Here is a 56,245-nt window from a genome sequence, read left to right as displayed (position 1 = left end):
GCGAGCTCGCGTGGGTTCCCGTCGACGACGTCGATTCCTACCCGCTGCATCCCGGGTTCGGCGCGTCCTGGCCGCGGCTGCGCGGTCTGCTGTCGCTCCGCCCGACCCTTATCGTCGACGTCGCGAACGTCGTCGGCTCGGTTCCCGACGGCTGGTGGCGCGATCGGGCCGGCGCCGCAGACCGGCTGCTCGCCCAGGTCGCGGCTCTGGCCGAGCGGGGGACGGATGCCGCGGGCCTCGAACTTCCCGAGAACACGTGGTTCCCGCGCGTGGTCGCCGTCGTCGAGGGTCAGGCCCGCGATGTCGCCGCGCCGACCGGGGTCGAGGTCCACCGCGCGCGGGCTGCCGGTGATGACGCGATCGTCGAAGCCGCGACGGTCGCGGTGGCCGTCGGGGAGAGCGTCAGCGTCGTGACGTCGGATCGTGAGCTGCGCGCGCGGGTCGAGGAAGTCGGGGCGCGGTCGGTCTCGACGTCGTGGCTCCGCGAACGCCTGTGACCGGGCCCGCGGCACGGGGGTGGGCCGCGTCCGCGGCGCGACGGTGGTCCGCGGTCGCGGTGCGACGGTGGTCCGCGGTCGCGGCCGCGGTCGCGATCGTCGCGGCGGGGCTCGTCGTCCACGGCATCCTGCCCGACACGGCCGCGACCGACATAGCGGGAGACGCGCTGTATGCCGTGCTGATCTACGTGCTCGTCGTCGCCGCCGCGCCCCGCGCCCGAGCCGTCGTCGTCGCGATGATCGCCGGGGGCTGGTGCATCGCGGTCGAGCTGCTGCAGCTGAGCGATCTGCCCGCGCGTGCGGCCGCCGTCTTCCCGCCGGCGGTCCTGGTGCTCGGGACGGTCTTCGACGCGCGCGATCTGCTCGTCTACGTCGTGTCGGTCGTCACGGCCGCGGCGCTGGATGTCGTGTGGGGGCGCCGCTCGCAGCGTCCGGAGCGTCCGCGCGCCGGAGAAGAGTCGTCGTCGCGCCCGCGATGATGAGGTCGAGCGCCGCGGTGAACCCGTCGTCGCCGCCTGCTGAGACCCGCTCGACCGACGCGGCCACGCCGCCGGCGGCAGCACCCCAGGCGTCAGCGCTGCGGCGCTGCTGCTGGTGGAAGGTGAAGCCGACGACGAAGTGGGTGATCGCGTCGGCGATGGTGTCGGCGAGAGCGGGCGCGTCGCCGCGCTCGGCCGCGACGGCCCGGAGTCGGGCATGCGCAGGCGGATCGACGAGGCCGAGCGCGAGCGAGCTGGAGACGACCTCGGCGCCGTCGCGGTAGGCGAGCAGGCTGTCGTGCAGACGCACGGCGACGTCGCGCGCGGCGACGTCGAGGGTCGCGCCGGCCGCGTGGTCGGCACTCACCGGACCGAGGATGCGTGCGCTCACGGCCGCGAGCAGCTGCTGCTTGTTCTCGACGTGCCAGTACAGCGCGCTCGGCTGCACACCGAGATGATCGGCGAGGCGCCGCATCGACAGGTCGGGCAGCCCGACGCGGTCGAGCAGGTCGAGAGCGGCGTCGACCACGTCGCCCCGCGAGCGTCGTGGCGCTCGGCCCCCGCGGTTTGAGTCGTCGGCGATCATGGCGCTACTCTACCTGAACGCCGTTCACGTGAACGGTGTTCAGGAGGAATCATGACCCGATCGCCCCGCACATCTCGTGCCGCATTCGACGCGACCGACCTCGCGCGCGCCGCCGTCTTCGCCGCCCTCATCGCGGTGCTGGGCCTGCCCGGGTCGTTCACGCTGTTCGGGGGCGTTCCCATCACGGCGCAGACTCTTGGTGTGATGCTGGCCGGCGCCGTGCTCGGGCCCGCCGTCGGCGCAGCATCCGTCGGCACTCTTCTCGCGCTCGTCGCCGTCGGCCTGCCGCTGCTCGCGGGCGGCCGCGGGGGACTGGCGGTCTTCGCGGGCCCGACGGCGGGGTACCTGGTCGGGTGGCTCGTGGGTGCGGTGGTCGTCGGTCTCATCGTGCACCTCGGAGGTCGGCGTCCGGTCTGGTGGCGCACCGCCGCCGGTCTCCTGATCGGCGGCGTGCTCGTGATCTACGCGTTCGGCATCCCGGTGCAGAGCGCCGTGCTGCGACTGCCCATCGAGCAGGCCGCGCTCGCGAACCTCGCCTTCGTCCCGGGCGACCTCGTCAAGGTCGTCGTGGCGACGCTCGTGGTCGGCGCGCTCGTGCGCGGCTACCCGCGGGCCTTCCGGCGCACGTGGGCTCCGCGCACCCGGGTCGGCGACGATGCGCCGACGCCGATCCACACGTCGGCGTGACGGCAAGCAGCATGACGGCGAGCAGCATGACGGCAACCGGTATTCGGCTCGAGGCCGCGGCGGTACGGCTCGGCGACGCGCAGGTGCTCGAGCCGCTCACTCTCGATCTCGACGCCCGCACGATCGCGGTGGTCGGAGACAACGGCTCGGGCAAGTCCACGCTCGCCCGTCTCATCGGCGGGCTCGTGCGACCGACGTCGGGAACCGTCCGCGTCCTCGGCTGCGATCCGGTCCGGAATGCGGCGGAGCTGCGGCGCCGCGTCGCGATCGTCTTCAGCAACCCCGACGCGCAGATCGTCATGCCCACGGTCGCCGAGGACGTCGCGTTTTCCCTCCGCGGCGAGCGTGCTTCCCGCGCCGATCGTGCGGCCCGGGTCGACCGGGCGCTCGAACGATTCGGCCTCACCGGGCTCCGCGACCACCCTGCGCACGAGCTGTCGGGCGGGCAGAAGCAGCTGCTCGCGCTGTGCGGGGCGTTCGTGCGCGAACCCGAACTCGTCGTCGCGGATGAGCCGACCGCGTTCCTCGACGGGCGGAACGCCGCCCGTATCGCCGGGCACCTCTTCGACGACGCCGGCCACCGGCTGCTGCTCGTGACCCACGACCTCGAGCTCGCGCGGCGCTGCGAGATCGCCGTGCACGTCTCGGGCGGACGTGTCGTCGACGTAGGAGAGCCGGCCGAGGTCGTCGACGCGTACACGAGAACGTGGTGATGACGTCCACCGCGGCGGAGACGGCGACGTGCTGACGCTCTACCGCCCCGGGACGCGTGGCTGGCACCGGCTGCCGGTAGGGCCGAAGACCCTGCTGATCCTCGGCCTGGTGATGACGGTGTCACTGCTCCCCGCGGCGCCGACCACCGCTGCCGGAGCGGCCGCCGTCTGCCTCGCCTGCTACGCCGTCCCGGGAACGGGGTGGCGCGAGCTCGGCAGGCAGGCCTGGACGCTGCGCTGGCTCGCGATCATCGCGCTCGCCGGTCAGCTCGTCTTCCTCGGCCCCGAGCCGGCCGTCGTCGGGACCGTGCGCATCCTGGTCGCGATCCTGCTCGCCGCCGTGTTGGCGCTGACGACCCCCGTCGCCGCACTGCTCGACCTGTTCGAGCGGGCCCTGCGTCCCGCCCGGGCGATCGGCGCCGACCCCGAGCGCATCTCCCTCCTCCTCGTCGTCGCGCTCGGGTCCGTGCCGACGCTCGCCCGCATCGCCCGCGAGGTGCGGGACGCGCATCGGGCGCGGGGCGCGCGGGGCGGCATCCGTTCCTCCGCGCTGGCGTTCATCGTCCTCGCCCTCAAGCACGCCGACGAGCTGGGCGACGCCCTCACCGCGCGGGGAGTGCGCTGACCCGCGCCCGTCAGCGCACCTCGACGCGATCGAACCGCTCGCGCGGTACGCGGTCGAGGCGCAGCGGCGGTGAAACCGGCACTCCGCACCGGCTGCCCGTCGCGCGGAAGCGCTGGATCGCCCACCGCCGCACGCCGCGGTCGGCCAGCAGCGCGCCGAGCTCGCCGAGTCGGGCGTCGTCGATGAGGTCGGGATGCACCGTCGTGCGGACCTCGACGTCGAGCGGATGCCGCGAGGCGGCGCGCTCGCGCTGCGCGGCGATCACGAGGTCGAGCGAGCGCAACGCGGCACGCCCGCTCGGACCCCGCCCCGTCACGGCGGCGTAGTCGTCGGCCCCGGCTTTCACATCGAGCCCGATCCACGACAGCGACGGCAGCACGCCCTCGAGCAGGACCGGGTAGGCGCCGCCCGTGTGCAGGCCGACCTCGAAGCCGAGCGCACAGGTCTGCGCGATCGCGTCGCCGAGGGCGCGTTGCATCGTCGGCTCGCCGCCCGAGAAGACCACGCCATCGAGCAGGCCGCGGCGCTCGCCGAGGAACGCGACCACCTCCTCCCACGGCATCCCGCCGCGCCCGCGCGGATCGATCAGATCGGGATTGTGGCAGTAGCCGCAGTCCCACGGGCATCCCTGCAGGAACACGGTCGCGACCAGGCGGCCGGGCCAGTCGACGGCCGAGAACCGCGAGAGTCCCGCGATGCGCATGTCGGATGCGGTGCGACCCTGCGCGACGGGCATGTCACACGGCCGCCGCGGCGCGTTCGTACGAGAACGAGACGCGTTCGGCCGCCTCTCCTCGCTTGCCGATGTTGAACGACGAGACCGGGCGGAAGTAGCCCATCACCCGCGTCCACACCTCGCATTCGGCACGGCACTGCGGGCACGATGCGTGGTCGCCCGAGAGATACCCATGCTGGGGGCAGATCGAGAATGTCGGCGTGACGGTGATGTACGGGATGCGGAATCGTTCGAGCGATCGGCGGACGAGGGCCTTGCACGCCGCGGCGGTCGGCGCGGCCTCGCCCATGTACAGGTGCAGCACCGTGCCACCCGTGTACCTCTGCTGCAGACCCTCCTGAAGCTCCATCGCGAGGAACGGGTCGTCGGTGAACGCGACCGGCAGCTGCGACGAGTTCGTGTAGTACGGGTTCGTCGCCGTTCCGGCGTGGCGGATGCCGTCGAACCGCGCGATATCGGCGCGGGCGAAGCGGTACGTCGCCGACTCGGCCGGGGTCGCCTCGAGGTTGTAGAGATGCCCGGTCTGCTCCTGGAACTCGATCATGCGAGCGCGCACGTGATCGAGCAGGTCGGCGGCGAACCGCATCCCCTCATCGGTCGTGACGTCGTGCGCGTCTTCGAAGAAGTTGCGCACCGCCTCGTTCAGCCCGTTCACGCCGATCGTCGAGAAGTGGTTGTCGAGGGTCCCGAGGTAGCGCCTGCTGTAGGGGAAGAGGCCCGCATCGAGGTGACGTCCGATGACGGACCGTTTCGCCTCGAGGCTGTCGCGAGCGATCTCGAGCAGCCGGTCGAGCTGCGCGTACAGGCCCGCGCGATCGCCGGCGTGGACGAACCCGAGCCGTGCGCAGTTGACGGTGACCACTCCGACCGACCCGGTCTGCTCGGCCGATCCGAACAGACCGTTGCCGCGCTTGAGCAGTTCGGTGAGGTCGAGCTGCAGCCGGCAGCACATCGACCGGATCATTCCGGGGTCGAGGTCGGAGTTCACGAAGTTCTGGAAGTAGGGCAGGCCGTACTTCGCCGTCATCCCGAACAGCGCGTCGACCTCGGGCGCGTCCCAGTCGAAGTCCTTCGTGATGTTGTACGTCGGAATGGGGAAGGTGAACGCGCGGCCGTCGGCGTCGCCCTCGGTCATCACCGACAGGAAGGCGCGATTGATCATCGCCATCTCGGGCGCGAGGTCGCCGTACGTGAAGTCGGCGAGGCGACCTCCCACGAGCGGGCGCTCGTCGGCGAGGTCGTCGGGGCAGGTCCAGTCGAAGGTGAGGTTGGTGAACGGGGTCTGGGTGCCCCACCGGGACGGCACATTGAGGTTGAACACGAGCTCCTGGATGCCCTGGCGCACTGCTCGCTCGTCGAGCGCGTCGAGCCGCACGAACGGGGCCAGGTAGGTGTCGAACGAGCTGAACGCCTGGGCTCCGGCCCACTCGTTCTGCAGGGTTCCGAGGAAGTTGACGATCTGCCCGAGGGCGCTCGAGAAATGCTTCGGCGGGGTCGACGAGATCGCGCCCGGCACCCCGTTGAACCCCTGTTCGAGGAGCTGCCGCAGCGACCAGCCGGCGCAGTACCCGGCGAAAACGTCGAGATCGTGGATGTGGATGTCGCCGTCGCGGTGCGCCGCTCCCGCCTCGGGCGCGTAGACCTCGTCGAGCCAGTAGTTGGCGATCAGTTTGCCGGACGCGTTGAGGATGAGGCCGCCCAGGCTGTAGCCCTGATTGGCGTTCGCGTTGACGCGCCAGTCGCGTCGCTCGAGGTATTCGTCGACGGTCGCCTGGACGGGGATGGAGCGCGTGGTCATGTGAGTCCCTTCACGAGGTGCCCCAGATGTGGGGGTGGGATCTCGATTCAGCCACTACATGATGTGTCGAAGGCGCGTGGCGCGCCGGAACAAATGCGCGTCGCCCCCGCGCCTCAACGGCGGAGGATGTCGCGGACTTCGGACTCGTCGTGCACGTCGGTCCGGAGTTCGCGACGGCCTCCGAAGCTGACGGCTCGCCGCGGGGCGCGAGGTCAGCGGAGGCCGAGCAGGCGAGCGGCCACATCGACCGCGGCGGGTCCGTCGAGCGCCGGCTGGTCGGCCCACTGCCCGCCCGTGACGATGACCTCGACGTCGGGAAGGGTGACCGTCGTGACGATCACCGCGGCGACGGGCACGGTGAGGCCCGAGGTGTAGGCGATGCCGCCCGCGGCTTCGACGGCGGCATCCGGGATCGGAGTGAACCCGACCGTCTCCAGGTCGGCGGCACTCAGCGGGGGAGCCGGGTCGGGGCTGATCGACACCTCGACCGAGCGGATGTCGTCGAGGTCGATCGTCCCCTCGGGGGCTTCCCATCCGCAGAGGGTGCCGTACTCATCGGAACCGTTGTCCTCGCGCGCGACGAGGCCGTCGATGTAGGGCGCGACGACGGCTTCGACGGCGGCGCAGTCCGGGCTCGCGAACGCCCGCGTCCCGCCGTCCTCGGACGCCGCGCTCGGCGCGTTCGCGGCCGGCGTCGAGCCGTCGGTGCCGGCGCTCGTGCCCTCCGCGGCCGGGGCGCAGCCCGCCGTCAGGGCGGCGGCGGTGAACACGAGAACGAGGGGAGCGAGGCGCCGGGTCATCACGCGACGATGCTAGCGACACGCGGGATCAGCGGGAGAAGCGGAGCGTCACGATCTCGAACGGGCGCAGGGAGAGAGCCACCCCGTCATCGACGAGGGCGGATGCCGCGACCTCCCTTTCGAGCAGATCGGTCTGCGTCACCGTGCGAGATGCGAAGCCGGCTCGCACGACCGTGTCGACGCGGCGTCCCAGTGCTTCGTAGAGGCGCACGACGACATCTCCCGAGCCGTCCTCGGCGAGCTTGACCGCTTCGACGACGACTCCGGGATCCGCCGCGCTCACGATCGGATCGATCGCGGATGCGGTTCCCGTCACCACCCGCTCGGGCAGGTTCAGTCGGTAGCCCTCGACGACGGCATCCCCGACGTCCGCACCGACGACCAGGCCCACCCGCAGCGCGTACGTCCCCTGATCCTGCGTGGGATCGGGGAAGAGGGCCGACCGGATGAGCGACAGCCGCACGATCGATACCGTGCCGCCGCCGATCGAGCGTTCCGCGCGGGTGATGTCGTGGCCGTACGTCGAGTCGTTCACGACCGCGACGCCGAAGCCGGCTTCGCCCACGCGCACCCATCGCTGCGCGACGGTCTCGAAGCGCGCGGCATCCCACGACGTGTTCGTGTGGGTCTTCCGCTCGATGTGCCCGAACTGCACCTCCGACGTCGCGCTGTCGGTGTGCACGTCGACCGGGAACGCGAGCTTCAGCAGCTTCTGCGATTCGTGCCAGTCGAGCTCGAACCCGAGCGACACGGTGCGCGAGTCCGCCGCCAGCCCGATGCGCTCGATCACTCGCGACGAGCCGAACGACCGGGTGACGACGATCTCGTCGCCGTCGACCGCGAGGTCGTCGCAGCCGGTGAGGTCGGTCACCGTGTTGCGGTAGTGCACATCGACGTCCCAGGCATCCCATTGGGTCGGGGTGTCGCGGTGCAGTTGCAGCAGAGCGGATGCCGTACCCGGCGGCACGCTCTCGCGGCCGCTCGCCACGTCGACCGCCGAGACGATCAGGCCGCGGTCGTCGACGACCACGCGCACGATGCCGTTGTCGAGCACCCAGCCGTCGTCGTCGCGCACGGGTCTCACCCGGGAGACCTCGGCGGCGGGGGCCGCGCCGAGCGCAGCGACTCCGCCGCGAGCATGCGGCGCGGCGTTGACCCGGAGCTCGTGCGTGGCGTCTCCCGGTTCGGGCGATCCGGCGAGCGTCGTCAACGCCTCGCCGATGATCTCCTCGAGATCGCGGGCGACGGCGGCGTAGTTGCGCTCGGCGTCCTGGTAGACCCACGCGATGGACGACCCCGGCAGGATGTCGTGGAACTGCTGCAGCAGCACCGTCTCCCAGATGCGGGCGAGCCGCTCGGCGGGGTAGGGGGCGCCCGTACGGACGGTCGCCGTCGCCGCCCACAGTTCGGCCTCGCGCAGCAGGTGCTCGCTGCGCCGGTTGCCCTGCTTGGTGGCGAGCTGGCTCGTGTAGGTGCCGCGGTGGAACTCGAGGTACAGCTCGCCGACCCAGACCTCCGGCTCGGGGTACTCCGCTTCCGCGGTCTCGAAGAACCGCTGGGGCGTCGAGTGCACCACGCGCGGTGACCCCTCGAGCGAGGCGGTACGGGCGATCGCATCGGTCATCTCGCGGGTGGGGCCGCCGCCGCCGTCGCCGAAGCCGTAGGGGAGCAGCGAGACGGTGCCGCGTCCCTTGTCGGCGTAGTTCCGTTCGGCGTGTGCCAGCTCCGCCGCCGACACGACGGAGTTGTACGAGTCGACCGGCGGGAAGTGGGTGAACAGGCGTGTTCCGTCGATGCCCTCCCACCGGAACGTGTGGTGCGGCATCCGGTTCGTCTCGTTCCACGAGATCTTCTGGGTGAGGAACCAGCGCGCCCCCGCCGCCTTGGCGATCTGGGGGAGGGCGCCGCTGTACCCGAACGAATCGGGGAGCCACACCTCGGGGGTGTCGATGCCGAACTCGCGCCGGAAGAACCCCTTGCCCGCGATGAACTGCCGGGCCAGGGCCTCGGCGCCGGGGAGGTTCGTGTCGGATTCGACCCACATGCTGCCGACGGGCACGAACCGGCCCTCCGCCACACGCGCACGGATGCGCTCGAACAGATCGGGGTAGTACTCCTTGACCCAGGCGTACTGCTGCGCCGACGACGCAGCGAACACGAAGTCGGGGTCGTCGTCCATCAGCGAGAGGACGTTCGAGAAGGTGCGGGCCACCTTCCGCACCGTCTCGCGCACCGGCCAGAGCCAGGCCGAATCGATGTGGGCGTGACCGACGGCGTGCAGCGTGTGCGCGCTCGCCGAGGCCGGGGCCGCCAGCACCGGTGCGAGCACCGCGCGACCGGCGGCGGCGGTTCCCGCGACATCGTCCGGGTCGACGACGTCGATCATCCGCTCCAACGCATACAGGATGTCGGCGCGACGCGGCGAGGACGGATCGAGCTGCGCCGCGAGTCCGCGCAGTGCGGTCGTGTCGGCCAGCAGATCGGATACCTCGAGGTAGCGCAGGCGCACGTCGACCGCGCGCAGCACGTACACCGGATCGGTGCCCGCCGTCGCCCGGTCGCCGACGGGCGTCGGCGCGAACGTGAAGATGCTGCCGACGTCGGGGTTCGACGCGCCCTCGACGAAGACGTCGACGGCTCCACCCGGAGCCACGGCCTCGGCCGCAGCGTTGTTGAACGGGGCGATCCCGCGCAGCGGGCGGCCGTCGACCGACCACACCATCGCCTCGCACTGGAAGCCCGCCTGCCCGGCCGTGAACCCGAGGTCGACGACGAGCTCGGGTCGCGTTCCCGGGATCGGTCGGTCACCGTCGAACCAGTCGGCCGGAGCATCACCCGTGACGCGGAACCAGGTCGTGCCCCACGGGCGTCCCCAGGGCTGGCCGATCTCGATCGGGCGGTACTCGCCGGCGCGCGCCTCGCCGAAGGCGACGGGCTCTCCGGGGGCGTCCCAGAAGGCGATCGCGAGCGGATGAGACGAGCGGTGCACCGCCGGGGCCAGACGTTCGCGGATGAACCGGTCGATGCGCAGCAGAGCGAGGGTGGAGCGGTCGTGCATGGAGAAGCCTTTCGAAGAGGACGTGCGTCAGCCCTTGACGGAGCCGGCGAGCGCGAATGCACCGCCGGAGAAGCGCTGCACGAGGACGTACAGCACCACCATCGGGGCGGCGTAGAGCACCGAGTAGGCGGCGAGCTGGCCGTAGGCGATCGAGCCGTACTGGCCGAAGAAGTTGAAGATCGACACGGCTGCCGGGAACTTCGACGAGGTGAACAGCAGCACGAAGGGGACGAAGAAGTTCCCCCACGCGGTGGTGAACACGAAGATGAACACGACGCCGATCCCCGATCGCATCAACGGGATGACGATGCGCGCGAGGGCCTGCATCGACCCGGCGCCGTCGACCCACGCGGCTTCCTCGAGCGAGATCGGCACGGAGTCCATGAAGTTCTTCAGCATCCAGATCGCCATCGGCAGGGATGTCGCCGCCATGAAGACGATGACGCCCCATACCGAGTCGAGCAGTCCGAACGAGACGAACAGCGCGTAGACCGGCACCATCATGGCGGTGATCGGCAACCCGGTGCCGAAGAGGATCGCGTACATGAACGTCTTCTGGAACCGCATCGCGTAGCGGGACAGCGGGTAAGCGGCGAGCACGCCGACGACGACCGTGATGACGGCGGTGCCGAGCGAGACGAGGATAGAGTTCAGGAGCGGTTGGAAGGTCAGCTCCCACGTCATCACCTGCGTGTAGTTCTCGAGCGTCCAGGTGTCGGGCACCTTCATGGTCACCTTCGCGTCGCCGTCGAACGATGCGAACACGATCCACAGCAGCGGGACGAGGAAGAGCACCCCGATCGCGGCGAGGATGACCGAGGACAGCACGGTCTGGGCGCGCTTGCGCGGCGCCGAGACCGAGGTCGCGATGGCGGCCATGTCAGTCGACCTCCGGCTTCAGGATGCGGATGTACACGGCGGAGAACACGGCGCCGATCAGGAGGGTGACGACGGCGATAGCCGTGCCGTAGCCGACCTGGGCGAACTTGAACGCCTCTTGGAATGCCAGCACGGGCAGCGTGGACGACTGCGTCCCGGGCCCGCCTCCCGTCATGACCCAGATGAGGGTGAAGACACCGAGCGTCTGCAGCGTCGTCAGCAGCAGGTTGGTGGAGATCGAGCGACGGATGACGGGCAGGGTGACGCGGATGAACCGCTGCCAGGCTCCGGCGCCGTCGATCGTCGCGGCCTCGATCAGCTCGGGCGGCACCTCCGAGAGCGCGGCGTTGTAGACCATCATCGAGAAGGCGGTGCCGCGCCAGATGTTCGCGAGGATGACCGCGAGCATCGGGAAGTAGTACAGCCAGCTCGTGCCCTCGAGGCCGAACCAGCCGAGAAAGGTGTTGAGCGTGCCGTCGGTCTGGAAGAAGGCGTAGAGGGCGAAGGCGGCGACGATCTCGGGAAGGACCCAGGCGAGTACCACGAGGCCGCCGACGAGCGACCGCAGCGGCTTCACCGAGCTGCGGATGAGGACGGCCAGCAGCATCCCGAGGACGTTCTGGCCGATCACGGCGGATGCGAGCACGAACACGACGGTGAGCCCGAGAGAGAGCCAGAACTCTCCCGAGGCGAAGAGGGCCGTGTAGTTGTCGAGCCCGATGAACTGCGGGTTCGCGGCGCGCGGGCCGGTCATCGCGCGGTCGGTGAGCGAGCCGTAGAGGGCGTAGACGATCGGCCCGAGCATGAACGCCAGCAGCAGGAGGACCGCGGGCAGCAGCGGGAGCAGACGTGCGGCGGCACGGCCGGCCGACCGCCCGGACCGGGAGGTGATCTCCCGGCCCGGGCGGTGCCGACCGCCGGTGGTGACGGTGGCGGTGGCGGTCATGACCGGATCAGCCCGCCTGCGTGTTCTCCTCGCCGACAATGCCGACGAGAGCGGAGTCGTACGCTGCCTGGGCGTCCTGCGGGGTGGACTGACCGGTGAAGATCGACTCCGTCGCGCGCGGGATGTTGGCCGAGATCTGCGAGTAGTCGGGCGTCGCCGGCCGGAAGTGGGTGTACGGCACGAGTGATGAGAAGAACTCGAACGACGGGTTGTAGTCGAGGTACTCCTGGCTGGCCGCGACGTCCTTGCGCACGGCGATCTGACCGGCCTCCTGGTGGTACATCAGCGCGTTCTCGAACGTCAGAGCCTGGGCGATGAAGTCGAAGGCCGCCTCAGGGTTCTTCGCGTTGGACCCCATCGCGAGCGTCCAACCGCCCGACATCGAGGTGAAGCCGTCGCCCCCGCCGTCCTGGGTCGGCATGGCGGCGAAGCCCATCGTCTGCTCCCACTCCGGCCAGGCGTTCTCGCCGTCGATCCAGTTGCTCGGCAGCCACGAGCCGTCGAGCGCGATCGCGATGCCGCCCTGGGGGAGGAGCTCCGTGCTCACCTTCGTTCCCCAGCCGGCGTCGAGCGCCTGCGCGGGGTCGGGGCCGAGCTTCTCGTCGGCGATCGTCTGGTAGAACTCGAGCGCGTCGAGGAACCCGGCCGATCCGGTGACCCACTTGTTCGAGTCGGTATCGAGCAGCTGGTCCTCCGTGCCGTAGAGCAGCATCTCGAAGCCCTGCATCGAGGTCGCCTCACCCAGCGCCTGCGACGCGTAGATGTTGAACGGGATGACGTCGGGGTTGCTCGCCTTGATGGTGCGCGCGGCCTCGAGCACGTCGTCCCAGCTTTCCGGCGCCCAGTCCTCGGGCAGCCCCGCGGCGGCGAAGAGCTGCTTGTTGAAGTAGAGACCGCGGGTGTCGGTGCCGAGCGAGACGCCGTACGTCTTGCCGTCGTCGCCGAGTCCCGCCTGCTTGGCGCCGTCGTCGTACTGCTCCCACTGGTCCCAATCGGCCAGGTAGTCGTCGATCGGCTGCAGGTAGCCCGCGGCGGCATCCGAGCGGATCTGGAAGGTGTCCTCGTAGATGACGTCGGGTGCCGTCCCCGCCGACCCGTTCATGAGGGCGAGTTTGGTGAAGTACTGGTCCTGCTCGGCCTCGATCGGCACGAGCTCGACGGTCATCCCCTCGTTGGCGGCCTCGTACTCCTCCTTGGTCTTCTTCATGAGCTCGTCCATCGCCGTGAACGAGGTGGTCTTCTGGTAGGCGACGCGGATGGTGTCGGACGATGCCTCGTCGCCCCCGCCGCCGCTTCCGCAACTCGTGAGAGCGAGGGAGAACACGGCGATTCCGACGGCCGCCGCGGTCGTAGTGGATCTCTTCATGGTCGAAGCTCCTTTGCTTGGACGAGAGCGCTGGTGCGCGCGCACGTCTTTTCTAAACCAAATGGAATAAAAGGACAAGGCTCGACCTGGCCTTTCCTCCGACGTCAGTGCGTCGCGCCCGCGATCATCAGGTCGGTCGGCCGCGGCGTCATGGCGGCGTCGAGCACGAGGCACGCGGCGCCGACGGCGGCAGCGTCGGGGACGAGACCGCTTTCGAGCACCCGGATGCCGCGGACTGTGGCCGTCTCGGTGCTCGCCGCGACGGCATCCGCGAGCACCGGGCCCGCTGTCGCCGACAGCAGCGTCCACAACGGGCCGCCGACGACGACGACATCCGCGTCGAGGAGGTTGTTGATCTGGACGACGGCGCGCGCGAGGCTCGAGCCCGCTCGCCTCACGGCGGCTGAGGCGCGATCGTCGCCGTCGCGGGCCCGGGAGGCGAGTTCGCGCAGGCGTTCACGCAGGGCAGGCGCTGCCACGGGCTCGCTGTCGCCGATCACGCCCCCGTCGACGAGCAGTCGTTCGGGGGCGATCGCGGCACCGAGGCATCCGCGCTGACCGCACCCGCACAGCGGGCCGCCGGGTTCGACGACGAGGTGCGCGACGTCGCCGGCGTTCCCCGTCCGCCCTCGGATCGGCGTTCCGTCGACGGCGAGGCCCGCCCCGACTCCGGCGCCGTAGTAGACGAAGATCGAGTCCTGCAGCTCTTGCGCGGCATCGCGCCACAGTTCGCCGACCATCGCCGCGACGACGTCCTTCTCGACCGTCGTGGGCAGACCCGTCGCCTCGCGCAGCAGCGGGCCGAGTGCGAGATCGTGCCAGACCGGTGGCAGGAGCGGGGGCTCGAACAGCACTCCCGCCTCCGCGTCGAGCGGGCCGGGCGCCGCGACGCCGATGCCGAGGACGGACGCCCGCGATCTGCCGCCCTCGACGAGGAGCGACTCGACGGTGCCGACGAGGTCGGCGACGATCTCCTCGCGGGTCGCGTCGGGGCGTGGCGTGCGCTCGGTCTGCGCGACGACGTGACCCAGCAGGTCGACGACGACGACGGTCTCCACCGCCGGATCGAGGTGGATCCCGACGGCGCAGCGCGCCGCGGGGTCGAGCTGAAGGGGTGTGCGAGGTTTTCCGGGGCCCGAGACGACGGGAGTGCCTTCACGCACCCAGCCCTCGGCGACGAGACGGCGGGCGACGTTGCTGAGCGTCTGCGCGGAGAGCCCGGTGCGGGCGGCGAGCTCGATGCGGCTGATGCCGTCGGGGGAGCGCCGGATCAGGTCGAGCACGAGCGTCTGGTTGTACGTGCCGACGGCCGGCAGGTTCGAGCCGCGTCTCATGGTTCCTCCGGTCGAACCCTACTGTGCGGGCGCACGGCGAAGGCCCGCCCGGCGAACCGGACGGGCCTTCGTGGATCGCGGGGTCGCGTTAGTTGTTGCCGCGCAGGATCGCGATGATCCGCAGGATCTCGACGTACAGCCAGACGACCGTGACCATGATGCCGAACGCGCCGACCCAGCCGAACTTGCGCGGTGCGCCGTTGCGGACGCCCCGCTGGATGTTGTCGAAGTCGAGCACGAGCGAGTACGCCGCCATGATGACCACGAGCACGCCGATGATGAGGCCGAGCGGGATGCCGGCGACCTTCATGCTGTGCAGGCCGAACATCATGCCGCCGGGGATGACGCCGAAGAGCATCAGGCCGACGTTCAGCAGCGAGAACACGAGGTAGCCGAGCATCGCGATCATGAAGATCTTGGTGGCCTTGGCCGAGGCGCGGACCTTGCCGCTCGCGAACAGCGCGAGGGTGACGCCGACCACGGCCAGCGTCGCGAGGGTCGCCTGCATCACGATGCCCGGGAAGATGAACTCGAGGTAGGCGGAGATGCCGCCCACGAACAGACCCTCGAAGGCCGCATACGCGAAGATCAGGCCGGGGCGGACCTTCTTGCGCGAAGTGAAGGTGACGACCATCGCCAGGACGAAGCCGCCGAGCGCGCCGATGATCCAGGGGAGGAGCGTCGGGCTGGGGTTCGGGCTCGAGGGCACGACGGTGGACAGGGTCCACACCCAGCCGACGGCTGCCGTCACGAGCAGGATCGCGAAGAGCCCGAGCGTCTTGACGACGGTGTCTTCCACCGTCATGCGGTCGGTCTCGCGGGCACCGGCGGCCGGCGAGGCGTACATGCCTTCGAGCTGCGCCTGTGCGGCGACGTCCACACCGGCGTGCTGCGCCGAGGCGGTCTGCATGCCGGGGGCGGCGGGCGGCGTCAGACCCGGCCGCTGCTCCTTGAACGCGGGATTGTCGAATGCGGGGTTATTGAGGGCCACTGCTCTCACACTCCAAGTCGAGGGTCGACACAGCTGGATGCCGTGTTCACCCAGCCTACGGGAACCGGTTCCCGAGGTGTGCGTTCCCTGCTGTGAGCAGGCCATGAAGCCGATCGCCCTCAGCGAAACCACGCGCGGCCGGGCCTACCCTGGGACCGTGCCCCGCCCGCTCGTGATCGGCCACCGCGGTGCGCCCGGGTACCTGCCCGAGCACACCCGCTCCTCGTATCTGCTGGCCCTGGAGAACGGCGTCGACGCCGTCGAGCCCGACGTGGTCTTCAGCCGCGACGGTGTCGCGGTGATCCGCCACGAGAACGAGATCGGGTCGACCACCGATGTCGCCGATCACGCGGAGTTCGCGTCGCGGCGCACGACGAAGACGGTCGACGGCGCCGCGGTGGCGGGATGGTTCGCCGAGGACTTCACGTGGGACGAGCTGTCGCGGCTGCGATGTCGCGAGCGACTTCCGCAGCTGCGACCCGACAGCGCCCGGCGCGACGGGGCGGAGCCGATGCTGCGGCTGCAGGACCTCTTCGACCTGGTCGCGGATTTCGCCGAGAGGTCCGGGCGCCGACCGGGCGTCGTGGTCGAGATCAAGCACGCCACCTTTTTCGCGGACGCGGGCTTCGACGTCGCCGCGCTCATCGGCGCCGAGCTCGCGACGAGGCGTCCCGACGCGGCCCGGCTCCCGCTGTGGATCGAGTCCTTCGAGCTGACAGTGCTCGACCGGCTCGCCGACGCCGGGGTGCCCGGCACGCGTGTCTTCCTCCTCGAGGCAGACGGCGCCCCGTACGACCTCGTCGCCGCCGGAGGCGAGCACGTCCGCGGCTACCGCGCCTGGGCGTCGCCCGCGGGACTCGACGCTCTGCGCGGACGGGTGGCCGGTGTGAGCCTCGACAAGCGGATGATCCTCGACCCGCCGCGAGGGGCCGGCGGCGGGCGTGATCTGGTCGGCGCCGCGCACGAGCGCGATCTCCTCGTGTTCACGTGGACCGCGCGGCCCGAGAACGCCTTCCTCGTCCGCCGTCACCGGCGTGGCGGCGGACGTTCCGCGTGGGGGGACTACCGCGGCGAGTGGGCAGAGCTCGCGGCATCCGGTGTCGACGGCGTCTTCGTCGACCACCCGGACATCGGAGTGGACGCCTTCACGCACGTGCACCGACCGCTGTCACGGACTTGACAGCGGAGCCCGTGGGTCGCGAAGGTGATCGTCGTCGGGCGAGCGGATGCCCGCGGATGAGGCGCCATGCTCAGCAGACCCCGGATCCAGCCCTACGCGCAGTACCTGATGGGCGCGTCGACCGCGATGATCACCACGACCGTCGCGGTGGTCGACCCCGCGCGCATCACGGTGGCCTACGTCGTGGGTGCGGGTGTCATCCTCGCGGCCTGCATCGCGATGTGGTTCGTGTGGCGCGACAAGCCGACCCGCGGAACCGTCTGGGTCTGCATTGTGCCGCTCGTGTCGATCATCGCCTGCGCGCCGTTGCGCAGCAGTGCGATCGACCTGCTGCCGGTGACCGGGATGCTGGTCATTTTCCCGATCGCGTGGCTCGCGTTCGCGTTTCCGCCGATCGTCACGGCTGCGGGCGTGGTGGTCGCCGGGCTGCTCCCTCTCGCCGCATCGCCGGCCGTCCCCGCGGGACTGAGCGAGTGGGTGTCCCTCGCGACCGTGCCGGCGCTCCTCGGCATGTTCGCGATCGGCAGCCGGTTCGTCGCGACCGACCTCGGCCGTCAGCGCAAGAGCGCCCGGAAGGCCAAGCATCGATTGGCCGAGGCGCTCGAGTCGTCGAATCGGACGGATGCGGCGCTGCGTCAGCTGCTCGACACGAGCCCGGACGCCATCGTCCTCTTCGGCGAAGACGGTGCGGTGCTGGTCGCGAACGCCCCCGCCCGAGACCTGTCACGCCGCGCCGGCATCGCGATCTCGCTCGATCAGAACGGGCGGACGTCGGTCTACGAGGAGGACCGGGTCACGCCGATCGTGCTGGGCCCGTACCTTCGAGACGTCATCCTTTCGGGTGAACTCGCGGAGGCGCGTCGCGTCTGGGTCGGCGACCCCGGCGACCAGGTCGCGCTGCGCTTCATCGCCCGCCCGATCTCCCTCGACAGCGAGCCCATCGGAGTGCTCGTCGTCGCGCAGGACGTGACCGAACTGGTCGAGGCGGTCGATGTGCGCGATCGGTTCCTCGACACGGTCGGTCACGAGCTGCGCACTCCGCTCACCGTCATCCTCGGCAATGCCGAGCTCGCCGTCGCCGGCGCGATGCCCGAGCATCGCGACCGCTGGGAGACCATCCATCGCGCCGCCGAGCGGTTGCAGCACACGGTCGAACTGATGCTGGCGACCGGTCGCGCGGAGGTGGCACCCGGATCGCCGTCGTGCAACGTCCGGGCCGTCGTCGATCGGGCTGTGGCCGAAGCGACGGACGAGGACCACGGAGTCGCAGTCACGGTGGCCGGGGCACCCGCGGACGCGCGTATCGCGGCTCGCGATCTGCAGTCGATCGTCGCGGAGCTGCTCCGCAACGCGCGGCAGGCGTCGCCTCCCGGCGGCCCGGTGTCGGTGACGATCACCGGCGAGCCCGGAGCCGTCATGATCGCGGTCGCCGACGCGGGCGCGGGGATGAGCGCCGCCGAGCGCAGGCAGGCCTTCGAGCGGTTCTATCGCACCGCCCGGTCGCGCCGCAGTGCCGATCAGGGACTCGGACTCGGTCTCTCACTGGCGCGGGGGCTGGCCCGCGCGCACGGCGGGGACGTCCGGCTGCTCGCCGGGGCGGAACAGGGGACGACGGCGGTCGTGCGGCTGCCGTCGGCAGATTCGCCCGTCTCGGACGCGCCGCTCGATCCCGCAACCACGGTCCCCTAGGGTGTCGGACATGCTCACCGCCGGGATCTCCGTCCGCGATGTCCGTCGATCCTTCGGGCGGGTCGAAGCCGTGCGCGGGGTGGATCTCGATGCGCGAGCCGGTGCCGTCACCGGGCTCGTGGGGCCGAACGGCGCCGGGAAGACGACACTGCTGCTGATGCTCGCCTCGCTGCTCCAGCCCGACGCCGGCAGCATCCGCATCGCCGGCATCGATCCCGTCGCCGCCCCGGCGCAGGCCCGTGCGCGGCTGGGCTGGATGCCCGACGCCCTCGGCGCCTGGGGCGCGCTCACGGTGCGCGAGACCTTGGAGACGACCGCCCGGCTCTACGACCTCGACAAGACCGCCGCGTCTCGCCGAGCGGGCGAGCTTCTCGACCAGGTCGGGCTCGTCGAGCTCGCCGCTTCTCCGGCTCGCGTGCTCTCGCGCGGACAGAAGCAGCGACTGGGACTCGCTCGCGCCCTCGTGCACGATCCCTCCGTCCTCCTGCTCGACGAGCCGGCCTCCGGGCTCGACCCCCAGGCCCGGGTCGATCTGCGCGGACTCCTGCGAGGTTTCGCCGCTGCCGGGAAGACGGTCTTGATCTCGAGCCACATCCTCTCGGAGCTCGAGGAGGTCGTCGACGACGCGGTGTTCCTCCTCGACGGTGCGACCGTCAGCCCCGATCGGGTCGCTGCGGCCGCGCGTCGCACGCGCACCTGGCGGGTGCGCGTCGCCGACCTCGATGCGCAGGGCGCGGTTCTCCCGATCGCGTCAGCCCTGGGACTCGACGTGGCGCGGGTGCCGACCGACCGTCGCGACGTCCTGATTCCGTTCGCCTCGGAGAGCGAGGCGGCTGCCGGTCTGCGGTCGCTGCTGGACGCCGGCGTCGCCGTCTCCGAGTTCTCGGCGGCGACCGGACTGCTCGAGCACACCTTCCTCGATCTCGGCGCCGAGGGGAAGGAGGCGTCATGAGCATCGCCCGGCTGTGGACCGTCGCCCGGCTCGAGCTGCTCCAGCGCGTGCGCACCGTGTCGTGGTATGTGCTGCTGGGCATCTTCGCGGTGCTGCTCGTCGGCGTGACGGCACTCGCGTTCCTGGCCTTCGGCGGCGTGTCCGAGGCGGACCAGCGCGGCGCCGGCATCTATTCCACGATCGTGATCATTACGCTGCTCCTGGTCGTGCTCGTCTCGCCGACGCTGAGCGGGAACTCCGTCAACGGCGACCGGGAGGCCGCGACTCTCGCACCCGTCCAGGTGACCCTCGCCCGTACCTCGGAGATCCTGCTCGGGAAGGTCCTCGCCGCCTGGATCACCGGCCTCGCATTCGCCGTCGTGGCGGCACCGTTCCTCGTGATCGCGACTCTCGCCGGGGGAGTCGATCCCGTCGTCGTCGTGGTCTCGCTGGTCGTCCTCGTGATCGAGATCGGCGTCATCGCCGCGATCGGGGTCGGGCTGAGCGGCCTCATCGCCCGCCCGCTCTTCTCCGTCGCGGCGACCTACCTCGTGGTCTCCGGTCTCGTCTTCGGAACGCTCATCGCTTTCGGGCTCGGCGCGACCGCCTTCTCGAGCGAGGCGACAGCGACCTATCGCCCTGCGATGTACAACGCGGACGGGTCGCCGCAGTGCATCGACGGCAGAGACGAGTGCTGGAACGATCCGGCCCGCATGGTCTGCGGCCAGCCGGAGGAGTCGAGGTACACCGTGCCGAGGTTCGACCGCGTGTGGTGGGTGCTTGCGGCCAATCCGTTCGTCATCCTGGCCGACGCGACTCCCGCCGAGTACGACCGATTCGGCTACCCGGTCGATCTGTTCGGGCAGATCGCGTCCGGGGTCCGTCAGGCGCAGATCGCCCCGGATCTCGAGACGGGATACGACGAATGCCGGCCGGCTCAGGACGACACCGTCACGACTCCCGCCGAGATCAGAGACCGGACGGTGCCGAGCTGGTTCGTCGGGCTCGGCGGACAGATCGTCGTCGCGGGTCTGCTGGTCGCGGGCGCATGGTCGCGGACGAGGACGCCGGCCCGAGCCCTGCCCCCCGGAACGCGGATAGCGTAAGAGTGCCATGGTCACCGAACTCGACATCACCCGCCGTGAGGCGATCGACGCCTATCACGTGATCGGCGAGGCGCCGGCACCCGACCTGCAGGGGATCGTCCGCCTCGCGGCCACCGTCTGCGGCGTCGACACGGCCGTCATCAACATCATCGACGACCGATCGCAGCATCAGATCGCTGCGGTCGGCTTCGAGCCGGCCGTCTGCTCCCGCGAGGACTCCATGTGCGCAGCGGTGATCGCGCGCCCGGGGCGGGTCGTCGTGCCCGACGCCCGGCTCGACGAGCGGTTCGCCGCCAACCCGTTCGTCACCGGTGAGATCGCCCATGTGCGGTTCTACGCGTCGAGCCCGCTCATCACCCCGGCCGGTGTCGCCATCGGCACGCTCTGCGTCTTCAACGATTCGGTCGGCGACCTCGAGGAACAGTCCCGTGAGGCGCTCGATCTGCTCGCGCATCAGGTCGTCGATCTGCTCGAGCTCCGCCGCATCAGCCGTGAGCTCGGCGAATCGAACGATCAGCTCTCGCGGTTCGCCGGGCAGATCAGCCACGACCTGCGCAATCCGCTGACAGCGCTCACCGGCTTCCTCGAGCTTGCGATCGACAGTCCCGACATGGACAACGCCCCCGAGGCTGCCCGGGTGCTGGCTCGCGCGGAGTCGGCGGCCGACCGCATGAACGCCATGATCTCCGACATCCTCTCGTACGCCCGCGTCGGCGGCGCGAGTCCGCAGCGCAAGCGCGTCGACCTGGATGCCGTGATGCATGCCGTCGTCGAGGATCTCGATGCGACGATCTCGGCCTCGGCCGCCGACATCGCGCAGGACATCGACGTGGCGCCCGTCGGCGACCCCACCCTCTTGCGTGCGGTGCTGCAGAACGTCGTCGCGAACGCGCTGAAGTTCACCACCGCGGTCGGGCGGGTTCCGCAGGTGCGCGTCGAAGCCCACGCGGTCCACAACGGATGGCGCATCACCGTCGACGACAACGGCCCCGGCGTGCCTCCCGCAGACCGGGACCGCGTGTTCGCCCTCATGGAGCGCGGGCACTCCGACGCCGAGGGTCTCGGGATCGGCCTGTCGACGTGCCGCCGCGTGGTCGAGGCGCACGGCGGGCGTATCGGTCTCGACGACTCCCCGCTCGGCGGGGCGCGCGTGTGGATCCTGCTCCCGGATCCGACCGTCGCGACGGCTTCCTGACGAAGCGGGCCTCAGCGTCGGAGGGTGTGCGACGGGTGCTCGCCGTACATCGCGGCGTACAGCTGAGCGAACCGCCCCGTGTGGGCGAAGCCCCAGCGCATGGCGACGTCCCGGACCGTCGTCGATCCGGGCGGCGCGGCGCGCAGCTCGCGATGAGCACCCTCGATCCGCAGACGGCGGAGGTATGTGCTCGGGGGGATCTCGAAGGCCTTGTGGAACGCGCTCTGAAGCGCCCGCACCGATGTGCCGGAGGCCACCGCGATGTCGCTGATGCTGATGGCGTTGCTGACGTTCTCCTCCATGAAGGCGACCGCCCGGCGGACGGCGCGTGCGGTCGGCCGGCGACGCTCGCTTTCCTCCGGGTCGATGACGGGGAACGCCGTGATGAGCGATGCGACCGCCTGGTGAACCAGCTGGGTCCGCATCAGCGGCGAGGCGGCGACCTTCTCATCGGCCAGGATCGTCGCCTCGAGGAACCTTAGGGTCTCGGCGACGAGCCGCGGATTCTCGGCCCGACGGTTCAGCCCCGAGAACTGCAGGTGACGGGGGTCATCTCCGATCATCGCGCGCACCACGTGGTCGAGCGTCTCGGTCGTGATGCTGAAGGTGCGCAGATGCAGCTGACCGAATTCAGCGGTGAACTCCGTCTCGGGCGGGATGACGAAGGGAGTCCGCCCATCGCCCGATTCGCCGCCGACCTGCCAGCGATGGCTGCCGTGAGCCGCGTGCGCCACGATCAGACGGGGGAATGCTCGCGTCGTGGATCGCATCGTTCCGGTGAACCGCACCGCCGCCGCCGCCGCGGCCGGGTGGGCGAGAGCCGCCATCTCGTAGCGAAAGGGCGTCGTACCGTCCACCGCGAGGGCGACCGGGGTCTCGTACAGCGAACTGACCGATTCCTGTGCCCGACCGGGGTCGTCGGTCTGCAACCCCCGTCGAACGGGCTGACTATTCAACAACGAGCTTGTCGGTCGCGGACTCCGCGGGCTCGGGTACGAGATACAGCCCCGCGGGGGAGTTGGCCGTGTACATGAGCGCCTCGAGCCAGGCGCGGTTGATGGCAGGCGTGCGGCTGCCGTGGAACGTGAAGACGAGGGAGGCTCCGGCGTGCATCCACACGGTCGTCCGGCCCTTGCCGACGCTGACGTCGTCCTTCCAGGTGAAGAAGAACGCCTCACCGCGACGGAGCTTCGCCCCGATGGTCATCTGAAGGTGTGCGAGCGTACGGTCCTCGATCTCGACGCGATTGTTGCCGTCGTAAACAAACCTGCCCAATATTCCTCCTTGCGCACCCGTCGGCGCGATCAACAGCTTCCGCGATCGTGTCGGGGGGTCGCGCGGAAGAATCCGATCCGCGCGCACTCGATCCGCGACGCGCACAGCAGTGCTGTGCCACCGCAGATTTCAGGCAGTCGTGGGAGATCGGGAGGGGGTTGACTTTTACAGACGATTACGTAACACGTTAATCACCGGGTATATCGGCGAGCGTGACGTCCACCCCGGGAGTGATGAGCAGATCGGTCGTCTGCGCCACGCCTTCGCCGTCGTTGACGGTGAGCCAACCGTGTCCGAGCGCGAGAGCCGCAGCGATCTCGGCGCGGATGTCGTCGATGTCTCGTCCGCCGATGCTGTACGGACGGCCACCGTAGAACACGTCGACTCTCTTGGCCACGGGATCCGCCCTTCGCATCGCACCGGCGTCGAGTACGCCGTGTCAGGCGAGACTACCGATCACGTCGTCGAGCACAAGGGGATGCCGACCGCGCACGGTGGGCATTAGGGTCGGCCCGGAACGGAAGGGAGACGCGGTGGGCCGTTTCATCTATGAGAACCAGATCCGAGCGGATTTCGAGGACCGCACGCTCGCGCACCTTCAGACCGTGATCACGACGAAGCTGCGTCGCGGAGAAGCGTTCACGCTCACCTGGAAGGACGACGTCAGCATCGGCGACGGCCGCACCACCGTGTGGCTGCATCCGGGCTGCGGACTCGTCTTCAAGTACTACGGCAGTCGCACGCCGTCGCTGAACCGTGCGTGGCTCGAGGCGCTCACGTACACCGCCAACTCTCCGACGGGCCTGTACGTCGTGCCGGAGCCGGCTGACACGCCTCGCGTCGGAGCGCTCCTCGACGGCTCGGAGTGACCGGCACGGGCCGCCGCACCTGAGCAGTCGCCGTGCATCCGCGATGAGACCCGGGCATATACCGCTGCGGCGATCCATCGCTCCGTAGTGTGGGCCGCAGCCGTCGGCATCCGCCTTCTGCTCCCCGACCTCCACGGTCACGAACGAGTCAGCAGGTGCTCTCATCGCTTCATCCGTCGTCGAGTCGCGTCTCGGCCCTGTCCGCACCACCTATGCCGGAACAGCCGAGTTCCCCCCGATGGCCCAGGCCTTCACCGATGTCTCGCGCGTCGTGCGCGAATCGGGCCTCCTCCGCCGCACCCCGTGGTTCTACGGACTGGTGGGCCTCGCCCTGATCCTGGCCATCGGCGGCTGCGTGACCGGTTTCGTCCTCCTCGGCGACAGCTGGTTCCAGCTGCTGATCGCCGGGGCCCTCGGCATCGTCTTCACCCAGGTCGCCTTCCTCGCTCACGAGGCCGACCACCGTCAGGTGCTCGCCTCCGGCCCCGCGAACGACCGCCTCGCCCGGTTCCTCGCCGTCGGCGTCGTCGGAATGAGCCTGTCGTGGTGGACGTCGAAGCACGCCCGGCACCACTCGAACCCGAACAAGGTGGGCAAGGACCCCGATATCGAGATCGACACGATCTCGTTCATCGAAGAGGATGCCGCAACGGCTCGCGGCATCCGACGGTTCATCACCCAGCGGCAGGGATGGTTCTTCTTCCCGCTGCTGCTGCTCGAAGGCCTCAACCTCCACGCACTGTCGATGCGTCATCTCTTCAGCCGCGGGCCGGTGAAGAAGCGTGCGCTCGAGATCGTTCTCATCCTCGCGCGATTCTCGCTCTTCGTCGCACCGGTCTTCATCTTCCTGCCGATCGGCATGGCCTTCGCCTTCTTCGGTGTGCAGGTCGCCGTGTTCGGGCTGTACATGGGAGCCTCGTTCGCGCCCAACCACAAGGGCATGGCGATCATCGCGCCCGACGCGAAGCTCGACTTCTTCAGCAAGCAGGTGCGCACGTCACGCAACATCGGCGGCGGCTGGTGGGCGACGTGGCTGATGGGCGGGCTCAACTACCAGATCGAGCACCACCTCTTCCCGAACATGCCCCGTCCGGCGCTCGCTCGTGCCCGCGAGATCGTCAAGGTCCAGTGCGACGCACTGAACGTGCCGTACACGGAGACGACCCTGTGGCGCTCGTACGCCATCGTCATCGACTACCTCAACCGTGTCGGGCTCGCCGCACGCGATCCGTTCGACTGCCCGATGCGCGCAGAGTTCCGTCGCGCCTGACGCGCAGCCGCAGCATCCTCGACATTGGCCACGGCTCATACTGAGTCCGTGGCCGATGTCGATTCCGAACGCTGGCTCGTCATCGACGGGCGACGCTGGCGGCGCACCGATCCGTCGCTCCCCGACGATGTCGTCGCGGCGCTGACGTCCCACCTCGGCCGCGGACGATCGGCGGTCGGGGCCGCGAAGCGCCACGGGGACGACGAGGCCGTGGCGGCAGCGCGCGAGCGCGTGGGACTGGCTAAGCACGGTCTGGGCGAACGCGGCCCGTACTGGTGGGACGAGCCCGAGGGCGAACGCCTCGCACGGGCGCGAGATGCACTGCGGCGGCTGGACGAGCTCGATGAGCTCGAGGAAGGGTGACACCGGTCACGGCGTGACGATCACGCTTCGCAGTGCCAGACTCGGCTCGTGGCTGCGACGGAACTCCTCGATGCTCTCGAAGACCTGGAGGATCTGCTCCGCTCCGTCGGCGCTGACTCCTGGGCGAGCTGGGCTGCGAGAGCCGCCGGGGGCATCGCCGCGGGCGGCGACCCGCACGTGATCAGAGCGGCGTTCGGGGGAATGGGCAGCCTCAACGATCTGGTGATCCATCCCGTCAACGGCCACCGCGTCGCCCCCTCGCAGATCGCCGAGGTCAACGAGCGCCTGTCGCTGTTGCGGGAGCGGATCTACGCAGCCGCGACACCGGGGGAGTAGACGCGACGGCGGGAGTCGAACCCGCAACGCTATCGGTTATGAGCCGATGCCCGGGACCACCCGGATCGCCGCGATGCCCTCACGCTATGTCGGTCCGGAGACGACCGCCAGCGCTGTGAAGGCGGGAGTCGCCGTGCTACGCGGTGTGACGCTCGGCGGTGACAGCGATGTCGGCGGTATCGCGGTCAGCGGCGGACGCCGAGCGTGCGGCTGCCCGGCGCCGCTGACCACGGCGGAGCATCCCGGCGATCCCCGCGACGAGTATCAGCGATCCCACGATCAGCAGCGCCGTGGCGACGAGCGCCGGCACAGACGGCGACGCCACCCATTCCACGAGGGCGCGGTAGGCGTTCGGCGACCCCACGAGGACCAGCCCGGCTGCTGCCACCGCCGCGAACGCGACGCCCCACACGATCCCGGCCCAGCGAACCCGGGGCCGGTCGAGAGGCGCGGCCGCCGAGCCCGGTTCGGCCTCGGCGGCGCGAACGCCGCTGTCATCGGTCGTCAGGTGCTCCATCCGGGTGGTGTCCATCTCGGTGGTGTCCATCTCGGTCGTGTCCATCTCGGTGTCCTCTGCATCGTCGGTGCGGTCGGCTCCGACCGCGGCCGGATCAGTCATCGGTCTGCTCGGGCCCGAGGAGACGGATCTCGATGTAGCCGCTGTCCTGATCGACCGTGAGAACCTGCCGGGTGGTCGTCGTGCCCCGTGAGGCGATCGTCGTCTCGATCGTCGTCCGATCGGGTCCGTCGGGCCTCGCCTCGGGACCGTCGGCGAGCAGGGTCCACTCGTCGTCCTGCGAGAGGACGAACGACGCCTCGTCGCCGACGGAGGCGCGCAGCACGACCTCCACCCCCGGCTCGACCGTGATCAACGTCGTCCCCGCCCCCTTGTCGATCGATACGGGCCGGGCGTCCGGGGAGTCGACGAGGGTGACGAAGACGTCACCGAACGTCTGACGGAACGCAGCGGTCGCGGGGTCGGACGAGACGTTCGAGATCGTGTACGAACCGACGTGCAGCTCGGTGAGGACGGGCACCGCGATCGCGCCGCCGCCGCTCACCAGCAGGCACACCGACGTGAAGGCGAGGAACCCGCTCCGGCGGCGGGCGGCGCCGGCGACCACCATCGCGAGAGCCGTCACCAGGGCACCGACGAAGAGGCCGAGCGCGACCGACAGACTGCCGGGGGCCGCCAGCCCGGCGATCGTGCCGGCGATGACGGCGACCCCGAAACTCACGGCGACGAAGGCGATGCTCGTGCGCGGGCGCTCAGCGCGCCGTGCGCGGCGCCGTTCCGCCGACTCTCGCGCGAACGCGGCCGCCGCGGTTCGACGCTCTTCCCGTGCGGCGGCGCGAGCCGCGCGATCGGCGTCACCCTGTTCTCGCCGCCACGCCCGATCGCGCTCCTTCCAGGCCGCGTGCTGAGCGCGCCAGGCAGCGAGATCCGTCGGGTCGGCGGCGTCGCTCGGGGGCGCGGGCGGCACGGGGGCGACAGCGTCACCGTTCGTTCCGCCCGCGCCGGCATCCGTGACAGAGTCGTCGTCGGATGCGGCCGGGGCCGTCTCTGAGACTGCGGAAGCCCGACGCAGCTCGTCCTCGACGGTTCCCGGGGTTCGATGCGCTGCGCGGATCAGCAGCGCGACGACGGCGGCCGCCAGCACCGCCCCGCCCATGAGGGCGACGGCCAGGAGGACCGCCCGGACCGCACCGGCGCTCGAGCTCGTCGCGAGGCTGGCGAGCGTGAGCAGCAGCCCGAGGATCTGCACGACTCCGACGATCGCGACGGCGAGGATCGCGCCCTGAGCGTAAGCGAACCGGCCTCCCTCGAGGTCGGCGGCATGCGACCGTCCCGACAGATCGGGCAGGATCGCCCACGCGGCGGCATAGGCGACGATCGCCGGGAGGCCGATGAGCGCGGCGACGACGGCGAGCCCGCGCACGATGACGGGGTCGACCCCCCACCGTGCGGCCACTCCCGCGCACACGCCGCCGATCCACCCATCCCGGCGCGCCAGGCCGAGGCCGTCGACCCAACGGAAGAAGCCGCTCTCCGTCGCGGATGTCGCCGTCGTGGGTGTCTCCGTCGCGGATGTGGGACCGGATCGCGGCGCGGCGGCGAGAGGCGGTGCGGAAGTCATGATCCGATCCTCGGGGGTCGACGGCGGCGATCGATATGGGGGATCGCCCTGACGCTTCCCTGATCCTGCGCCGGAGCCGATGTGCGGGCAGGGCCGGAGTGATTGGATGTGGCCATGGCCTCCGCTCTCGCGACCCCCGCCGTCCACCCGGGACCGCCGCCGCCGCGACCGATCGCCGCCCCGAGCGCGAGGCCGCCGCTGCAGCGCGATCGCGACAGCGTGGTCTCGGGGGTCAGCGCGGGGCTCGCGCGGCACGTCGGAGTCGGCGTGGGCAGCATCCGTGCGCTGTTCGTCGTCCTGACGCTCGTCGCGGGAGCCGGTCCGCTCCTCTACCTCTGGCTCTGGGCTCTCGTTCCCCGCCGAACCGGACCGGCGGCGCCGACCCGGCAGGCACCGGTCGCCTGGATCCTGGCCGCGACCGCCATCGCCGCGCTGCCGATCCTGTTCGCGGTCCTCGTCCTCGAGGCCCGCGACGCGTGGATGTCTCGTTCGTTCTCGCCGGGGCTTCTGGCCGTCGTCGCGTTCGTGACGGTTCTCGCGACCACCGCAGGGTGCTGGGCCGAGCTCGTCGATCGCCGTGACATCGACCGCGGGAGCCGGCATGCCGTCGCCGTGAGGGCTGTCGTGGTCGGCATCCTGATCGCGGTGACCCTCGGGATGCTGCCGCGTGTCGACTCCGACGGGCTCGTTGCGCTTCCCGCACTGACGCTCCCCGTCGGGGGCATGCTCGCCCTCGCCGGGGCCTTCCTCGTCAGTCGATGGCGGGACCTCTCCGGGGAGCGCGTCCGACGCATCCGCGAGGAGCAGCGCAGCGCGATGGCGGCGCACCTGCACGACTCGGTGCTCCAGACCCTGGCGCTGATCCAGAACACGGCGGGTGCGTCGAGCGAGTCCGCCCGAATCGCGCGTGCACAGGAGCGCGAGCTCCGCGCCTGGCTCTTCGACGGCGAACCGCACGCCGACAGCGACCTCGCGACCGACCTGCGCGATTACGCTGCCGCCCTCGAACTCGACTACGCGGTGCGGATCGACGTGGTCTCCGCGGGCCTGTCGGCCGAGCGGGCCACCGGTGAGCTGGCCGCAGCGGCCCGCGAGGCGATGCTCAACGCGGCTCGGCACGCCGCTGGCGACGTCTCGGTCTACATCGAAGGCGGAGCCCGCGGGGTCGACGTCTTCGTGCGCGACCGCGGCGCCGGATTCGACGTCGCGGCGATCCCGGATGACCGGCTCGGCGTCCGAGAATCGGTCATCGGCCGGATGCGGCGCGCCGGCGGGTCCGCTTCGGTCCGGGCGGCGGCGTCGGGCGGCACCGAGGTGCACCTCCACGTCGGCGGTCCGGGGGACGCACGTGGCTGATGCGCTGCGCGTCGTCATCGTCGACGACCACTCCATCTTCCGATCGGGGCTCCGGGCCGACCTGGGCGCGGGGATCGCCGTCGTCGGCGAGGCCGCAGACGTGGAGACCGCCGTCGAGGTCATCGCACGAACCGAACCCGACGTGGTGCTGCTCGACGTGCACCTGCCCGGCGGGTCGGGTGAGGAGCGCGGCGGGGGAGCAGAAGTGATCGCCCGGGCCGCCCCGACGTCGGCGCGCTTCTTGGCTCTGAGCGTGTCGGATGCCGCCGACGACGTCGTCCGCGTCATCCGCGCCGGTGCCCGCGGCTACATCACGAAGGGATCCTCGGGCGACGAGGTGAGCAGCGCCGTCGCGGCGGTGGCGGACGGCGACGCCGTCTTCTCGCCCAGACTCGCCGGATTCGTCCTCGACGCGTTCGGCGCGGTGGCCGGCGAGACGGCGACCGCGGGCGATGAACTCGACCGGCTGTCGTCTCGCGAGCAGGAGGTGATGCGTCTGATCGCGCGCGGATACGCCTACAAGGAGGTCGCCGCCGAGCTCTTCATCTCGGTCAAGACCGTCGAGACGCACGTGTCGGCGGTGCTGCGCAAACTGCAGCTGTCGTCGCGTCACGAGCTGACGGCCTGGGCGACGGCTCGCCGCCTGCTCTGAGCTCCGTCGCCCGGCGCTCGCGCGGACCGGGCGGGTGTCGGTGGCCGAACGTAGAATCGAAGAGTCATGCCAGAGCCCATCAAGCCCGTCATCGTCGGCTCCGCCGCATCCGTGCGCCCCGGCGCTCCCTCCGGCGAGCGTCCCGACGCCGACCTCCTCGAGGGGCTCAACCCGCCCCAGCGCGAAGCGGTGACCTACCGCGGGCCCGCGCTGCTGATCGTCGCGGGCGCCGGTTCGGGCAAGACCCGCGTGCTCACCCACCGCATCGCCTCGCTGCTGCGCGGTCGCGAGGCATGGCCGAGCCAGATCCTCGCGATCACCTTCACCAACAAGGCCGCCGGCGAGATGCGCGAGCGTGTGCAGCAGCTGATCGGCGACAGCGCGCAGGGCATGTGGATCTCGACCTTCCACTCGGCGTGCGTGCGCATCCTCCGCCGCGAGGCGCAGCAGTTCGGCTTCACCAAGAACTTCACCATCTACGACTCGGGCGACTCTCGTGCGCTCATCAAGCGCCTCGTCAAGGAGCACGAGGCCGACGCCTTCGGGCTGACACCCGCCGGCGTGCAGAGCCGCATCTCGAAGCTCAAGAACGAGCTCGCCGACGCCGACTCGTACGCGCGGCAGGCCAATATGTCCGACCCTGCCGAGCGCGTCTTCGTCGAGCTCTTCGGGGCGTACCAGTCCGCGCTCCAGCGGGCCAACGCCTTCGACTTCGACGACCTCATCGCCCAGACGGTGTACCTGTTCCGGGCGTTCCCGCACGTCGCCGACCTCTACCGCAAGCGGTTCCGCCACATCCTCGTCGACGAGTACCAAGACACGAACCACGCCCAGTACGCGCTGATCCACGAGCTCACCCGGCCGGTCCAGGGCCAGGGCGGCGACGCCTTCTCGTCGGGCGGCATGATGATCTTCGAGCCCGAGTCGGCGCCCGAGGTCGAGGCGGCCTCGCTGACCGTCGTCGGTGACTCCGACCAGTCGATCTACGCCTTCCGCGGCGCCGACATCCGCAACATCACCGAGTTCGAGCGTGACTATCCCGGTGCACGAGTCGTGCTCCTCGAGCAGAACTACCGGTCGACGCAGAACATCCTCTCGGCCGCGAACGCCGTGATCTCCAACAACTTCGACCGCAAGGACAAGAAGCTGTGGACGGATGTCGGCGCCGGCGACGCGATCGTCGGCTTCACCGGCTACTCGCAGCACGACGAGGCCCAATTCGTCGCCGACGAGATCGAGGCGCTCCACCGCTCGTCGGTCCCGTACTCGCAGATGGCCGTGTTCTACCGGACGAACTCGCAGTCGCGCGCGCTGGAGGAGATCTTCATCCGCGCGGCCATCCCGTACAAGATCATGGGCGGCACGAAGTTCTACGACCGTGCCGAGATCAAGGATGCGCTGGCCTACGTCGTCGCAGTGGCGAATCCCGCCGACGAGCTCGCGGTGCGCCGCATCCTCAACCGGCCGCGTCGCGGCATCGGCGACGTGACCGAGACGTCCATCGCCCGGTACGCCGCCGACCAGCAGATCACCTTCCGCGACGCGCTCGCCAACGCGTCGGCGCTCGGCGTCGGCCCGAAGATCCAGGCCGCGATCGCACAGCTCGACGCGGTGCTGGCCGAGGCGTCCGAGATCATGCTGCCGAGCTCGGGCGAGATCGCCCCGCCGACGGCGGTGACCGAGGGCCTGACCGTGCTGCTGAACAAGTCCGGCTACATGGACGCCCTGCGCGCGAGCCGCGACCCGCAAGACGAGGCGCGTCTTGAGAACCTCGACGAGCTGATCGCGGTGACCCGCGAGTTCGCCCGCAACAACCCCGACGGCACGATCCTCGACTTCCTCACCGAGGTCGCCCTCGTGGCCGACGCCGACGATCTCGACGACGCGTCCGGAACCGTCTCGCTGATGACGATGCACACCGCGAAGGGCCTCGAGTACGACGCCGTGTTCGTGACGGGCGTCGAAGAGGACCTCATCCCGCACCGCATCTCGGCGAACGAGCCCGGCGGCCCCCAGGAAGAGCGCCGGCTCTTCTACGTCGCCCTCACGCGCGCTCGTAAGCGCCTGCACCTCTCGCTCGCGATGACCCGCGCCCAGTTCGGCGAGGTCTCGGCCGCGATGCCGAGCCGGTTCCTGCAGGAGATCCCGCACGACCTCATCGACTGGCGGCAGTCGCCCGGCGACGTCAATTCGCGCGGGGGCATGCAGTCCCGCGCGCTCAACGGCCGGCGGTCGGGCGGTTCGGGTGGCGGGTTCGGAGGATCGGGCAAGCGTTACGGCGACGATCTCGTGCCCCTGCCGCGCCGCGAGAAGAGCGGTGACATCGCGAAGTTCGCCAACCGCATCCCGGCGAAGGTCCGCGACAACGGCGACCTCGAGCTCGGACCCGGCGATCGCATCAAGCACGACGACTTCGGCGAGGGGCGCGTCGACGCCGTCACGGGCGAAGGTGCGAAACGCGTGGCGCACGTCCGCTTCGATTCGGCGGGGCCGAAGAAGCTGCTCATCAAGATCGCGCCGATCGTCAAGCTGTAACGCAAGCCCCGCGCCGCGGGAGGGCGCGGGTTAGGCTCGAAGGCATGGCGATCTTCAAGCGCTCCGCGCGAGACACCACGAGCCAGCCCACGAACGACGCGGTCGGTGCCGAGGTTGACGGCGATGTCGCCGCTGACCAGGCCGCCGAGCAGCCAGCCGAGCAGGCAGCTGCCGAGCAGGCTCCGGTCGAGACTGTGCCGCACGTGGGCATCTCGATGTCGACGTTCGGCGCGCCCGCTCAGCCCGTCGCCCCGACTCAGCCGGAGCGGACGGTGACCCGCCCGCCGGCGGAGGCACCGGATCGCACCGAGACGGTGCCGGGGATGCCCGACAACACCCTGGTCCAGGCGGCCCTTGCGTCGCTGCCCGAGAAGCCCGGCAACGTCGACGTCATGAACGTCATGCGTCAGAGCATGCAGGGAACGATGTACGTGCGTGTGCGCGGCGACGCGCGGGCCCTCACGGCAGAGGGCAAGCCGATCACGCTCGCCGTCTCGCAGATCGACGGAGCCCGCTTCCTCCTCGCCTTCACCGGCGGCGCATCGCTTCGCGCCAGCGTCGAAGCGGATGGCGACCGCGACACCTCGGCGCTGGGCATCCCCGTCGCGAACGTGTTCCGCAACGCCATCGAGGGCCCGTACGAAGGGCTCATCATCGATCACGCTGTCGCCGGGTCGCGCATCGTGCTGCCCGTGCAGCTCATCACCAAGGCCTTCGAGGAGGGCGACCCCGCCTTCACGATCAAGAATCTGCTCGCCGGACCGCGCGGCCCGGAAACCGCGGCCGCTGTCGGCGAGGCGCTCGCGCAGGCGCCGCTGTGGGTTGCCGCCGGTCCCGCTGGCGACAGCGGTCAGCTCGGCCTCGCCGAGTCGCGCACCGCGTCGGGCGAGCGGCGCCTCGAGGTGTACTCGCACCCGCTCGAGGTGCTCGTGCTGCAACGCGGTGACCGCCCGGTGCCCGTCACCGCGGGTCAGCTCGGGCGTGCGCTGCAATCGAACCCCGCGCTCAGCGGAGTCATCGTCGACCCGGGCGGCCCCTGGATCCACGTCGATCGCGCGGACCTCGGCCCCGTCCTCGCCCGTGCCGACGATCCCGACCCCGCTCCCGCCCCGGCTGCGCCGGCAGCCGCGGACGCGGCCGCGACGCCGGAGGAGCCCGGCGCAGCTGACGCGTGACGCCCCGACGGTGATACAACCGTCGGACCGGCGGTACGCGTGAGGCGTACAGGCCGGTTCGAGGCGTCACCCGCACCTTCCGCCCGACGGATGTATCAGCACAACGGTCGGACTCGAGGCAGAGCCGCCGGATTGTCCAGGGGGTAGGTCATCGAGCGCCGACGCCCTAGGGTCGGGCCATGGCGAGCGAGCGCATCACCCTGACCGTGCCAGGCCCCGAGGGCGACCGCGAGGTCGGTCTGTCGAGTCCCAACCGCGTGCTGTGGCCGGAGCTGGGCATCACCAAGCGCGAGTACGCCGAGTACGCGATCGCCGTCGCCGAGCCGTTCCTGCGCGCGAACGGTCATCGCCCCGTCTCGCTCGAGCGTTTCCCCGACACCATCGACGGGGAGCGGTTCTTCTCGAAGAACCCGCCCAAGGGGGCGCCCGACTACGTCGATCAGGTCATCTGCACCTACAACAGCGGGCGGCGGCATCCGCAGGTCGTGCTCAACGAAGCGGCGGCCGTCGTATGGGCGGTGCAGATGAACACCGTCGTCTTCCACCCCTGGGCGTCGCTGGCAGCCGACACCGACAACCCCGTCGAGCTGCGGATCGACCTCGACCCGCAGCCGGGCACGGACTTCGCGGATGCCGCATCCGTCGCCCCCGCGCTGCGCGACGTGCTCGCCGAGGCCGGTCTGACGGCCTTCCTCAAGACCAGCGGCAACCGCGGACTCCATGTGTTCTGCCCGATCGAGCCGGAGCACGAGTTCCTCGACGTGCGGCATGCGGTCATCGCCGCCGGCCGTGAGCTGGAACGCCGGATGCCCGACCGCGTCACGACGAACTGGTGGAAGGAGGAACGCGGCGAGCGGGTCTTCATCGACTTCAACCAGGCGAACCGCGACCGCACGATGGCCGGCGCCTACAGCGCGCGGGCGCTGCCGGCGGCGACGGTCGCGACCCCGATCACCTGGGACGAGCTCGAGGCCGGGGTCGACCCGTCCTCGTTCACGGTCCGCACGGTGCCGCAGCGGCTGGCGGACATCGGCGATCCGTGGGCCGGCCTGCAGGCCGATCCCGGTCCCATCGACACCCTGCTGGAATGGTGGCAGCGCGACCTCGACGCCGGCCTCGGTGAGCTGCCGTTCCCGCCGGAGTTCCCGAAGATGCCCGGAGAGCCGCCGCGCGTGCAGCCGAGTCGCGCGCGACAGCCCGAGGCCGAGTAGATCGCACCGCGACCATCACCGGTGCTGATCACCGCGCCGAGGGTCGCTGCCATTCGCGTTCGGTGACGACACGGGCGACGGTGAGGCCGACGGCCAGCGCGACGACCACGAACACCGCCGTGATCCCGTACTGCACGGCGCTGATCGTGTCGGACTCGATCGTGCCGACGATGGCGCGATAGGCGGATGCCCCGGGCACCATGATCAGCACGGCGGGAACGGTCAGCGTGATGCGCGGTGCGCGCACGAAGCGCGAGACCGCGAAGGCGCCGAACCCGACGGCGACGCCGGCGGCGGCTGCCGCGACGGGCTGCATCGTGCCGTGATCGATCATGAGCAGACGGCCCACGTTGGCGATCGTGCCGATCGTTGCCGCCGCCAGCGCGATCCGCCAGGGCGTCGAGAACAGCAGGGCGAAGCCCATCACACCGATGAAGCCTGCCACGAAGCGCCCGAGCGACAGCAGCGGCTCGGACAGCTCCGGGGCCGCGACGGCGACGGCGCTCGTCTCGAACACCGCGGCCACCGCCCACACGGCGCACCCCGTCGACAGAAGCACGAGACACGCGTACACGACCCGGTTCACTCCCGCGTTGAGGTCGAGCCGGGCGAGGTCGAGTGCGCCCGTGACGAGGGGGAAGCCCGGCACGAGGTAGAGCACGGCGCTCGTCAGCGCGGCCCCGTACTGGGGCGACGGCGCGCCGAGCAGCTCGATGAGGTGCGAGACGCCGAGGAAGGTGAGGAGCGCGGCCGAGGCCGACAGGAAGACCAGGAGGAACTCGTTGACCTGCAGCCGTGCGCCGCGGATGCGCACGTACTGACCGAGCGCGACGGCCAGCGCGACGCTGAGACATTCGGCCCAGCCGCCGTTGTTCAAGAAGGCGAAGGCCGTGCAGGCTGCCGCGGCGGCGAGCACCCGCACGGAAGTCGGGTAGCGCGGCGGCATCCGTTCGATCCTGTCGAGCTCGCGCTGCAGGTCGTCGGCGGTGACGCCGTCGGCGACGCGGTGGGAGAGGTGCATGACCTCGGCGATCCGCTCGGAGTTGACGACCGGATGCCGCACCTCGGCCACGCGCGTGCGAAACAGCTGCCCCCGCTGAGCGGTGATGACGATGTCGGTCATCCCGACGCGCGACTCCAGGCGCTCGAGTCCGAGGGCGTGCGCGGTGCGGTCCATCGTGTCGCGCACGCGTGCCGACGAGGCTCCCGCCCCCAGCATCAGGGTGCCGAGACGGAGCACCGCGTCGGTCCGCGCGATGAATCGCAGGGGCTCGAGGTGCAGTTCGGCGGTGCCGTCGGGGACGTCGTCGCGCTGGTCATCCCGCATGGTTCGATCCTCCCACCCGCGACGTGCGCCGGGGTGGGAGGATCTGCCGGAGCTATCCGGCAACGTGGTCAGCGTCGCGTGGGGCGCCGGTGGCGCGAGAGCAGCACGGTTCCGCCGGCCGCAGCCAGGAGCACGCCGCCGATCATCAGGCCGATCGGCTCTCCGTCGCCTCCGGTCCGCGCGATCCGGTCCGCTGAGGGGCGTGCCGAGCCGCCGGTGCCGGCGCCGGTGTCGGTGCTGCTGTCACCGGCACCAGGCTGACTGGGCCCCGGGAGTCCGGGGGCCTCGCCCGGCGTCTCGCCGGGCGTCTCGCCGGGAGCAGCGGCATCGACGAGGTAGACGCCGTCGGCTCGGTAGTCCAGCGTTCCGTCGAAGCCTGCACCGGCATCCGTGACCTCAACCGCGTCGAATCTCGTGTCTGCGGCACGAGCACCGTACGAGATCAGTCGCAGCGGCGCGCCGGGAGCACCTCCGGCCAGGTCGACGCGCAGCGTTCCGCCGAGGGTGGCCGTGCCGGCGATCTCGAGAGCGGGCTCGGCGTCGTCGACCGACAGCTCGAGTGTCGCGGCATCCGTCTGCGTGAAGTCGCCGCCCACGCTCAGGCCGGACGTCTCGTCAGCGAGCGAGCCGCCGGCGATCGTCAGGTCTCCCGTGCCGAGGGCGCTCGGCGCCTCGGCCCGAAGGACTCCGGCGTCGACGACAGTGCCGCCGGTGTAGGTGTTCTCGCCCGAGAGGGCGAGCGTGCCCGAGCCGTTCTTCGTCAGCGACCCGGCACCGTCGATGTCGTTGCGCCACGTGTCGCTCGCCGCGAAGCCGCCGGCCTCGGCATCCATGGTCACCGTGACTTCGGTGTCGAGAGCGCCGTACCCGTTCGACGCCTCGAAGAGGTTGAGCCGTCCCCAGCCCTCCGGGTCGTCGAGCACCGGGTGCCCCGAGTCGATCGCGGTGGAGTGGAGCACCCAGCGGCGCTGCTCGGCGTCGAGGTACGGCAGCCGGTGCTCGAGCAGCACCTCTGCGCCCGCCGGCACACGCGCCGCCTGGCCGGCGGTGCCCGTGGCCGGCAGCCCGTAGGTCATGCGATCGCGGTACTGCTGCGCGAGGGCGTCGTAGGCGTCGTCGTCGAGCGTCTGCGTGGATCCTTCTGCCGGCAGCGTGTCGATCAGTGCCTGAGCCTCGGCCGACGCCGCGGCGCGCAGCTCGGCGTTGGCGGGATCGTTCAGGCTCGCGGCCGCGAGGGCGGTCGCCAGGATGCGGCCGCCGATCACGTCGAGCGGGGAGTGCATGCCGGCGACGATGCGGCTGTCGCCGATCTCGGCGGCGTTCGCGATGAGGAGGTCCTGGTACTGCGGCGCCGCATCGGCGAGGGCGAGCGAGGCCAGATAGGCCGCGTTGGTGTGGCCGCTCGGGAAGCCGCCGTCGCTGGCCGCCTCGCTGTCCGGCTTCCGCACCGGCAGGAGCGCGGGCACGATGACCGAGTCGTCGACCCAGCGGAACGGCCGCTTGTAGCCGAAGAAGTTCTTCGACGGGTTCGACGAGGCGGCCGGGCCGCGCACGGTGTCGACGAGCTCGACGACCGAGCCGAGCTCGGAGTCCGGGTCGGCCCATCGGCCCGAGGCGTTGCCCGCATCGTCGTAGCGCACGGTCGTCGCGTCGGCGGGAATCGTGTCGGGGATCGTGGTCCCGGCGTTCATCGCCGCACGGAAGGCGGGCGTGGCGGAGCCGAGCCCGTCGACCGCGCTGTAGCTCTGATGGCGGCGGTCGAAGACCCACGCGGTGGTCTCGTCCGATGCGGTGCGAGTGCGCGCCACCTCGATGTTGTGCGCGATGTTGGCGTCGAGCACGGGCGCGCCGACATCCGTGGCCTGTCCGGTGTCCCACGTGGCGCCGGGCTGCCATAGCTCGAGCATGCCGGAGAGCACCCCGATCGCCGGGTTCGTCTCGGGGGTCGCGTTCGCCGAGCTGTTGGCGGTGTAGGTGTCGACGAAGGTGCCGTAGGGAGCGCGGTGCGGTGCGATCGCGCTGTCGTCGAGCAGATCGCCGGCGGCGGCGTCAGCGGGCGTCGCGACCCCGAGAGTGAGCGTCGTCGCGGCGAGAGCGGCCACGGCGGCGGCGGGGATGGCGGCCCTTCGGCGGGGCGAGCCGGGGCGGGAGAGGTCGGCGTACATGCGGCGTCCTTCGGGTGCGGGGGCGTTCGACGCTCGCACGCTAGGAAGCGTCGCGCAACGACGGGTGGCCGCGGAGTGAACGGCCGATGTCGCCCCCGACCTCCCGGTCAGTCCAGGACGTCAGCGAGGTCGTATGCGGCGACGGTCTCGAGCTGGTCGAATGTGCACGAGCGCGCATCCCGGTCATTCCGCCAGCGCTCGAACTGCACGGTGTGGCGGAAGCGCTGTCCCTCGAGCTGGTCGTAGCGCACCTCGAGCACCAGCTCGGGACGCAGCCGCACGAACGAGACGTCCTTCGACGCCGCGAACCGCGAACGGTCGGACTCGCCCGTGATCGCCGCGCCGGTGGCGTCGCGTTCGACGAGCGGTGCGAGCTCGTCGATCAACTCTCTCCGCCGCTTGTCGGTCCACGCCGAGACCCCGCCGACGCCGTGCAGCTCGCCGTCGTCGTCGTAGAGGCCGACCAGCAGAGACCCGACCCCCGTGCCGGACTTGTGGATGCGGTATCCGATCGCGACGACATCCGCCGTGCGGGCGTGCTTGATCTTGAGCATCGTCCGCTTCCCGGGCGCATAGGGCTGATCGGTGGGCTTGGCGACGACGCCGTCGAGCCCGGCGCCCTCGAACTCCGACAGCCACCGGCGGGCGGTCTCGACGTCGTCGGTCGCGCGCGTCACGTGGATCGGGTCGGGCACGGCACGCAGCAGCTCGACGAGTTCGCTGCGTCGCCGGGAGAACGGCTCGGCCTGCAGGTCGCGGTCGCCGCGGGCGAGAAGGTCGAACGCGATGAACATGGCCGGCGTCTGCTCGCTGAGCAGCGCGACGCGCGACGCCGCCGGATGGATGCGCTGCGACAGGGCCTCCCACTGCAGCCGCCGCCCGGCGCTCGTCTCGGTCGCCACGACGATCTCGCCGTCGATCAGGCACGGCTCGGGGAGCAGCCGGGAGAACGCGTCGACGAGCTCCGGGAAGTAGCGGGTGAGGGGCTTCGAGCCACGACTGCCGATCTCGACGTTCTCACCGTCCCACGACACGATCGCGCGGAACCCGTCCCACTTCGGCTCGAACGACAGTCCCGCGGCGTAGCGGCCCGGATCCGGGATCGCGGGCACCGCTTTCGCGAGCATCGGCGCGGGGATGTCGTACGTCATCGTGTCGCCTCAGGCCTGCAGCTGCTCGCGGGGCTTCGGCCGTGCCCAGCGTGCGGGAAGGTCCGGTCCGTCCCACACCTGCACGATGCCCCACACGACGGCGGTGATGGGGACGGCGAGCAGCGTTCCCAGGATGCCGCCGATCGCGGTGCCGGCTGTCAGGGCGACGAGCACGACGAACGAGTGGAGCTTCATCGTGCGACCCATCAGCACGGGCTGCAGGAAGTTGCCCTCGAGCTGGTTGACGAGCACGACGGCGCCGACGACGAGGACCGCGTTGAGCGGGCCGTTGGCGACGAGCGCGACGAGCGCGGCCAGGATGCCGGCCAGGGTCGCACCCACGATCGGGATGAACGCCAGAAGGAACACGAGCACGGCCAACGGGATGGCGAGCGGAACCTGCAGCACGAGCAGGGCGATGAAGATGCCGACCGCGTCCACGAAAGCGACCGCCGCGGTGCCTCGGATGTACGAGCCCAGCACGACGACCGTCTTGTCGCCGATGCGGCGAGCGCGCATCTCGTTCGAGCCGCGGAAGGGGCGCAGCAGGAACTCCCACATGCGGGGACCGTCCTTCAGGAAGAAGAACAGGATCACGACCAGCAGCACGGCGCCGGTGATGAAGGTGGCCACGGCGCTGACCCCGGCGATGGCGCCCGAGCCGAACTGCGCGCTCGTGACGAAGTCGCCGAGGGCACCGAGCCACTCGTCGATCTGGCTCTGGTCGATCGAGATGGGAAGTGTCTGCGCCCAGGCGACGAGCTGGTCGAAGCCCTCCTGCGCCTGAGAGTAGAGGTCGTCCCACTGGTCGCGCACGGCCCAGACGATGAGCCAGGACAGTCCGGTCAGCAGCACCACGATCGTGAGCAACGTGATGATCGTGGCGAGCAGCGAGGGCACGCCGTGGCGGCGCATCCAGCTCATCGCGGGAGCGAACGCGCACGCGAAGATGAGCGCGAGGATCAGCGGGATCGCGACGACGGACACCTGTCGCAGCACGTACACGATACCGATGGCGAGGATCACCAGGACGATGATCTGCACTCCGCGTATCGCGAGGCGGCCGAAGCCGTCGGCCCACAGTCCCGCCGGGGGGCGTTCGGCGTCGCGGTCGATGGCATCCGCCAGGACGATCTCGGGCCGCGGTCTCCGTCGGAACAGACTCATGACGACGACGGTAGCGGACCGCGCCGCCCCGGACGCGGGGTTGCGCTCGAGCCGCGCGCGGGGCAGGGCGCGATCCGTCACGGTCACCTCCGCGGTTGCTCCCGTTCACCGTCGCGTCGCCGGGAGGTCGCCGCGCGGCCACCCTCGCCGGGGACGGTGGAGGTGCCGCCCGCACGCGGCGGCTTTCGCACCTCCCCCCAGATACGAAAGAGGATCTCCATGCACCGGAGAGCGCATACGCGCGCCTGCACCCTGACCGCGACGAGCGTCGCCGCTGGTCTCGTCCTCGCGTCGGTCCCGGCCCTCGCCGCGAGCGCGACCGATGCCGACGCGGCATCCGTTCCGAAGAACGTCATCCTGATGATCTCGGACGGCGCGGGCTACAACCAGTTCGACGCCGCGAGCCTGTACGAGCACGGGACGAGCGCGCACCAGGTCACCGTCGATCCCGCGACCGGCGCGATCGCGCATGAAGCGGCCACGCCCGGTCAGGTCTACGAGACCTGGCCCGTCCAGGTCGCCCAGTCTCACTACTCGGCATCGGGCCGGGCGGAGTACTTCACCGAGAAGGCGTGGGGAGACTTCGGCTGGGTCGCCTCCGGCGCCACCGACTCCGCCGCGGCGGGCACGGCGCTCGGAACCGGGGTGAAGACCAACAACGGGACGCTCGGCTTCGAGCCGGGCGGTGACCGCCTGCTGACCGTGGGCGAGCAGGCGCAGGAGGTCGGGAAGAAGGTCGGGCTCGTCACCTCCGTGCCCTTCAACCATGCCACCCCCGCGGGCTTCATCGCCCACAACGCCGACCGCAACGACTACCAGGGCCTGGCTGCCGAGATGATCGACAGCGGCGTGGACGTCCTGATGGGCGGCGGGCACCCGATGTACACCGACGCACACGAGCCCCGCCCCGCCGACTGGACGTGGATCGCGCAGCGCGACTACGAGCGCGTCTCGACCGGAGCGACGCCGTTCACCTTCATCGACGACAAGGCCGACTTCGATGCTCTCGCCGCCGGCACCGCCGTCCCCGACAAGGTGTTCGGTCTCGCGCAGGTCGCCGAGACCCTGCAGTACAACCGCCCCGGGCTGGCGAACGACGCCGCGCTGCCGTACACCGATCCGGCGAACGACGTCGCGGACCTCGACACCCTCGCCCGGGGAGCGCTGAATGTGCTCGACACGGGCGACGAGGGCTTCTTCCTCATGGTCGAGGGCGGCGCGGTCGACTGGGCCGGCCACGCGAATCAGACCACGCGCCTCGTCGAGGAGCAGATCGCCTTCAACGACGCCGTCGAGGCCGTCGAGTCGTGGGTCGAGGAGAACAGCAGCTGGGACGAGACGCTCGTCATCGTCACCGCCGACCACGAGACCGGCTACCTCGCCGGCGCGGGTGCCGGTGCCGAGACCGGATGGACGCCGATGACGGGGACGGCGGGGCAGCTCCCCGACCTGACGTGGCACTCGGGCGGCCACACGAACGCGCTCGTCCCGCTCTTCGCCAAGGGCGCCGGGGCCGAGGTGCTCGAAGCCCGGGCCGACCAGTGGGATGTCGTCCGCGGCCCCTACCTCGACAACACCGCGATCGGCGAGACGATCTTCAATGTCCTCGGCCACGGCGAGCGCAGCTCGGCGGACGCGGTGGCGCTCGAGGCCACGATCGCCGGCGAGGCGGCGGACGGCGCGCTCAGCCTGAGCGTGGCCGGACACGGGGAGCGCGTCTCGTTCGGCGGTTCCGGGGCGGATCTGGATGCCACGCTGCCGCTCGTGACCGTCGCCGACACGCGCAACGAGGTCCGCGCCCAGGGGCGTGGCTGGACGCTCGCGGGAACGGCGACGGACTTCGTGGCCGGCAACCGCACGCTGGCCGCGGAGAACCTCGCGTGGGCCCCGCGCATCGTCCGATCCGAGGCGGGTGCCGCCGCGGGCGGCCGGGCGACGCTCGACGCGCCCGCGACGCTCGCCACAGCCGATCGGACGTCGCGTCTGGGCTCGACGGTGATCGGGGCCGATCTGGATCTGACGGTCCCGGCCGACGCTGCGGGCGGGCGGTACGGCAGCGAGATCACGCTCACCCTGTTCGCGCAGGACTGACCGGTTCGCGCGACAGCGACGCCTCGGCGGGGGCGGGCTCCGGCCCGTCCCCGCCCCCAGCTCACCGGAGACCTCATGCCCCGCATCCTTAACATCCGTGCCGTGCTGCTGGCGGTGAGCCTGCTCACCGTGCTCACGGCATCCGCGTCGCTCACCGTCGTTCCGGCATCCGCCGCGGCACCGGAGCCGCCCGCGATCGAGTGGGGAGTCGTCCCCGCCGACGCCGCCGGCCCCGACGGCCGGGTGTCGCTGCGCCACACGATCGACCCGGGCGCGGCGATCACCGATGCCGTCGCGGTCACCAACCATTCCGTCGAGCCCGCGGTGTTCACCGTCGCCGCCGGTGACGGCGTGGTGGGCGCGGACGGTGCGTTCGACGTCCGTGCCGACGATCCGGAAGCGGGCGGAGCGTGGATCGACGTCGGCGGGCTCGACGGCGACGGGCTCGCGCTCGCTGCGGGCGAGACCCGCGTGCTCCCGGTCACGATCACGGTGCCGGCGGACGCGACGCCGGGAGATCACCCGGCGGGGATCGTCGTGGGGCTCAGCGCCGAGGGATCGGGGGTGACGGTGACGCACCGCGTCGGGGTGCGTGTGCACCTGCAGGTCGCCGGGGAGATCGCTCCGGCGCTCCGCATCGACGCCGCCACCGCGAGCTTCACGCCCTCGTGGATCCCCTTCGTTAGCGGCACCCTCACGGTGGAGTACCAGGTGACCAACACCGGCAACGTCCGCTTCGGGGCCAGCGGTGCCGCCGAGGCTGCGGGTCCGCTGGGCCTTCTTCCCGGCGGTGGCGCCGCCGAGGCGTTCGAGGTGCTGCCCGGCGGCACGGCGACGCAGCGCATCGAGCTACGGCTCGCACCGCTGTTCCTCGCCGCCGGCGAGGTCACCGTGACCCCGATCCCGCTCGGCGACGATCGCGTGCCGCTCCCCGAGGCGGCATCCTCGGGGTTCTCAACACCGGCCGTGCCGTGGTCGGCGATCGCCGTCGTCGCGGTGGGTGCGGGGATCATCGCGCTCGCGGCGGTCATCGTGGTGCGCCGGCGCGCGCGCTGAGCCGCAGTTCGCCGGCCGGCGGGTCAGGCGAACGCGCCGACGCCCGTGATGTCGCGCCCGAGCAGGAGGGCTTGGACGCTCTCCGTGCCCTCGTAGGTGTGGATGGCCTCGATGTCGGTCATGTGCTGCATGACCCCGTTCTCGAGCAGGATGCCGTTGCCCCCGAGCAGATCGCGCGCGATCTGCGCGATCCGTCGCGCGGCCCGGGTGTTGTGGTACTTCGCCAGCGAAGCCTGGGTGGGACGCAGGCCGCCCGAGGTCTCGAGGTCGGCGAGGCGGCGGCAGTAGAGCTGCATCGCGGTGAGCTCGTCGAGCATCTGCGCGAGCCGCTCCTGCACCATCTGCGATCGGGCGAGCGGACGCCCGAACTGGATGCGCTCGCCGGCGTAGGTGACGGCAGCCTCGTAACACGCGGTCGCGTGGCCGAGCGCCGACCAGGCGACTCCGGAACGCGTGGCGTAGAGCACGGTCGAGGCATCCCGGAACGACCGTGTCCCCTCGAGGACGGCATCGGTCGGCAGCCTCACATCGCGTAGCGCGACGTGAGCCTGGTGGATGCCGCGGAGCGACGCCTTGCCCGCGATGACTGTGCCGGTGTAGCCCGGACGGTCCTGCTCCACGAGGAAGCAGCGCACCGCGCCGTGCAGCTCGCCGCCCTCGTCGTCGACCCGAGCCCACACGAACGTGATGCCGCCCGACGCTCCGTTTCCGATCCACTTCTTGGCCCCGCGCAGCACCCACTCGTCGCCCTCGCGGCGGGCGACCGTCTCGAGCGAGACCGAGTCGGAGCCGTGGTCGGGCTCGGTGAGCGCGAAGGCGCCCAGCACCTCGCCCGCGGCGAGCGGCCGCAGCCAGCGCTCCTGCTGAGCGGGGGAGCCGAACAGGGCGAGGGTGCGCAGCGCGAGCCCGCCCTGCACCGCGTGCGCCGTGCCGAGCGAACCGTCGCCACGGGAGATCTCCATCGTCACCAGGCCCGCGCCGAGCGGCGTGATGCGCGTGAGTTCGGGGTGGTCGATACCGTCGACGAAAAGATCGAGCTCGCCCATGCGGCGGACGAGGTCGAGCGGGTAGGTCGCGGTGTCCCAGGCGTGCTGCATCCGGTCGCCCACCTCGTCGACGAAGGCCCGGGCGCGATCCCAGGCGGCCCGGTCTTCGTCGCCGATGTCGGCGAAGACGCCGTAGTAATCGGTGTCGCGGCGGCCCGTCAGGGCGTACGAGGTGACGCGCTCGCCGGGGAGTGCATCGAGATCACGGTCGGCTTCATCGCTCATGAAATCCAGTATCACCCGGAATGACACCGAGTGTCACCGGGTGTTCAGGAGATCTCGGACCGCAGGCGGCGGGTCACCTCGGCGAGAGGCATCCGGCGCGGGAACACGGCGACCACGACATCGTCGTCGGCGGGGGCCTCGCCCTCGGGATGCACGCCGAATCGATGCAGCAGATCGTCGAGCGCCGCCTCGACCGTGAGCCGCGTCACGGCGTCGTCGCCGCGGAGAAGACGGCGCAGGACGTGGTTGTGCACGGCGGTCACGGCGGCGCTGAACGCGACGGCCTCGGCGGCGTCGAGATCGGGCAGCCGTGTGCGCAGGTGATCGCCGAAGAGCCGCTCGTAGCGGAACACCATGACGATCTCGCGTTCGCGCAACGCCGGGACTCCGCGGACCACGCGATAGCGGCGCCGGGCCAGCTCGACGTCCGCGCCGAAATGGTCGAAGGCCGCGAGGGCGGCATCGCACACCGCCCGCCACGGACTCGCCTGCGTCGTCGCGAGCAGGTCGCGCAGCGCGGCGATAGCGACATCGTGGTCGGCGAAGATCACGTCATCCTTGCCGCCGTACTGACGGAAGAACGTCGATCGCGACAACCCGCCGGCCCGCGCGATGTCATCCACCGAGGTGCGCTCGTACCCCTGTTCGTCGAACAGGGCGACCGCCGCTGCCACGAGGGGATCGCCGGCGGGACGGGAGGCCTCGGTCATGGGCACCGAGCCTAGTGTCAAGTCGCTTGTCGCCGTCCGGCGCGCGGCGTTGACTGCGGTCATGACGTCGCTGTGGAAGACCGATGCGTCCGCGCCCGCCGGAACGCCGTTCGAACCCGGACGGTGCCACGACGTGATCATCGTCGGGGCGGGGCTCACGGGCCTCGCCACCGCCCTCGAGCTGGTCCGCAGCGGCATGGATGTCGCGATCGTCGAGCGCGGCGGGATCGGTGAGCTCGCCTCGGGCTCGAACACGGGCAAGATCTCGTTGTTGCAGGGCACGACGCTGTCGTCGCTGCGCCGGCACCACCCGGCATCCCTCGTCCGTGCCTATGTCGACGCGAACCGCGACGGTTTCGAGTGGATCACCGGTGCTGCTGACGAGCTCGGGGTGTCGACATCCGTCCGCACGGCGTACACGCATGCTCGGGGCGCCGAGGGGGTGGCAGCGGTGACGGAGGAGTACCGCGCGGCCCGCGAGGCGGGCCTCGCCGTGCGGCTGGCCGGCGCCGACGAGCTCGCTGCCGGTCCCGTCCGCATGACCACCGCCGTCGCCCTGGACGATCAGCGCGCGATCGACCCGATGAGCCTGTTGACGGCACTGGCGACCGCGTTCGTCGCCGCCGGCGGCCGGCTCCACCTCGACACGGCGGTGCGGCGGGTGCGGGTCGTGCCCCGGCCCCGGGTCGACACCGAGACGGGACCCCTGTTCGCCGCGAAGATCGTGCTGGCCACGGGCACGCCCATCACCGACCGCGGGCTGTACTTCGCGAAGGTCAGCGGGATGCGGTCGGCGTGCGTCTCGTTCGACCTCGACGGCGAGGTGCCCGACGGCATGTACCTCTCGGCCGACAGCCCCACCCGGTCGGTGCGCACCGTGACCGTCGCCGACGGCGCAGGCCGTGGGCCGGATGCGCGGCCGCAGCTGATCGTCGGAGGGGCCGGACACCCCGTCGGCCGGACCGACAGCGAGCTCGACAGGCTCGAAGAGCTCGTCGCGTGGGCACGCGACACGTTCCCCGTCGGCGCCGAGACCCATCGCTGGTCGGCGCAGGACTACACCTCGCACAACCGCGTGCCGTTCATCGGTGCGATGCCGCGATCGCTCGGCCGAGTGCGGTTCGCGACCGGTTATGCCAAATGGGGGCTCACCAACGCGCCCGCAGCGGCCCTGCGCATCGCGAGCGAACTGCGCGGCGAGAAGATGCGGGAGCGTCCGTCGTGGATGTCGGTGATCGGAACCCGGCTGACCGTTCCCGCCGACCTCGCCCGGGGTGCGTCGGAGAACGCGAAGACCGGGGTCGCCGCCGCGCGCGGCTGGGCCGCCGCGACGACACGGTCGACGCCGGTCGCGCAGCCCGCGGAGGGCCAGGGCGCCGTGGCACAGCACCACGCTCGGCCCGTGGGCGTCTCGACCGTCGGCGGCGAGACCCGGGCGGTCAGCGCGATCTGCCCGCACCTGGGCGGCGTGCTCGAATGGAACGACCTCGAGTGCACGTGGGACTGCCCGCTCCACGCCTCGAGATTCGCCCCCGACGGCGAGCGCATCGAGGGCCCTGCCTCGACCGGTCTTCGGCGTCTGCGCTGACCGGGGGTCACTCGCGCGCGAGCAGCTCCTCGCGCACCTGGCGCCGCAGCACCTTGCCGATCAGCGACCGGGGCAGGTCGTCGACGGCGACGATGCGTCGAGGTACCTTGTACGCGGCCAGCCGGGTGCGGCAGAAGTCGCGCAGACCCTCGACATCGAGTTCCGCGCCTTCGCGCAGCACGACCGCGGCGACGACTTCCTCTCCGCCCGACGAACGCGGCGCCGCGACGACGGCCGCGGCCTCGACGTCGGGGTGCGCGTGCAGGGTGTCTTCGACCTCGCTGGGCGCGACGTTGAAGCCGCCCGTGATGATGAGCTCCTTGAGGCGGTCGACGATCGTGACGAAGCCGTCGGGCGAGACGACGGCGATGTCGCCCGTGCGCAGCCACCCGCCGGGCAGCAGGGCATCGGCGGTCTCGGCCGGGCGGCGCCAGTATCCGGAGAACACCTGCGGTCCGCGCAGCAGCAGCTCGCCCTCCTCGCCCGGCTCGCGGTCGGCGGACGGGTCGTCGGGGTCGACGATGCGGATGTCGGTGCTCGGGAACGGCACGCCCACCGTGCCGGGGCGGCGGGAGGGGCCCATCGGGTTGCCGAGCGCGACAGGGGAGGACTCGGTCATGCCGTATCCCTCGACGAGCAGACCGCCCGTCGTGTCCTCCCATCGGCGGACGGTGGCCACCGGCAGGCTCATCGCGCCGGAGATCGCGAACCGCACGCGCGACAGGTCGATCGCACCACGGGATGCCGCGCGAGCCAGCTGGTCGTAGATCGGCGGCACGGCGGGGAGGAACGTCGGCGGGCTCTTCTTCGCGGCATCCGCCATGAGGCCCACGTCGAACTTCGGGAACAGCACGAGCTTCGCCCCGATGCTCATCGCGAACGTCAGGCAGAGCGTCATCCCGTACGCGTGGAAGAGGGGGAGCACGCCGTAGAACGTCTCCTCGCCCTCGATCAGGCCCGGCACCCACGCGCGCCCCTGCATGGCGTTCGCGCGGAGGTTGCGGTGCGTCAGCACGGCGCCCTTGGGGATGCCGGTGGTGCCGCTCGTGTACTGCAGCAGCGCCGTGTCGTCGAGGCTCGGACCCGCCACGCGTCGTGACACCGGGCGGCGGTGGAGCAGCGACGACCAGGGGAGGGCGTCTTTCGCGCGGGGCTTCGCCGTGAGCTGTGCCCGCGACTCGCGTGCCTTCGCGATCGGCAGACGGAGCAGCAGGCGTTTGCCGCGCGGCAGCGCCTCGGTGACATCGACGCTGATGATGCGCTCGACCCGCAGGTCGGTCGGGAAGTCGGCGATGGTGTCGACCGTCTTGTCCCACACGATCGCGAACCGTGCGCCGTGATCCTCGAACTGATGCCGCAGCTCACGCGCGGTGTAGAGCGGGTTGTGCTCGACGACGATCGCACCGAGGCGCAGGGCCGCGTAGAACGCGATCACATGCTGCGGGCAGTTCGGCAGCACGATCGCCACGCGGTCGCCGGCGGTCACACCGAGACGCCGCAGGCCTTCCGCGGCGCGGTCGACGCTGGTCCCGAGCTCGCGGTACGTCATCGTGGCGCCGAAGAACTCCAGGGCCGTCCGGTCGCCGTGCCGTGCGACGGTCGCCGCGAGCATCTCGGGCAGGGTCTGCGTCACGTCGTCGATCTCGGCGGGGACGCCGTCGGCGTAGGCCGACAGCCACGGGCGGGACTCGAAAGCGGTCATGCCCCCCATCCTGCATTCCGAGGCATGCCGGCCGCTGAATACGGCGCCGGTTTTGCCTCCATCAGCGGATCTGTGAGAGAGGCGGGTCCGGGGTGCCGCGTCGGCGCGGGTCAGACCGCGACGGCGACGCCGTAGCGCTCGCCCACCCGCACGAACCCGGAGAGGAGGCGGGGCCAGCGCTCCTCGTGCCCGAAGCCCGCGTGCGCCTGCGCCAGCTGGGCCTCGCGTGCCGCGTCGTCACCGGTGGCGCACCACCAAGCGAACAGATCGAGGTCGAGACCCGCGCCCGACTCCTGCTTCGCCGCGGCGAGGCCCTCGGCGGAGTCGATGCGCTCGAGGTGGTCCGCAAGCGTGCCGATCGCTTCGTGCAGACGCGGCACGAGCTCGTCGTCGGACCATGTCTCGAGGTCGATCCATTGCGCCGGCCATCCGACGATGTCCTCGAATCGCCGGCGGTACTGCGGCGTGGCGCGCGACAGGGGTGAGGGCGCCGTCCTGCCGATCGCCTCGTCGAAGCCCGCGACGTACACGGCGCCCTCGACGTACACGCGGAGGTGGCCGGCGGCGTTCCCCTGGCTGCGCTGCAACGTCACCTCGTGGAGCACCCCCGGCGTCTCCCGCGTCCACACGAGGCGCTTCTTGTGGTACCCGCGAGGCTTGAGCACCGGAACGACGGCATCCGCCACGAGGGCGTCGAGGCGTTCTTCGAGCGCGGTCATCGTCGTCTCCTCGGTGTCGGTGTCGGTGTCGCCGAGCGGAGCCTATCGGGCGTGCCCCGCCGCGTCAGGTGGCGACGTAGAGCACGCCGGTGATGAAGAGCGTGATGATCGTGGTCCACATCACGATCGCGGCGCCCTGCCACAGCAGGACGGTGCGCGGCGGCACGCCGGTCGCGGTCAGGGCGGCCGCGGTGAACTGCGTGGGCAGCAGGAGCGGCCCGAGCAGGCTCACGCCGGGGGTCCCGTAGCGGTGGTACGCCTTCTGGAACTTCTCGCTGCGGGCCGACTTCGGCTTCTCCGGGGCTCCGCCACGCGTCGTCACGGCCGTCCGGACACGAGCAGCGACGAGTACGACGACGGCGACGCAGACGAAGTTGCCGATGGCGCCGGACAGTGCGGCGACGACGGGGTGGATGCCGCCGATGATGCCGATACCGGCCGCCCCTTCGCCCTCGATGAAGGGCACCGCGCCCGCGAGCGCGACGATGACGGGCTGCAGGATGTCGGGCATCCGCGCCACGAGGTCCTGGAAGCCGACGATGAGATCTGCGAGGGGATTGGTCATGGATCCATCACAGCCGGGTCGGGACGCGCGCAGGAGTGCCGAGACGTCACTGTCGACCGGGAGGATCCGAGGCGTCGACCGTGACAAACGTCATGGTCGTACTCTGGCCTCGTGAACGACCGCGACCCCCGCCCGGCAGCCGCGCCGCGCAGCACGACGCTCGCCCGCGAGGTCGTGGCCACGTCGTGGTACATCGCGGCATCCATCGTCTTCTTCATGATCTCCGCGCTGGGCATCTGGGGTCTGTGGGCGTTGCTGGTCCGCACGCGGCTGGAGGATCCGGCGGTGACCATCGGGTACACGGCCGGCTCGGTCGCCGTCCTGGTCTCGACCGTCGTGCTGCTGTCGCGATACCGCACCGACGGTGATGTGGGTGAGGCCGACCGTCCGCCGCGACTGCGGCGGTTCCTGTCGTGGCCGGTCCTCCTCGGTGTCGGCGGATCGCTGCTCCTCGGCGCGACGACCATGACGGTGCTGTTCGGCGCATCCGTCCTGGCGACGATCCTGTGCCTGGTGCGCTGGGGGCCCGGCATCCGGTGGCGCGGCGTGATCCTCGTGGAGGCCGCCCTCGTCGCACTGTGGTTCGCCGAGCGTGTCCGCATCGAGTCGCCGCTCGAGACCGCGGGCTCGCTGACGTTCGCGCTGCTCGTCTTCGCCGTCGCGCTGCCGGCATCCATCGCGCTGTCGCTGTGGTCGTGGGATGTCGTGCTCGAGCTCGACCGTGCGCGGGCGACCGAGTCGCGCCTGGCCGCCACGCAGGAGCGTCTGCGCCTCGCGGCCGAGCTGCACGACCTCCAGGGGCACCACCTGCAGGTGATCGCGCTGCAGCTCGAGCTCGCCGAGCGGATGCTGGCTCGGGATCCGGATGCCGCGGGCGAGCAGATCCGTCTCGCTCGCGCGTCCGTCGACGCGGCACGCACCGGTACGCGCGAGCTCGCCGGGCGCTTCCGCGGCGTGCCGCTCCCCGATGAACTGGCGAATGCTGCCGATCTGCTGCGGGCGGCCGGCCTCGCGGTCCGTTTGGACGTGTCCGCCGATGCGACGCTCGCGCCCGCCGACATCCTCGGCCCCGTGATCCGCGAGTGCACGACGAACGTGCTCAAGCACGGCGGCGGCCGCTGGGCGGAGGTGCGGCTCGACCGCGACGGCGGGTACTGGCGTGTCGCCTTCGCGAACGACCCGGGTCCGGAGTCTGCGCTCGGCGCGGGCTCGGGTCTCGCGGGCATCTCGCACCGGGTGGGGGTGGCGGGCGGCGACCTCCGCACCCGCCGGGACGACGACCGGTTCGCTGTCGTCGTCTCGGTGCCCGCGGTGGGCGCGGGTGCCGGAGCGGCGACGCGCGAGCCGTCGGGCGAGGGGATGCCGAGATGATCCGCGTGCTCATCGCCGACGACGAGGACATGATCCGCTCGGCCCTCGCGGCGCTGCTGCGCCTCGAAGACGACCTCGAGGTGATCGCGGAGTGCCGTGACGGCGAGAGCGCGGTCGCGCGTGCGCTCGAGCTCCGACCCGACGTCTGCCTGCTCGACCTCGAGATGCCCGGGATCGACGGCGTCGAGGCGGCGGCCCGGATCCGGCAGCACGTCCCGGCCCGATGTGTCGTGGTGACCCGGCACGCGCGGCCCGGCGTCCTCCGTCGCGCGCTGAGCGCGGGAGTCGACGGGTTCGTGCCGAAGTCGCGTCGCGCCGACGACGTCGCCGCCGTCATCCGGGAGGTCGCCGCAGGGCGTCGATACGTCGACCCGGAGGTCGCCGCGGACGCGCTCAGCGACGAGCGGAGCCCGCTGACCGATCGAGAACTGGACGTGCTCCGCGCGGGCGCGCGGGGCGAGACCATCGCCGAGATCGCGGCGACGCTGCACCTGTCGGCGGGCACGGTCCGCAACCACGTCTCGTCCGTGCTCGGCAAGCTCCATCTCGCGACCCGCCAGCAGGCGGCCATCCTGGCGCGCGAGCGCGGCTGGATCTGACCCGGCCCCTTCGTTCGGCGGTGATCGGGCACGGGGCCGTCAGGCGCGGGTAGTAGGCTTTCCGATCGGGCGATATCTCGACATCGAGATTCTTCACGCCCCATCACCCACCGTCGCCCAGCGAAGGATTGCAGTGGACCTTTACGAGTACCAGGCCCGAGACCTGTTCGAGAAGTACGAGGTGCCGGTGCTCGCCGGCATCATCGCCGACACCCCTGAGGAGGCGAAGGCGGCGGCCGAGAAGATCGGCGGTGTCGTGGTCGTCAAGGCTCAGGTCAAGACCGGAGGTCGCGGCAAGGCCGGCGGCGTCAAGGTCGCCAAGACCCCCGACGAGGCATACGCCGCGGCCGAGGCCATCCTGGGCCTCGACATCAAGGGCCACGTGGTCCAGCGCGTCATGGTGGCGCAGGGCGCCGACATCGCCGAGGAGTTCTACTTCTCGGTGCTGCTCGACCGTGCGAACCGCTCGTACCTGAGCCTGTGCTCGGTCGAGGGCGGCATGGAGATCGAGGAGCTCGCCGTCGAGCGTCCCGAGGCGCTCGCGCGCATCGAGGTCGACCCGCTGCAGGGCATCGACAAGGCCAAGGCCGTCGAGATCGCCCGCGCCGCGAACTTCCCCGACGACCTCGTCGAGAAGGTCTCGGACGTGTTCGTCAAGCTCTACGACGTCTACAAGGGCGAGGGCGCGACCCTCGTCGAGGTGAACCCGCTGGTCCGTACGGGCGCCGGCGACATCGTCGCCCTCGACGGTAAGGTCTCGCTCGACGAGAACGCCAGCGAGGTGCGTCACCCCGAGCACGAGGAGCTCGAGGACAAGGGCGCAGCCGACCCGCTCGAGGCCAAGGCCAAGGAGTCGGGCCTGAACTACGTCAAGCTCGACGGCCAGGTCGGCGTCATCGGCAACGGTGCGGGACTGGTCATGTCGACCCTCGACGTCGTCGCCTACGCCGGCGAGAAGCACGGCGGCGTCAAGCCGGCCAACTTCCTCGACATCGGCGGTGGCGCGAACGCCCAGGTCATGGCCTCGGGCCTCGACGTCATCCTCGGCGACGAGCAGGTCAAGAGCGTCTTCGTCAACGTCTTCGGCGGCATCACGTCGTGCGTCGCCGTGGCGGAGGGCATCGTCAAGGCCCTCGAGATCCTCGGCGACTCGGCGACCAAGCCGCTCGTCGTGCGTCTCGACGGCAACCAGGTCGACGAGGGCCGTGCGATCCTCGCCGACGCGAACCACCCGCTCGTGACCCTCGCCGCCGGTATGGACGAGGGCGCCGACAAGGCCGCCGAGCTGGCCAACGCCTGAGCTCCGGACGCGAAAAGGACCAACGACATGTCTATCTACCTCAACAAGGACTCCAAGGTCATCGTCCAGGGCATCACGGGCGGTGAGGGCACCAAGCACACCGCTCTGATGCTCAAGGCGGGCACCAACATCGTCGGCGGCGTCAACGCCCGCAAGGCCGGCACCACCGTCTCGCACACCGACGCCGACGGCAACGCCGTCGAGCTGCCCGTGTTCGGCTCGGTCGCCGAGGCGATCGAGAAGACCGGCGCCGACGTCTCGGTCGCGTTCGTGCCGCCCGCGTTCACCAAGGACGCCATGGTCGAGGCCATCGACGCGGAGATCCCCCTGCTCGTCGTCATCACCGAGGGCGTGCCCGTCGGCGAGTCGGCCGAGGCCTGGGCCTACGCCAAGTCGAAGGGCAACAAGACCCGCATCATCGGGCCGAACTGCCCCGGCATCATCACTCCGGGCGAGGCTCTCGCGGGCATCACGCCGGCGAACATCACGGGCAAGGGCCCGATCGGCCTCGTGTCGAAGTCGGGAACCCTGACCTACCAGATGATGTTCGAGCTGCGCGATCTCGGCTTCTCGACCGCCATCGGCATCGGCGGCGACCCGGTCATCGGCACGACGCACATCGACGCCCTCGCGGCGTTCGAGGCCGACCCCGAGACGAAGGCGATCGTCATGATCGGCGAGATCGGCGGCGACGCCGAGGAGCGCGCGGCCGACTACATCAAGGCCCACGTCACGAAGCCGGTCGTCGGCTACGTCGCCGGCTTCACCGCCCCCGAGGGCAAGACCATGGGCCACGCGGGCGCCATCGTCTCGGGCTCGGCGGGAACCGCGCAGGCGAAGAAGGAGGCCCTCGAGGCCGCCGGAGTCAAGGTCGGCAAGACGCCCTCCGAGACCGCCGCGCTCATGCGGGAGATCATCGAGAAGCTCTGACGCTTCCGGGTACGACGAAGGGGCGGATGCTGCGGCATCCGCCCCTTCGTCGTTTCTTCGGAGCGTCTCCGGGAGCGATCAGACCCCGAGCAGCGCCTCGAGGGGACCGCGGGCGAAGAAGATCACGAAGCCGCCGGCGACGACCCACAGCAGCGGGCTGATCTGCTTGACGCGGCCCGAGAGCGCGTTGACCAGGACCCAGGAGATGAAGCCCGCGCCGATGCCGTTGGCGATCGAGTAGGTCAGCGGCATGACGGTGGCGGTGAGGAACACCGGCAGCAGGACGCGGAAGTCGCTGAGGTCGATGTGCGCGATCTGCGACAGCATCATCGCTCCCACGATGACGAGGGCCGCGGCGGCGACCTCGGTGGGAACGATCGAGGTGAGCGGTGTGAAGAACATCGCGAGCAGGAAGACGAGGCCCGTCACGACGTTCGCCAGTCCCGTGCGCGCGCCCTCGCCGATGCCCGAGCCGGACTCGACGAACACCGTCGCCGAGGACGAGCTCGTCGCGCCACCCGCGATCGCGCCGACGCCCTCGACGATCAGCGCCGACTTGATGCGCGGGAAGTCGCCCTTCGCGTCGGCGAGATTCGCCTCCTTCGCGAGTCCCGTCATCGTGCCCATCGCGTCGAAGAAGTTCGAGAAGACGAGGGTGAAGACCAGCATGACGAGCGTCACGATGCTGACCTTGCCGAGGTCGAAGCCGAAGTCGACCGCCCCGATGAGGCTCAGGTCGGGAACGCTGACGGGTGAGCCCGACAGGGCCGGCACCGTGAGTCCCCAGCCGCCGGGGTTGTCGGTCGCCGCGCCGAGGTGCCAGATCGCCTCGACGACGATCGACAGGACGGTGCCCGACACGATCCCGATCAGCATGCCGCCCTTGACCTTGCGGGCGACGAGGATGCCGGTGAGTAGGAGGGTGATGACGAACATCAGGGTCGGCACCGACGCGACGGACCCGCCGACGCCGAGCCCGACCGGGGGAGAGGCCTGGCCGGTCGAGGTCACGAACCCCGAGTTGACGAACCCGATGAAGGCGATGAACAGACCGATCGCGACCGTGATCGCGAGCTTGAGCTGCACGGGCACGGCATCGAAGATGAGCTTGCGGAGTCCCGTGGCCGCCAACAGCACGATGATGACGCCGTTGATCATCACGAGTGCCATCGCCTCGGCCCACGTGACCTCGCCGACCACGCCGAACGCGACGAAGGCGTTGATGCCGAGTCCGGCGGCGAACGCGAACGGCAGACGCGTGATGAGGCCGAACAGGATCGTCATGACGCCGGCGGTCAGGGCGGTCGCGGCGCTCACCGCCGCGAAGTCGAGGGTCGTGCCCGCGACATCGGGCTTGCCCGACAGGATGATCGGGTTCAGGATCACGATGTAGGCCATCGTGACGAAGGTCACGAGGCCGCCGCGGACCTCGGTGCCGATCGTCGAGCCGCGTCGGCTGATGTCGAAGAAGCGGTCGATGGCACCCTGGGGCGTGCGCGTCTGCGTAGTGTTCACAAATTCCTCCGAGATGACGGTAGCGCCCTCGCGCGCGTCCGCCCGACACGCACAGCCTCGCTGGGTAGGGTCGATCAGGCATGAATCGCCTGCTCGTCGCCCTCCTCTCCGCCTTCGACGCTCTCGTCGCGGTGGCCGTCGGCGTTGCCGCGGCCCTGGCGCCCTTGACCGTCCTCTGGGCCGTCGCCTTCGGCGGGGGAGCGGACTGGTCCTCGCTCTGGCCCGCATCGGTGCGCGTCTGG

52 protein-coding genes and 1 tRNA gene (2 of these 53 running past the window's edge) are annotated in these 56,245 nt (G+C 70.8%); 27 read left to right on the top strand and 26 right to left on the bottom strand.

Translation table 11 applies throughout. The features are described from left to right. Both AA0Y20_RS16135 and AA0Y20_RS16130 read left to right on the top strand, forming a co-directional pair. Window positions 1-497, top strand: the 3' portion of a protein-coding gene (locus tag AA0Y20_RS16135; RefSeq protein WP_412936316.1) for an NUDIX domain-containing protein. 394 nt of this gene lie to the left of the window's left edge; only the last 497 of its 891 coding nucleotides appear in the window; its start codon lies off the left edge, out of view; the stop codon is at window positions 495-497. Further along, window positions 494-976 (top strand): DUF2809 domain-containing protein, encoded by a 483-nt coding sequence (locus AA0Y20_RS16130; RefSeq protein WP_412936314.1) that lies wholly within the window; start codon window positions 494-496, stop codon window positions 974-976. The genes AA0Y20_RS16135 and AA0Y20_RS16130 overlap by 4 nt, the downstream gene beginning before the upstream one ends. Here the strand turns inward: AA0Y20_RS16130 and AA0Y20_RS16125 are convergent. Continuing rightward, window positions 882-1,562, bottom strand: a complete 681-nt coding sequence (locus tag AA0Y20_RS16125; RefSeq protein WP_412936311.1) for a TetR family transcriptional regulator — start codon at window positions 1,560-1,562, stop codon at window positions 882-884. The genes AA0Y20_RS16130 and AA0Y20_RS16125 overlap by 95 nt on opposite strands. Before the next feature lie 51 nt (window positions 1,563-1,613). Here AA0Y20_RS16125 and AA0Y20_RS16120 point away from each other — a divergent pair, with 51 nt between their 5' ends. The 3 genes from AA0Y20_RS16120 to AA0Y20_RS16110 are packed head-to-tail and all read left to right on the top strand — an operon-like array spanning window position 1,614 to window position 3,587. After that, window positions 1,614-2,249 (top strand): biotin transporter BioY, encoded by a 636-nt coding sequence (locus AA0Y20_RS16120; protein WP_412936310.1) that lies wholly within the window; start codon window positions 1,614-1,616, stop codon window positions 2,247-2,249. A gap of 11 nt (window positions 2,250-2,260) precedes the next feature. After that, window positions 2,261-2,962 (top strand): energy-coupling factor ABC transporter ATP-binding protein, encoded by a 702-nt coding sequence (locus AA0Y20_RS16115; protein WP_412936307.1) that lies wholly within the window; start codon window positions 2,261-2,263, stop codon window positions 2,960-2,962. 28 nt (window positions 2,963-2,990) lie between these two features. Next, window positions 2,991-3,587 carry a CbiQ family ECF transporter T component gene (locus AA0Y20_RS16110; protein ID WP_412936305.1) on the top strand — a complete coding sequence of 199 codons (597 nt, stop codon included), beginning with the start codon at window positions 2,991-2,993 and terminating at the stop codon, window positions 3,585-3,587. Window positions 3,588-3,597: 10 nt separating this feature from the next. On the opposite strand, the gene AA0Y20_RS16105 is transcribed toward AA0Y20_RS16110, so the two are convergent. From AA0Y20_RS16105 to AA0Y20_RS16065, 9 genes are all read right to left on the bottom strand, one after another. After that, on the bottom strand, window positions 3,598-4,323 hold the full coding sequence (locus AA0Y20_RS16105) for an anaerobic ribonucleoside-triphosphate reductase activating protein (RefSeq protein ID WP_412936303.1): 726 nt from the start codon (window positions 4,321-4,323) through the stop codon (window positions 3,598-3,600). Between the two features lies 1 nt (window position 4,324). Next, complete coding sequence (locus AA0Y20_RS16100) at window positions 4,325-6,121, bottom strand: ribonucleoside triphosphate reductase (RefSeq protein WP_412936302.1); 1,797 nt, start codon at window positions 6,119-6,121, stop codon at window positions 4,325-4,327. Between the two features lie 212 nt (window positions 6,122-6,333). Next, a complete protein-coding gene (locus AA0Y20_RS16095) occupies window positions 6,334-6,924 on the bottom strand; it encodes a hypothetical protein (protein ID WP_412936300.1) in 591 nt (196 codons plus the stop codon). A gap of 25 nt (window positions 6,925-6,949) precedes the next feature. Next, the gene (locus AA0Y20_RS16090; RefSeq protein WP_412936297.1) at window positions 6,950-9,979 is read right to left on the bottom strand and encodes an alpha-mannosidase; all 3,030 of its coding nucleotides are present in this window, start codon (window positions 9,977-9,979) and stop codon (window positions 6,950-6,952) included. 27 nt (window positions 9,980-10,006) lie between these two features. Then, on the bottom strand, window positions 10,007-10,858 hold the full coding sequence (locus AA0Y20_RS16085; protein ID WP_120264543.1) for a carbohydrate ABC transporter permease: 852 nt from the start codon (window positions 10,856-10,858) through the stop codon (window positions 10,007-10,009). Between the two features lies 1 nt (window position 10,859). Then, window positions 10,860-11,804, bottom strand: coding sequence for a carbohydrate ABC transporter permease (locus AA0Y20_RS16080; protein WP_412936294.1), 945 nt, complete (start codon window positions 11,802-11,804; stop codon window positions 10,860-10,862). Window positions 11,805-11,811: 7 nt separating this feature from the next. Further along, window positions 11,812-13,170 carry an extracellular solute-binding protein gene (locus tag AA0Y20_RS16075; RefSeq protein ID WP_412936292.1) on the bottom strand — a complete coding sequence of 453 codons (1,359 nt, stop codon included), beginning with the start codon at window positions 13,168-13,170 and terminating at the stop codon, window positions 11,812-11,814. 104 nt (window positions 13,171-13,274) lie between these two features. Beyond that, the gene (locus tag AA0Y20_RS16070) at window positions 13,275-14,504 is read right to left on the bottom strand and encodes an ROK family transcriptional regulator (RefSeq protein WP_412936290.1); all 1,230 of its coding nucleotides are present in this window, start codon (window positions 14,502-14,504) and stop codon (window positions 13,275-13,277) included. 88 nt (window positions 14,505-14,592) lie between these two features. Further along, entirely contained in the window at window positions 14,593-15,495 is a 903-nt protein-coding gene (locus tag AA0Y20_RS16065) for a Bax inhibitor-1/YccA family membrane protein (protein WP_412939670.1), read from the bottom strand. Between the two features lie 103 nt (window positions 15,496-15,598). On the opposite strand from AA0Y20_RS16065, the gene AA0Y20_RS16060 reads away from it, so the two are divergent. From AA0Y20_RS16060 to AA0Y20_RS16040, 5 genes are all read left to right on the top strand, one after another. Beyond that, the gene (locus AA0Y20_RS16060) at window positions 15,599-16,675 is read left to right on the top strand and encodes a glycerophosphodiester phosphodiesterase family protein (RefSeq protein ID WP_412936289.1); all 1,077 of its coding nucleotides are present in this window, start codon (window positions 15,599-15,601) and stop codon (window positions 16,673-16,675) included. Window positions 16,676-16,741: 66 nt separating this feature from the next. Next, window positions 16,742-18,364, top strand: a complete 1,623-nt coding sequence (locus AA0Y20_RS16055) for a sensor histidine kinase (RefSeq protein WP_412936286.1) — start codon at window positions 16,742-16,744, stop codon at window positions 18,362-18,364. A gap of 10 nt (window positions 18,365-18,374) precedes the next feature. Beyond that, entirely contained in the window at window positions 18,375-19,316 is a 942-nt protein-coding gene (locus AA0Y20_RS16050) for an ABC transporter ATP-binding protein (protein ID WP_412936283.1), read from the top strand. Then, window positions 19,313-20,401: an ABC transporter permease gene (locus AA0Y20_RS16045; protein WP_412936280.1), complete on the top strand. Its 1,089-nt coding sequence runs from the start codon at window positions 19,313-19,315 to the stop codon at window positions 20,399-20,401. Before AA0Y20_RS16050 ends, AA0Y20_RS16045 begins: the two co-directional genes overlap by 4 nt. 7 nt (window positions 20,402-20,408) lie before the next feature. Beyond that, window positions 20,409-21,596 carry a sensor histidine kinase gene (locus AA0Y20_RS16040; protein ID WP_412936277.1) on the top strand — a complete coding sequence of 396 codons (1,188 nt, stop codon included), beginning with the start codon at window positions 20,409-20,411 and terminating at the stop codon, window positions 21,594-21,596. Between the two features lie 11 nt (window positions 21,597-21,607). On the opposite strand, the gene AA0Y20_RS16035 is transcribed toward AA0Y20_RS16040, so the two are convergent. From AA0Y20_RS16035 to AA0Y20_RS16025, 3 genes are all read right to left on the bottom strand, one after another. Then, a complete protein-coding gene (locus AA0Y20_RS16035) occupies window positions 21,608-22,525 on the bottom strand; it encodes a helix-turn-helix domain-containing protein (protein WP_412936275.1) in 918 nt (305 codons plus the stop codon). A 19-nt stretch (window positions 22,526-22,544) separates the two neighbouring features. Continuing rightward, on the bottom strand, window positions 22,545-22,802 hold the full coding sequence (locus tag AA0Y20_RS16030; protein WP_412936272.1) for an ATP-dependent DNA ligase: 258 nt from the start codon (window positions 22,800-22,802) through the stop codon (window positions 22,545-22,547). Between the two features lie 256 nt (window positions 22,803-23,058). Beyond that, entirely contained in the window at window positions 23,059-23,268 is a 210-nt protein-coding gene (locus tag AA0Y20_RS16025) for a hypothetical protein (RefSeq protein ID WP_412936271.1), read from the bottom strand. 136 nt (window positions 23,269-23,404) lie between these two features. Between AA0Y20_RS16025 and AA0Y20_RS16020 the strand changes: the two genes are divergently transcribed. The 4 genes from AA0Y20_RS16020 to AA0Y20_RS16005 all read left to right on the top strand — a co-directional run bounded on the left by AA0Y20_RS16020 (window position 23,405) and on the right by AA0Y20_RS16005 (window position 25,709). Then, the gene (locus AA0Y20_RS16020; RefSeq protein WP_412936270.1) at window positions 23,405-23,740 is read left to right on the top strand and encodes an ATP-dependent DNA ligase; all 336 of its coding nucleotides are present in this window, start codon (window positions 23,405-23,407) and stop codon (window positions 23,738-23,740) included. 238 nt (window positions 23,741-23,978) lie between these two features. After that, window positions 23,979-25,010: a fatty acid desaturase family protein gene (locus tag AA0Y20_RS16015; RefSeq protein WP_412936268.1), complete on the top strand. Its 1,032-nt coding sequence runs from the start codon at window positions 23,979-23,981 to the stop codon at window positions 25,008-25,010. A gap of 48 nt (window positions 25,011-25,058) precedes the next feature. Continuing rightward, window positions 25,059-25,373, top strand: a complete 315-nt coding sequence (locus AA0Y20_RS16010) for a biopolymer transporter Tol (protein ID WP_412936266.1) — start codon at window positions 25,059-25,061, stop codon at window positions 25,371-25,373. A 48-nt stretch (window positions 25,374-25,421) separates the two neighbouring features. Further along, window positions 25,422-25,709, top strand: coding sequence for a DUF6966 domain-containing protein (locus AA0Y20_RS16005; protein WP_412936265.1), 288 nt, complete (start codon window positions 25,422-25,424; stop codon window positions 25,707-25,709). Here the strand turns inward: AA0Y20_RS16005 and AA0Y20_RS16000 are convergent. The 3 genes from AA0Y20_RS16000 to AA0Y20_RS15990 all read right to left on the bottom strand — a co-directional run bounded on the left by AA0Y20_RS16000 (window position 25,710) and on the right by AA0Y20_RS15990 (window position 27,847). After that, window positions 25,710-25,782, bottom strand: a tRNA-Met gene (locus tag AA0Y20_RS16000). It abuts the gene before it with no gap. Window positions 25,783-25,845: 63 nt separating this feature from the next. Continuing rightward, window positions 25,846-26,328, bottom strand: coding sequence for a hypothetical protein (locus AA0Y20_RS15995; RefSeq protein WP_412936262.1), 483 nt, complete (start codon window positions 26,326-26,328; stop codon window positions 25,846-25,848). Then, window positions 26,321-27,847 carry a PspC domain-containing protein gene (locus tag AA0Y20_RS15990; protein WP_412936259.1) on the bottom strand — a complete coding sequence of 509 codons (1,527 nt, stop codon included), beginning with the start codon at window positions 27,845-27,847 and terminating at the stop codon, window positions 26,321-26,323. The genes AA0Y20_RS15995 and AA0Y20_RS15990 overlap by 8 nt, the downstream gene beginning before the upstream one ends. 114 nt (window positions 27,848-27,961) lie before the next feature. Here AA0Y20_RS15990 and AA0Y20_RS15985 point away from each other — a divergent pair, with 114 nt between their 5' ends. The 5 genes from AA0Y20_RS15985 to ligD all read left to right on the top strand — a co-directional run bounded on the left by AA0Y20_RS15985 (window position 27,962) and on the right by ligD (window position 34,776). Further along, a complete protein-coding gene (locus AA0Y20_RS15985; protein WP_412936257.1) occupies window positions 27,962-29,203 on the top strand; it encodes a PspC domain-containing protein in 1,242 nt (413 codons plus the stop codon). Then, a complete protein-coding gene (locus tag AA0Y20_RS15980) occupies window positions 29,196-29,855 on the top strand; it encodes a LuxR C-terminal-related transcriptional regulator (RefSeq protein ID WP_412936254.1) in 660 nt (219 codons plus the stop codon). Before AA0Y20_RS15985 ends, AA0Y20_RS15980 begins: the two co-directional genes overlap by 8 nt. Window positions 29,856-29,921: 66 nt before the next feature. After that, a complete protein-coding gene (locus AA0Y20_RS15975; protein ID WP_412936252.1) occupies window positions 29,922-32,390 on the top strand; it encodes an ATP-dependent helicase in 2,469 nt (822 codons plus the stop codon). 44 nt (window positions 32,391-32,434) lie between these two features. Further along, window positions 32,435-33,565: an SseB family protein gene (locus AA0Y20_RS15970; protein WP_412936249.1), complete on the top strand. Its 1,131-nt coding sequence runs from the start codon at window positions 32,435-32,437 to the stop codon at window positions 33,563-33,565. Between the two features lie 179 nt (window positions 33,566-33,744). Next, window positions 33,745-34,776 (top strand): non-homologous end-joining DNA ligase, encoded by a 1,032-nt coding sequence (gene ligD, locus AA0Y20_RS15965; protein ID WP_412936248.1) that lies wholly within the window; start codon window positions 33,745-33,747, stop codon window positions 34,774-34,776. Between the two features lie 28 nt (window positions 34,777-34,804). Here ligD and AA0Y20_RS15960 read toward each other — a convergent pair whose 3' ends face one another. The 4 genes from AA0Y20_RS15960 to AA0Y20_RS15945 all read right to left on the bottom strand — a co-directional run bounded on the left by AA0Y20_RS15960 (window position 34,805) and on the right by AA0Y20_RS15945 (window position 40,586). After that, window positions 34,805-36,103 carry a threonine/serine ThrE exporter family protein gene (locus tag AA0Y20_RS15960; protein ID WP_412936247.1) on the bottom strand — a complete coding sequence of 433 codons (1,299 nt, stop codon included), beginning with the start codon at window positions 36,101-36,103 and terminating at the stop codon, window positions 34,805-34,807. Between the two features lie 68 nt (window positions 36,104-36,171). Continuing rightward, window positions 36,172-38,268, bottom strand: coding sequence for a phosphatase PAP2 family protein (locus tag AA0Y20_RS15955; RefSeq protein ID WP_412936245.1), 2,097 nt, complete (start codon window positions 38,266-38,268; stop codon window positions 36,172-36,174). 107 nt (window positions 38,269-38,375) lie between these two features. Continuing rightward, window positions 38,376-39,419, bottom strand: a complete 1,044-nt coding sequence (locus tag AA0Y20_RS15950) for an ATP-dependent DNA ligase (RefSeq protein ID WP_412936242.1) — start codon at window positions 39,417-39,419, stop codon at window positions 38,376-38,378. A gap of 9 nt (window positions 39,420-39,428) precedes the next feature. Further along, on the bottom strand, window positions 39,429-40,586 hold the full coding sequence (locus AA0Y20_RS15945) for an AI-2E family transporter (RefSeq protein ID WP_412939668.1): 1,158 nt from the start codon (window positions 40,584-40,586) through the stop codon (window positions 39,429-39,431). A gap of 219 nt (window positions 40,587-40,805) precedes the next feature. On the opposite strand from AA0Y20_RS15945, the gene AA0Y20_RS15940 reads away from it, so the two are divergent. Continuing rightward, entirely contained in the window at window positions 40,806-42,677 is a 1,872-nt protein-coding gene (locus tag AA0Y20_RS15940; protein WP_412936240.1) for an alkaline phosphatase, read from the top strand. A gap of 75 nt (window positions 42,678-42,752) precedes the next feature. Then, window positions 42,753-43,733, top strand: coding sequence for a hypothetical protein (locus tag AA0Y20_RS15935; RefSeq protein WP_412936238.1), 981 nt, complete (start codon window positions 42,753-42,755; stop codon window positions 43,731-43,733). A gap of 23 nt (window positions 43,734-43,756) precedes the next feature. On the opposite strand, the gene AA0Y20_RS15930 is transcribed toward AA0Y20_RS15935, so the two are convergent. After that, window positions 43,757-45,004, bottom strand: coding sequence for an acyl-CoA dehydrogenase family protein (locus tag AA0Y20_RS15930; RefSeq protein WP_412936235.1), 1,248 nt, complete (start codon window positions 45,002-45,004; stop codon window positions 43,757-43,759). 44 nt (window positions 45,005-45,048) lie between these two features. Then, entirely contained in the window at window positions 45,049-45,714 is a 666-nt protein-coding gene (locus tag AA0Y20_RS15925; RefSeq protein WP_412936232.1) for a TetR/AcrR family transcriptional regulator, read from the bottom strand. A gap of 61 nt (window positions 45,715-45,775) precedes the next feature. Between AA0Y20_RS15925 and AA0Y20_RS15920 the strand changes: the two genes are divergently transcribed. Further along, window positions 45,776-47,302 (top strand): FAD-dependent oxidoreductase, encoded by a 1,527-nt coding sequence (locus tag AA0Y20_RS15920; RefSeq protein ID WP_412936229.1) that lies wholly within the window; start codon window positions 45,776-45,778, stop codon window positions 47,300-47,302. A 7-nt stretch (window positions 47,303-47,309) separates the two neighbouring features. Here the strand turns inward: AA0Y20_RS15920 and AA0Y20_RS15915 are convergent, their stop codons facing one another. The 3 genes from AA0Y20_RS15915 to AA0Y20_RS15905 all read right to left on the bottom strand — a co-directional run bounded on the left by AA0Y20_RS15915 (window position 47,310) and on the right by AA0Y20_RS15905 (window position 50,288). Further along, entirely contained in the window at window positions 47,310-49,004 is a 1,695-nt protein-coding gene (locus AA0Y20_RS15915; RefSeq protein WP_412936227.1) for a long-chain-fatty-acid--CoA ligase, read from the bottom strand. Between the two features lie 110 nt (window positions 49,005-49,114). Further along, window positions 49,115-49,723, bottom strand: a complete 609-nt coding sequence (locus tag AA0Y20_RS15910) for a DUF4304 domain-containing protein (RefSeq protein WP_412936225.1) — start codon at window positions 49,721-49,723, stop codon at window positions 49,115-49,117. A gap of 64 nt (window positions 49,724-49,787) precedes the next feature. Further along, a complete protein-coding gene (locus AA0Y20_RS15905) occupies window positions 49,788-50,288 on the bottom strand; it encodes a small multidrug efflux protein (RefSeq protein WP_412936223.1) in 501 nt (166 codons plus the stop codon). Between the two features lie 111 nt (window positions 50,289-50,399). Here AA0Y20_RS15905 and AA0Y20_RS15900 point away from each other — a divergent pair, with 111 nt between their 5' ends. From AA0Y20_RS15900 to sucD, 4 genes are all read left to right on the top strand, one after another. Next, a complete protein-coding gene (locus AA0Y20_RS15900) occupies window positions 50,400-51,659 on the top strand; it encodes a sensor histidine kinase (RefSeq protein ID WP_412936221.1) in 1,260 nt (419 codons plus the stop codon). Continuing rightward, complete coding sequence (locus AA0Y20_RS15895) at window positions 51,656-52,258, top strand: response regulator transcription factor (protein ID WP_412936218.1); 603 nt, start codon at window positions 51,656-51,658, stop codon at window positions 52,256-52,258. The genes AA0Y20_RS15900 and AA0Y20_RS15895 overlap by 4 nt, the downstream gene beginning before the upstream one ends. Before the next feature lie 133 nt (window positions 52,259-52,391). After that, on the top strand, window positions 52,392-53,558 hold the full coding sequence (gene sucC, locus AA0Y20_RS15890; protein WP_112617479.1) for an ADP-forming succinate--CoA ligase subunit beta: 1,167 nt from the start codon (window positions 52,392-52,394) through the stop codon (window positions 53,556-53,558). A 27-nt stretch (window positions 53,559-53,585) separates the two neighbouring features. Then, the gene (gene sucD, locus AA0Y20_RS15885; protein WP_412936215.1) at window positions 53,586-54,488 is read left to right on the top strand and encodes a succinate--CoA ligase subunit alpha; all 903 of its coding nucleotides are present in this window, start codon (window positions 53,586-53,588) and stop codon (window positions 54,486-54,488) included. A gap of 78 nt (window positions 54,489-54,566) precedes the next feature. On the opposite strand, the gene AA0Y20_RS15880 is transcribed toward sucD, so the two are convergent. Further along, window positions 54,567-56,003: an NCS2 family permease gene (locus AA0Y20_RS15880; RefSeq protein ID WP_412936212.1), complete on the bottom strand. Its 1,437-nt coding sequence runs from the start codon at window positions 56,001-56,003 to the stop codon at window positions 54,567-54,569. Window positions 56,004-56,083: 80 nt separating this feature from the next. Between AA0Y20_RS15880 and AA0Y20_RS15875 the strand changes: the two genes are divergently transcribed. Beyond that, window positions 56,084-56,245, top strand: the 5' portion of a protein-coding gene (locus tag AA0Y20_RS15875; RefSeq protein ID WP_412936209.1) for a DUF6350 family protein. 1,125 nt of this gene lie beyond the right edge of the window; the window shows 162 of its 1,287 coding nt (coding positions 1-162); the start codon lies at window positions 56,084-56,086; its stop codon lies beyond the right edge, outside the window.

This window comes from Microbacterium pratiae (genome assembly GCF_047302165.1).
GTDB lineage: Bacteria > Actinomycetota > Actinomycetes > Actinomycetales > Microbacteriaceae > Microbacterium.
The sequence above is the reverse complement of the archived record's forward strand: the minus strand, read 5'-3'. Positions and strand labels throughout refer to the sequence as shown.

Coding starts and splice junctions, on each gene's coding strand:
- AA0Y20_RS16125 (WP_412936311.1), bottom strand. CDS start 1,562: ATGATCGCCGACGACTCAAACCGCGGGGGCCGAGCGCCACGACGCTCG.
- AA0Y20_RS16120 (WP_412936310.1), top strand. CDS start 1,614: ATGACCCGATCGCCCCGCACATCTCGTGCCGCATTCGACGCGACCGAC.
- AA0Y20_RS16115 (WP_412936307.1), top strand. CDS start 2,261: ATGACGGCGAGCAGCATGACGGCAACCGGTATTCGGCTCGAGGCCGCG.
- AA0Y20_RS16105 (WP_412936303.1), bottom strand. CDS start 4,323: ATGCCCGTCGCGCAGGGTCGCACCGCATCCGACATGCGCATCGCGGGA.
- AA0Y20_RS16100 (WP_412936302.1), bottom strand. CDS start 6,121: ATGACCACGCGCTCCATCCCCGTCCAGGCGACCGTCGACGAATACCTC.
- AA0Y20_RS16090 (WP_412936297.1), bottom strand. CDS start 9,979: ATGCACGACCGCTCCACCCTCGCTCTGCTGCGCATCGACCGGTTCATC.
- AA0Y20_RS16085 (WP_120264543.1), bottom strand. CDS start 10,858: ATGGCCGCCATCGCGACCTCGGTCTCGGCGCCGCGCAAGCGCGCCCAG.
- AA0Y20_RS16080 (WP_412936294.1), bottom strand. CDS start 11,804: ATGACCGCCACCGCCACCGTCACCACCGGCGGTCGGCACCGCCCGGGC.
- AA0Y20_RS16075 (WP_412936292.1), bottom strand. CDS start 13,170: ATGAAGAGATCCACTACGACCGCGGCGGCCGTCGGAATCGCCGTGTTC.
- AA0Y20_RS16070 (WP_412936290.1), bottom strand. CDS start 14,504: ATGAGACGCGGCTCGAACCTGCCGGCCGTCGGCACGTACAACCAGACG.
- AA0Y20_RS16060 (WP_412936289.1), top strand. CDS start 15,599: ATGAAGCCGATCGCCCTCAGCGAAACCACGCGCGGCCGGGCCTACCCT.
- AA0Y20_RS16055 (WP_412936286.1), top strand. CDS start 16,742: ATGCTCAGCAGACCCCGGATCCAGCCCTACGCGCAGTACCTGATGGGC.
- AA0Y20_RS16050 (WP_412936283.1), top strand. CDS start 18,375: ATGCTCACCGCCGGGATCTCCGTCCGCGATGTCCGTCGATCCTTCGGG.
- AA0Y20_RS16045 (WP_412936280.1), top strand. CDS start 19,313: ATGAGCATCGCCCGGCTGTGGACCGTCGCCCGGCTCGAGCTGCTCCAG.
- AA0Y20_RS16040 (WP_412936277.1), top strand. CDS start 20,409: ATGGTCACCGAACTCGACATCACCCGCCGTGAGGCGATCGACGCCTAT.
- AA0Y20_RS16030 (WP_412936272.1), bottom strand. CDS start 22,802: ATGACCATCGGGGCGAAGCTCCGTCGCGGTGAGGCGTTCTTCTTCACC.
- AA0Y20_RS16015 (WP_412936268.1), top strand. CDS start 23,979: ATGGCCCAGGCCTTCACCGATGTCTCGCGCGTCGTGCGCGAATCGGGC.
- AA0Y20_RS15995 (WP_412936262.1), bottom strand. CDS start 26,328: ATGACTGATCCGGCCGCGGTCGGAGCCGACCGCACCGACGATGCAGAG.
- AA0Y20_RS15990 (WP_412936259.1), bottom strand. CDS start 27,847: ATGACTTCCGCACCGCCTCTCGCCGCCGCGCCGCGATCCGGTCCCACA.
- AA0Y20_RS15985 (WP_412936257.1), top strand. CDS start 27,962: ATGGCCTCCGCTCTCGCGACCCCCGCCGTCCACCCGGGACCGCCGCCG.
- AA0Y20_RS15975 (WP_412936252.1), top strand. CDS start 29,922: ATGCCAGAGCCCATCAAGCCCGTCATCGTCGGCTCCGCCGCATCCGTG.
- AA0Y20_RS15970 (WP_412936249.1), top strand. CDS start 32,435: ATGGCGATCTTCAAGCGCTCCGCGCGAGACACCACGAGCCAGCCCACG.
- ligD (WP_412936248.1), top strand. CDS start 33,745: ATGGCGAGCGAGCGCATCACCCTGACCGTGCCAGGCCCCGAGGGCGAC.
- AA0Y20_RS15960 (WP_412936247.1), bottom strand. CDS start 36,103: ATGCGGGATGACCAGCGCGACGACGTCCCCGACGGCACCGCCGAACTG.
- AA0Y20_RS15955 (WP_412936245.1), bottom strand. CDS start 38,268: ATGTACGCCGACCTCTCCCGCCCCGGCTCGCCCCGCCGAAGGGCCGCC.
- AA0Y20_RS15950 (WP_412936242.1), bottom strand. CDS start 39,419: ATGACGTACGACATCCCCGCGCCGATGCTCGCGAAAGCGGTGCCCGCG.
- AA0Y20_RS15945 (WP_412939668.1), bottom strand. CDS start 40,586: ATGAGTCTGTTCCGACGGAGACCGCGGCCCGAGATCGTCCTGGCGGAT.
- AA0Y20_RS15940 (WP_412936240.1), top strand. CDS start 40,806: ATGCACCGGAGAGCGCATACGCGCGCCTGCACCCTGACCGCGACGAGC.
- AA0Y20_RS15935 (WP_412936238.1), top strand. CDS start 42,753: ATGCCCCGCATCCTTAACATCCGTGCCGTGCTGCTGGCGGTGAGCCTG.
- AA0Y20_RS15930 (WP_412936235.1), bottom strand. CDS start 45,004: ATGAGCGATGAAGCCGACCGTGATCTCGATGCACTCCCCGGCGAGCGC.
- AA0Y20_RS15925 (WP_412936232.1), bottom strand. CDS start 45,714: ATGACCGAGGCCTCCCGTCCCGCCGGCGATCCCCTCGTGGCAGCGGCG.
- AA0Y20_RS15920 (WP_412936229.1), top strand. CDS start 45,776: ATGACGTCGCTGTGGAAGACCGATGCGTCCGCGCCCGCCGGAACGCCG.
- AA0Y20_RS15915 (WP_412936227.1), bottom strand. CDS start 49,004: ATGACCGCTTTCGAGTCCCGCCCGTGGCTGTCGGCCTACGCCGACGGC.
- AA0Y20_RS15910 (WP_412936225.1), bottom strand. CDS start 49,723: ATGACCGCGCTCGAAGAACGCCTCGACGCCCTCGTGGCGGATGCCGTC.
- AA0Y20_RS15905 (WP_412936223.1), bottom strand. CDS start 50,288: ATGACCAATCCCCTCGCAGATCTCATCGTCGGCTTCCAGGACCTCGTG.
- AA0Y20_RS15895 (WP_412936218.1), top strand. CDS start 51,656: ATGATCCGCGTGCTCATCGCCGACGACGAGGACATGATCCGCTCGGCC.
- sucD (WP_412936215.1), top strand. CDS start 53,586: ATGTCTATCTACCTCAACAAGGACTCCAAGGTCATCGTCCAGGGCATC.